Here is a 57,671-nt window from a genome sequence, read left to right on the forward strand (position 1 = left end):
GTGTGTAATTTTCTTAGCAGCAAGGCAAGCTGAATTCGTACATATATGAATTTATAATGAGGAGGATATAATGAAATACAATAATCCGGTCATCAAAGGGTTTTACCCTGACCCCAGCGTATGCAAAGTGGAAAATACCTATTATCTGGTATGCAGTTCCTTTCAATATTTCCCCGGTGTTCCGATTTTTAAGAGCCAAGACCTGATAAATTGGACCCCCATCGGACATTGCTTAACCCGGAAAAGCCAGGTTCAGCTGGATAGTGTAAGCAGCTCCGGGGGTGTCTTTGCGCCAACCCTGCGTTACCATCAAGGCCGATTCTACATGACGACCACAAATGATACTACACGTCAGAACTTTTATGTCTGGACCGATGATATTTATGGCGAATGGTCTGAACCTATCAATGTTGATCAAGGGGGAATCGATCCGGATTTATATTTTGAAGACGGAAAAACGTATTTCATGAGCAATGGTACAGATGATGATGGAGCTGCCGGTATTGTCCAGTGTGAAATTGATATTGAATCCGGCCGCAAGCTGTCTCCAAGCCGTTCAGTCTGGCAAGGTACAGGGGGACGCTATCTGGAAAGCCCTCATCTATACAAAATAAATGGACGGTATTATCTGATGGCAGCTGAAGGCGGAACCGAATACGGCCATATGGTCACTTATGCGCGGGGAGATTCACCTTCCGGCCCGTTTGAGGCCTATAAGAATAACCCTGTTTTGACCAATCGGAATTTAGGCGGTTACGAGCTTCAAGGCGTTGGCCACGGTGATCTGATCCAAGACCACGAAGGGAATTGGTGGCTGTTGCATCTGGGGTTCCGTCAGACGGGTCAGTATCTTACTTATCACCACTTGGGACGTGAAGTATTCCTGACCCCGGTTACTTTTGGCGAGGATGGATGGTTTACGGCAGGTCATAAGGGTACCACTCTATTAAGTTTCGAGACCGATCGTATCGCGGGTACCATCCATCAACAGGAGAAACAGCTCTTCACGTTCGAGAACACCGATTGGGCTCTGGACTGGTGTTATCTCCGACATCCGGTTGCAGAGCATTATATGTTGGAATCCGATAAAGCGAAGCTTAAAGGTACCGGTGTTACACTGGATGTTCCGGCATCTCCTACATTTATAGGCATTCGTCAAAAAGACTTCAACGCGGTTATTTCATGCGATATCAGCCTTACCGATGGCGAAGCCGGCATAACGGTCTATATGGACGAAAACCACCATTATGATCTGGCACTGCGCGGACATCAAGATGGATACGAGGTCATTGAACGACTGAATATCGGTGATATTAAATCCATTGAAAGAGCTATAGATATGGACCAAAATAATCAGGCTACATTGGTTATCAAGTCTACTCCTACTCATTATCACTTCTACGCTCAAGTCAATGGGACAGAAACCCAACTTGGAGCTGCGCAAACCAGATACCTTTCCTCAGAAGTAGCAGGAGGATTTACAGGTGTACTTATCGGCTTGTATGCAGTTGGAGAAAAACCTGATTCCCACGCTGTTTTCACACGATTTAGCTGTGAGTATTTTAAATGAAATAAACAAAAAGGCATCCGCCATGAGAGCGGATGCTTTGCTTACAATAGGAATTACTCGCTTCTCCAGTTCACCCTTCCACCACATCTGCTCGCAGATCCGTAGCCACTTCAATCATTTTGGGAACAATAGCTTCGTTTGAAATCGCTACATACAAATCTCCCATATACAGCCGGAAAGGAATCTCCATATCCCCAAGTTTCCACATAAAAAAATCACCATCGATGGACATGATACTATCTGCTCCTTGAATGGTAAGAACCTGCGAGTACGAAAAGTCAGGTGAGGATGCAAAATATTGTTTGCACTCTTCCAAAGAGATGCTTTGCTCCGCATTGTTATCTTGCATGGATCGGGTTATACGAAAACGCTGATTCATTAATCTGCCTCCTCTTCTACAAAGCCATATTTTCTCACTTTCTAAGCCCACTGTCAAAACCATGCTTGTCCACGCTTGTCAGAAAGTCAATCGAAGCACCTCCTTCATCTCATCAATCCAGAATGTCGCAAATCGCTTTCAGTTCAATAGTTACCGAAATGCATACGGTGCATAACGCCGAAGTCGATCAATCCAATGTTCAACATAGGCTGGCTTCCTCCTACACCATTCATTACGCACCGTTCCAGGCTGTCCCGCCCCGCAAATTTCCGGGGAGAAGGCTGGACTTGGAAAAGGTTCCTGCAGCAGCTTGGAGTAACGCTGTCATCGCGGATCGTCTGGGGATAAGCGAGGATTATAAGCTGAAATCTCGGTCTCCGATAGACAAAAAAAGCACATAGCATCAGCTATGCACTTTCTTAAATTCCACTTACGTTTAATCCCGATATAAAAATGTCCGGGTCCGCTCCAGCTGCGGGTTGCCGAAGATTTCCTCCGGTGTGCCCGATTCAGCGATTTCCCCGTTGTCCATAAAGAATACACGGTCTGCCACATCTCGGGCAAAGTTCATCTCATGTGTGACGATGATCATCGTCATGTTCTCCTCCGCAAGCTGGCGGATGACACGCAGCACCTCGCCGGTCAGTTCGGGATCAAGCGCCGACGTCGGCTCGTCAAACAGCAGAATGTCCGGGTTGAGCATAAGTGCTCTGGCGATAGCCACCCGCTGCTTCTGCCCGCCTGACAGCATGGAGGGGTATACCTCTGCTTTGTCAGCAAGACCAACCTTGGAGAGCAGTTCCCGGCTTTTAGCGGTTATATCCTGAGTGTTCTCCCGTTTCAGCGTTCTCGGCGCAAGTTCCAGGTTACCCCGTACAGTGAGGTGAGGGAAAAGATTAAAGTGCTGAAACACCATGCCCATAGCTGCGGTAATCCCCCTAATGTCCGCACCACTAGCGTATTTACCGTTCTCCACGAGCGGCTTACCTTGAATAAAGATGCTCCCGCCGGTAACCTCTTCCAGATGCACAAGACTGCGGAGCATGGTGCTTTTTCCGGAGCCGGAAGGCCCGATCACCGCCACTACTTCTCCGGGTTTAACGTCAAAGGTAATCTTTTTCAGCACATCGAGGCTGCCGAAAGATTTCTGCAATTGTTTTACTTCAATCATACTACTCATAGCCAAACAGCCCTTCTACTCATATTTGAAACGTTTCTCCAGACCCTTGAAGAACAGCGTAAGCACCAGTGTCATCAGCAAATAAATTACGCCCGCTACTACAAATGGGGTCACTGTAAAATCGCGGTTCACCGCAGTTTTTGCAAAATTCAACAGCTCCGGTACGGCTACTGCATATAGCAAGGCAGTATCCTTGATCAGGGTAATCGACTCGTTGGCTACCGCCGGCAGTGCCACCCGGAACATTTGGGCGAGAATCACCTTGCGCAGGGTCTGCCATTTGCTGAGTCCGAGCACCTTAGCCGCCTCATGTTGTCCCTTGTCAATCGACAGCATCCCGCCACGGAAAATCTCGGCAAAATACGCACCATAATTGAGGATAAACCCAAGGCTGGCTGCGACGAAACGGTCCATGACCAGATACTGCCCAATCACGGGAATCTGCGGCAGGCCGAAGCAGAAGAACAGCAGCTGCAGCAACAGTGGTGTTCCGCGCATGACGTAGATATAAGTGTGTGCGATCCAGGCCAGCGGCTTAAGGGCACTTTTGGCCATTAGAGTAACAATCATTCCGAGTGGAATGGACAGCAGGATCACAATCAGGAACAGTAAGACGGTCGTCCGCGCTCCCTCCAGCATCGGCCCGGAAATCTTAATAATATAGTCAATATTCATGTCTTTCACCCGACTCCTAAAGGAAACAATCTATTTAAGTACTTTATTTTCTCCAAACCACTTCGTTGAGATTTTAGCAGCCGTTCCGTCACTGTTCAATTCATCTAGAGCCTTCTGCAGCTCAGTCAGCAGTGCTTCATTGCCTTTCTTAATGCCGATGCCGTATTGCTCAGGAGCAAGGGATTCATCCAGCAGCTTGTAAGTGTCCGGTTCCTTGGACATATAATATCTTGCCACCACTTCATCAATGACCACGCCATCCAGGCGTCCCGACTTCAGGTCCGTCAGGGCAAGCACATTATCCGTGAACTCGGAAACACCAGAAAGCTTGGCCTTGATAGGGCTGGCCTCCAGGGCATCCGCAGCCGACGAAAGGCTCTGCAGTCCGACTTCTTTTCCGGCCAGATCATCCAGCTTCGACAGCGTTGAATTCGCCAGTACGACTACAACCTGGCTGTTCTCCAGATAAGGCTTGGTAAATAAGACCTTCTCCTTACGCTCGTCTGTTATGGTGTACCCGTTCCAAATCATATCAATGCGTCCACTGTTCAGCTCCGATTCCTTGGCTGACCAGTCTATTGGCTGGAAGGTAACCTCTTTGCCCATTTTCTCAGCTGCCGCTTTCGCATAATCAATATCAAAACCGACAATTTCATTGTTATCATCTCTGAAGCCCATCGGTGCAAACTTATCATCTATACCGATCACCAGCTTGCCATCCTTACTGCCTGAACTGGAGCAGCCCGCTATCACAGTAATAGCCATTACAACTAATAATACCAATATTCCTCTTCTCTTCATCTCACAAATCCCCCTAGTAGATAACACATTGGATCATGTGCTTTAGTTCGTTAACACGTTATCAGTTTATCATGATAACATATCATATGAGCTGAGTCGATAGAGAAGAGAAACACTTCTGTGTCAATATAAATCCGCAACCCACTGCTCCGGATATCCGGATGCTGCTAGTGATGAATATGGTTTCCCACAATTTAGGAAGGCTCATATTGACATAGAGAGAAGCAGAGAAGCCCCCCGGCTATGCCTGGAGGGCTTCTCTGCTATTCTTTAGTTATTAATGAACCTGCTGGAATTCAACACATCGACCGGAAATATTCCACAACCACCTCACGGAATTCCAGAGCAGCCTGCGAAATGTAGCGGCTTTTGTGCCATAATAAAGCGATTTCTCTTACCATTTCGTGATCCTCCACTTGAATATAGTGGATGTCTTCCCGTGAGTTCCGTGCACTGTTTGGCATGAAGGCTATACCGATTTCCGCTTCCACAAGAGCACTTAACCTTGCAGGTTCATCTCCCTCATATACATATTGGGGTACAAATCCAGCAGATTCGCAAACCGCGTCAACTCTATCGCGAGTCCCGTAGCCTCTCTTTACACCGACAAACCACTCATCCCTTAGTTCTATCAAAGATACCTTTTTTCGATTTGCTAGGTGATGCCCCTTAGGTACAGCGACAACGATCGGGTCCATGTATACAATTTGACATTCAATATCATCCCCTTGTACCGGAGGTGAAGACAAGCATACATCTACCGCTCCACTAAGAAGAAGTGCGACCATTTCCTGCGTGGCAAGCATTTGAACATGAAAGTGAACAGAAGGCCTCTTTTTCCGAAACTCCCGAAGGATATTGGGCAGCATGCTTGCGGCGGTCACCGCCAGTTCCAGGGTCCTATGTTCCAGGTTGGCCAGATCCTTAATCTCCTGCTTGCCCTGTTCCAATTCAAACAAAGCCCGTTCTGCACGGCAGAGAAATCTGCTTCCGAACTCATTCAACCGCAGTCTTCTTCCGGTCCGGTCAAATAAGGGAGCCCCCAAATCGTCCTCCAGACGGGCAATCGTTTTGCTCAGAGAGGATTGAGTAACGTGCAGACTTCGTGCAGCTTCAGTAACATGCTCCAATCGAGCTACGGTTATAAAATATTGCAATTGAAGAAGTTCCATCTCTCAGCCTCCATTCATTCCCTTGGGTCAATGAAATCATAACATGAAATGCGTTGGAGTAAATACATCATGTCAAGTAAGATAGGTTTAAAACAATACGGGGAGGAACTCACAAATGAATTCACGTAGCTGGTGGTTAATGATTTCCGTGGGATTGGGTATTCTCTTGAATCCACTTAACTCTTCGATGGTTTCGGTTGCGATTCCACGGCTGCAACAGGTGTTTCAGCTCGATTTCACACAGGTTTCTTGGGTTATTTTTTCTTTTTACATAGCGAGTGCTGTTGCACAACCTGTCATGGGAAAAGCCAGTGATTTATTCGGCCGCAGAAAAATATTCCTTACCGGGTTATGTGTTGCCTTCGCTGCCTCATTCTTAGCTCCACTGTCGCCTAGCTTTGGGTGGCTTATCGTGTTCCGTATCGTGCAATCCATTGGAACAAGTATGATGGTTGCCGTTGGAATGGCCATTGTGCGAGTTCATATCACAGAGAAGCAAGCGACGGCATTATCTGTTTTATCCATATTCCTATCTGGAGCAGCAGCTATTGGCCCCTTTATTGGCGGGGTAATCATTCATTGGTGGGATTGGCATGCTATCTTTTTCGTCAATATTCCGTTTGTGGCGGTGAGCTTTCTTATGGCCTGGAGGACAATTCCTAAGGACGATCCGCGAGCAGCCATCGCAAGCAACATATCTTTTCGGAATTGGGCACAGATGATTGATGTAACAGGTATCCTGCTTTTCACAACAGGTCTGGTTGCACTACTCGTTGGATTACTGTCGGCAAAATCATCCGGGCATATCTCATGGTTAACGGTTACTGTCGGACTGATTGGCCTCATATTCATTTGGGCTTTCGTCCGGCACGAGCTGCAAACGACCTCACCTTTTATTCCCTTACGTACATTTGCACACTATCCTGCAATGACTTGGGTCAATATTGAATTCATGCTTGTCAATGTATTGTATTATTCGGTATTTTTCGGGCTTCCTTCCTATTTGCAAATGGTACGTCATGTCAGTGAATTCCAAACAGGGATTCTGATGTTAACCTTAGGATTGTGCTCACTAGTGGTTTCTCCGCTGGCAGGACGTTGGATCGATCAATCGGGGGCAGGTCCGGCACTCTTGGTGTCCGCCATATTAATGACGTTGGGGTCCGTTTGGATCGTGTCATTGAATCAACATTCACCAGTGATCAGTGTGTGTGTGGCTTTAGCTGTTTTCGGAATAAGTAATGGGCTTAATAATGTCGGTATGCAAGCAGCCCTGTTCAAAAGCTCACCGAAAGAAATAATCGGAGTAGCGTCCGGTTTGTTCAATACATCCAGATACCTTGGAACGATTCTCTCCTCATTGTTGATAGGGATTGTAATGGGCGGAAAGTTCAGCTTCGGGGGATTCCGGGTGCTTGGGCTGATCCTCACGGGCGTTGCCTTGTCCTTGGTTGTCATGAGCCTGCGTCGCCGGAGGTCAGGGCAAATGCAAGAGTAGGATACACTTATACGATATTAAGCCCTTAACATTAATTCTCCAGTATGGAGTTTTGGAGGCTTTTGGGGAGGGTTTTAACCACTAAAAGATAAGAGTGGTCGATCATAGCAAATAGATCAGGCTCGGGCACGGAACCATCGAGGGCTATTGAATTCCAGTGTTTTTTGTTCATATGGTAACCTGGACGAACGTTTTCATACTGCTCTCTTAGATTATCCGCAATTACAGGATCACATTTCAGGTTGATAATGGTGTGCTTCTCAATATTCTCAAAAATCAGAGCGAACATTTTGTCTTTAATTTTAATCACCAAGGGTTCAGGTCCGAAGGGGTACTCCTGGGTTGCCCCTTTTTTCTGCAAACAGTATTCTATTATATTCGTTTTCATTGTGCTCTTCATCTGAACAACTCTCCTCTACCGAACTTGTGTATTCTATTATAACCGATCCAAAAAACATACCCAACTATAACAAAACGAGCCTTTCTTCAAGAAGAAAGACTCGCCATGTATTCGTTATTCCAGCCCGTGCCGGCTTCTTTGCCGGTTGTGGAAGGTTACAATGTCCCGTATCCCCGCCTGCTTCAGAAGTTCGAGCTGCTGATCCGTATAGCCGCCAAGATCTTCAGGAAAATGAGCATCGGTGGAGGTCGTGAAAAGCACGCCTTTGGCCGCCAATACCGCCAGGAAAGCCGGGCTCGGGCACATTTCCTGAATTGGATAACGGTACACCATACCTGCGTTAATCTCTGTGGCTGTATCATGTGCAATCAGCAGATCCGCAATTCGCTCATACGATGACAGCAACCGTTGCTCGTCGGGGCGATAGTTGAAGGCTTTGAGGTTATCCAGGTGGGCAACCATATCGAACAAGCGTGAAGTGATCGCATTACCGACGATTTCGAAGAACCGGGCGTACAGTGCTTCCAGATCGAATTGTTCAAAATACGTTTGTGTCGCTGGATTGTCAAAGCCCCAGCCATCTACAAAGTGCACTGAGCCGATAACATAGTCATACGGCTGTTCCGCCAATATACGGCTTAGCTCCAGTTCGCAGCCCGGAAAATAGTCCGCTTCGATACCGAGCCGCAGCTCAATACCCTCGTGCCGCCATTTCTCCTTGTGGAGCTGAATGCATCGTACAAAATCGTCCGAATCTGCCATGCATACTTGGTCCAGCCATTCCCGCTGTAAACGGCCTATCCAGGTATCATCCAGGACCATATGCTTTTCATAATAGGCTTTATATTTCGTGAACCGGTACAGATGATCAACGATGCCGACAGTATGAAGGCCTCTCTTCTTGGCTTGCTCCAGATACAGGTCCAGCCACTCTGTAGTGAAAGCTCCGCCCGCGATGCGCCGTTCCAATAGACGAAAGCTCTCCTGCATCCAAGACAGCGTATGTATCTGCTCACTGCTGCCTTTCATAGCCGCCAGACTCTCGAGCGTACGTTGCAGCCACCTTGGGGAATAGGGTCCTTCTTCCAGATGGAGATGAAAATCTACCTTCATTTCGTATACCCTCCTGTTGTCTCTATCCATGCTTAGGCTACATTACACTGCCATCCTCCAGCCTGATCCAAGTCTCGAAACGCCGCTCCCCTTCCAGGAGTTGTATGACCCGTGCGCCGCGTTGCAGTGTCCCGTAAGTGTTGTGCCCGGTCACCCGGCCATAGGCCAGCGTTATCCCGTGCAGTACGCCTATGTAATCATTGTCATGATCGTGCCCGGCGAAGGCTGCCATCACATCCCCCGCTTCCAGCATCGCTGCGAACCAGCCGCTATTCACTTTGGAGCAGCAGACCATTTCACCTTTTCTCCCGGCTACACGCCCCGACTGCCACACCTCATTGTATTCGGGAATAGGAATATGCATAAAAGCCAGAGCAGGCAGTATTCCGCCGTTTCTCTCACGAATCTTAGCAGATTCCCGGGAATACCATTCGACTTGATTGGGATGAATCCAGGCATACCCTCCGATCGCAGCAGGCGCATATTCACCCGAATCCACGAAATACAGTACCGCCGACTCCCTGTCTCCAGCATGGCTATAGAGAGGTAGCGCATAATTTCCAGTACCGTGTATCTCTTCCGGTCCCGCTTCAGCTACACATAACTCATATTCCGTCAAAATCGCCTGGAGCTCTGCCCGTGTAACCCCCTTCTCCGTATCGTGGTTGCCATAGATCACGGCAAACGGCGTCCCGGCCTGTACCGCTACCTCAATAACCCGCCGGAAGGTGGCCTTAGGGTCCACTGTATCAACGCTGTAAATCAGGTCACCACTGAACACAACCAGATCCGGCTGCTCGGTTTCCAGAATGCGCTGCATAAGCGCCAGTGTCCGGGCATCGCGCTCCGGCTCGATTCCATCCTGGAGATGGATATCGGTAAACTGCACCATTTTAAAAGTTCCATCCGTGTGAAAGGTAAGATGTCGGTTATTCATATTAAGCCTCCTGAAATCCGGGTGATCACTCCTGTGATCCCAAGTTGTTCTTTTGTGCTTTTTCGTTGTTTCGTGTGGCTTTTATTTTAAAATAGCACTATTTGACAAGCAGATGCAAGTATTATTTTTTGCATGACGGTAGTTATAGGTGTGAAAGACCTTTTGCGGCGATACTGGAAATCCTGTTTGCAAGTGCTTATCGTGATGAGTTAGCGAAATCAGCAGTGTGTGCTTGGAATCACTAAATAGTGCCTTGAAGGGTCGTATATTTATAGAGCCGGGGAAATACAGCATCTAATGATATAGGAGGTATGTAATATTGAAAAAGTATATTCCTAATCAACATGGGGCATGGGCTATGCTGATTCTCCCTTTTTTGTTAGGGATGGCAGCCTCACGGGCGCTATTCCTCCATATACCTTTGTTCATTTGCTGGCTGCTGATTTATTTATTCATCTTCCAGCTGCTGCAAGGAGTTCGAACGAGACGGTTTGACAGGATTCTCAAGCCGCTCCAAGTGTATGGCCTGTTGCTCCTCCCTTTTATCATTTATCTGGTTGTTGCCGAGCCTCGTCTTCTCTGGTTTGCACTACTGGCACTCCCTCTTTTCGCTGTAAATCTGTACTATGCCAGAACCAAAAACGAACGGGCGCTGCTCAACGATATCTCAGGTATTCTGCTGTTCTGCCTGATGCTGTTTCCTGTATTTTATATTGGCGGCGGGACAAACTGGGAAACGGCTGCCGAATTATTTATTCTAGCATTCCTATATTTCGCAGGTACTGCCTTGTATGTAAAAACAATTATTCGTGAGAAAAATAATCCGCAGTATTATTACGCATCGGTCATATATCACTGTCTATTCCTGCTTACGGGAATATTGATATTCCCTTCCTTAGTCTTCCCCCTGTTGATTCTGCTGGCACGCGCAGCGGGCCTTCCAAGAACCAAGATTACAGCCAAACGGACCGGAATGCTGGAAATTGTCTTTTCAGTCATGCTGTACATATCAGTGATTGTCTTATATTTCTAACCATAGATATCTCCAGGGAAGCAAAGAAGCGGATTCCGATTGCCGGAACCCGCTTCTTTATATTGTGATGCCGCTACTCTTCGATCATGTCGTGATTCCCGGCCCCCGGGGGAACGATGGGATATACATTAGATTCTTCGGTAATATCAAATTCCATGATTACTACACCCTTGGTGTGAAAAGCTTCTTCAATCATGTGCTCTGCTTCTTCCAAGCTCTGTGCCCGAAAGCCGTGAGCGCCAAAAGATTTGGCTAGTGCAACAAAGTCTGGTGAACTGATGTGCACTGCAGAGTACCTTCGCCCAAGAAACAGCTGCTGCCACTGTCTAACCATCCCCAGATATCCATTCTTGAGAATGGCAACCTTCAGGTTAATCTCCAGATCCACAGCGGTCATAATCTCCTGCATATTCATCTGGAAGCTTCCATCCCCTGTGATACAGATGACATCGCGACTGGGGTAAGCCACTGCGGCACCGATGGCTGCGGGTAATCCATAACCCATTGTTCCAAGTCCCCCGGAGGTTAGAAAAGAGCGCGGTTCGGTAAAGTTGTAATTTCTGGCTGTCCAGATTTGATGCTGGCCTACATCGGTTGAAATGATGGCATTGCCGTCTGTAGCTGCATCAATACATTTTATTACATCCTGCGGAGTCAGTTTCGCTTCTGGTTGTGGGGAAGATTTAGAAGAGCGCTTTATCCACTGCTGAATTTGTTTCTCCCAGGGGGAGTGGTCACTTCTATGTATTTCTTCCATCAATCCGGCAAGCATTTCTGAAATGAGTCCTGTTATGGATAGGTCCACATTGATGTTCTTATTCAGTTCAGAAGAATCAATATCAACTTGTATTTTAAAAGAGCCGGGTGAGAATGACTTGCGGTTGCCTGTAACGCGGTCACTGAAGCGGACTCCAAGACATAATACCAAATCGGCTGCCTGCAATGCTCGATTAGCCGCTACAGTTCCGTGCATGCCCACCATACCTAAATGCTGGGGATGGTCGGAAGGCAAGGCGCCCAATCCCATTAAGGTGCTCGCAACCGGAAGGCGAAACCGCTCCACAAACTGTTTCAACCATGCGGGCGTATCCCCCGGCATACAGCCACCGCCTACAAGGACTAAAGGACGTTCAGCTTGATTGAATTGCTCTGCCGCAAGTTCAAGGCTGCGGGCAGGGATTTGTAAATAGGGCTGATAGCCGCGGATATGTAAGGGTGGCGGAGACATTTCATTGTACAGCTTGTCCGCAACTATGGCTGTCATTATATTCTTCGGCAGATCGATCAATACAGGACCGGGACGGCCTGACGTGGCCAAATAGAAGGCTTCATTTACAATCCGGTGAAGATCGCCAACTTCCCTAACCATGTAATTATGTTTAGTAACCGGCATCGTCATTCCGTAAATATCGACTTCCTGGAAGCTGTCCAGACCGATTAATTCGGTAGCCACCTGACCAGTAAGGATAACCAACGGAATAGAATCCATAAACGCTGTTGCGATTCCGGTAATGGCGTTGGTTGCGCCTGGCCCGCTGGTGACGAGGGCAAGCCCTGGACGCCCCGTAGCCCTTGCGTAACCATCTGCGGCATGAACAGCCGCCTGCTCATGTCTTACCAATACATGCTGTATGGCTTTACAATCAAACAGTGCATCGTACAGAGGAAGGACGGCTCCGCCGGGATATCCAAAAATGGTTTCGACGTTCTTGTCAATCAATAGCTGAATCAGCAGTTCTGCTCCGTTCATGGGTGACCATCGACTCCTACTTTATATAGTCATACAATTATGTGTGTCCCAACCCGTCAGCCACCTATATAAGACATACTTATCTTGTTCCTGCTGGCTGCACTTTGTTCCTGACGCTCATCGGAATACCGGTCTCCGCGAAGCTCCCAAATGTCCTTAATTACGCTCATCAGCATACTGTTGTCAGCACCGTTGCGAAGTAATGTCCGCAGATCGGTACCCTTGGATGCAAACAGACAAGTATAGAATTTACCGTCAGAAGATAGCCTTGCCCGTGTACAAGAGGAGCAAAAAGATTCAGATACCGAAGTGATAAATCCGATCTCTGTCTGACAGTCCTTGTAGCGGTAACGCTGAGCAACTTCCCCCTGGCTCGCCAGCCCCAAAGCCTCAAGCTCATAAACACTTTGAAGGCTTTCGAGAATATCCTTTTTGGTTACAACTTTTGCGAGGCTCCAGCCATTGTCATTGCCCACATCCATAAATTCAATGAAGCGCAGCGTTATGTTGCGTTCCTTGAAATAGACAGCCATCGGCAGGATCTCCGATTCATTAACGCCTTTTTGAACCACCATGTTGATTTTGATCTCAAAGCCAAGGTCGCGGGCTTGATCGATATTTCTCAGGATTAAAGAAGGTTTCGTCCCTCTTCCGTTCATCTTTCCGAAAATCTCCGGATTCAGCGCATCCAGGCTTATGTTCAAACGCCGCAATCCTGCACTGTATAACCCTTTAGCCTGCTGCCCAAGGAAGACACCGTTAGTGGTCAATCCAATGTCCTCTATTCCATCTATAGACCGAATTTCGGATATAAGCTCGTGAAGATTACTCCGCAGCAACGGCTCTCCCCCGGTCAAGCGAATTTTGACAACCCCCAAGGATACAAAAAGCCTACTCAAACGAAGGATCTCCTCAAAAGACAGCAGCTCGCGGGCAGGCATGAAGGTGTAATTGTCACCGAATACTTCCTTAGGCATGCAGTAGGTACAGCGAAAATTACAACGGTCAGTTACCGAAATTCTCAAATCCCGGATAGGACGTCTTAGTTGATCGGTGATTGGTGTCGTTGTCATACGCCCTCCTTTTATCACTTGTGACCTCCCGCTTATTTCTGCGTAATATCGCTGAATGTACCGACATAACGAATATCTGCACCGGTCTCATCCTTGACAGCACTGATATTCAGCAGCTGGAGATACTCTTCACCATTCTTCCTTCTGTTCCAAATCTCACCCTGCCAAACTCCCTTTGCCCGGATTTCACCCCACATGTTACGGTAAAAATCTTGTGGTTGCCTTCCTGACTTCAGCACATTTGGCAATTTGCCGAGTACCTCTGCTTCCGTAAAACCGGTAAGCCTCGTAAATGCAGGGTTAACGCTCTTGATAACACCCGAAGCATCTGTAACAAGAATTCCCTGTGCTGTAGATTTGAACACTTCAGAAGTAAGCGCCAGGCGATCGTTGTAATACAGCCAAATGACAAGAACAAGACTCGCCAGAGCCACTTGTGAAAGCAGCATGAACCCGATCGAATATTGGCCTGTGATGGAAAAGATAACGGAGAGCATGATCGGCGGGAAGAATCCGCCCAGCCCTCCCATCATCGAGACAATCCCGTTGGCAATCCCCGCCTGCTTATTGAAATAGAGCGGGACTAATTTGAATATGACCCCATTGCCAATCCCGGCACTGAAGGCAATAGCCAGGCATCCAACCGTGTACAATCCAATAGAGGGCAGAAATGCTAACAGGATTGCTGCAACCGTATAAATACTGAAGGTGCCGATGAGCAGAAATAATGGCTGGAATTTGTCTGCCAACCAGCCGCCAACCGGCCGGAAGAACGTGGCAACGGCAATAAACCCTGCTGTGCGCATGCCTGCATCCACCTTTTCCAGTCCAAAATTGGATACCAGAAAGTTAGGCAGATAAATGGTAAATGCGACAAACGATCCGAACGTAATGAAATAGAAGAGCGAGAACAACCAGAGCTTCTCGTTGGCAGCTACCCCTTTGATCTGTTCAATAATGGGTGTTCTAACCTTAGGCTCATGGCGGTCACCGAAGAAGAAATTCAGTGCAATAAATACCAGCAGAAGGATCAGATACAGCTTCACAGCAGTAGCCCAGCCATAATGGGCAGCTACGATTGGAGCAGTGAATGTAGTAAGGGCCGTACCCAAATTCCCAACCCCGTAGATCCCGTTCACAAACCCGTGCTTTTCTTTTGGGAAATACTTGGGCAGTGAGGTGACCCCTACGGAAAAAACGGCGCCGCCGATCCCTAAAAACAATCCGCCAACAATCAAGTCTATATATGTGGTGGCATTGCTAATATAGAAGACGGGAAACAGCAGCAGGATAAAGCTGACCATAAAAATGATACGCGCCCCGAGAATATTGGCATAATAGCCGAGAGGAATACGCAGGATCGAGCCTAGGACTACGGGAATCGCCGTAACCATAGCCAGTTTTCCGGATGGAATAGATATATCCTCGGAAATAAAGGGCATTAGGGATGAAATAATTACCCATACCATAAAGCCTACGATCAAATTCAGGGTTTGTAACGGCAATTGCAATTTTTTAATCATTCCACTCACCTTTTCCGCCATTTTTATCTGCTGCGTGTATGAACTCACTTCCTGTCCTTATTGTATCTGCCGTGACTCTGCCACTGATATAGGGGAGTCCCCTGTCCCTGAGAGGGTATTCCCTGAAAATAAAAAAACAGCTCCACCATCCCAATGGGGACAGTGAAGCCGTATGCAGATTTCATGTAATGAGCGTATTCATTCTAGAGAAAAGCCGTTTATGATCCGGCTCGCTCAGCTGAGTTTCAGCCATTGGAAAAATGACCGCTTCTTCTTTGACCAAATGAACGGTTAATATTTCAAAAGCCTCTCCGGCATCCTTCACGGCGGATATCATCTTTGCCAGCGGCACCAGTTCCAAATCGCCTGCCGTATGGTGAAGGAAATGACCCAAATATCCATCGATCTCCACATGCTCTTCCTGAATACCAACCAGCGGCCCTTGTTCAAAACCTATGTAGCTTCCGAGCAGCGGGAAAAAATGTTCTTCTTCTTTTTGTGTATGCTTGGCAAGCGGAATCTGAAACTCCATAATGAGCCTCCGCAGCTCCCTGATCCTGTGCCTGGCTTCCTCCTCGCCCGGGAGGTCGTCTTGTTCAAAAGAAAGAACAATCGTATGCCATTCTTGCATCAGAAAGGACAAATAGCGGTGCTCGTTCTCTAGAATGCGCATAGCGGGAGAAGTAGCGGACAAACCGGCGGAATTTGGCATAGATATCCTCCAATCCGTGCTTAGAAATCCAGCAGCTTTTTTTTCAAGGCATATTCGACCAGCTCGGGCCGGCTCTTCAGGTGTAATTTTTCCATGATCTTTGATTTATGGGCTTCAACTGTCTTCACGGAGATAAACAGCCTTTCAGCGATCTCTTTATTTCCGTAGCCTTTGGCGATCAGCGGCAAAATCTCCAGCTCCCGCTTGGACAGCAATTCAAACGGGTCTTCTGAAGCGGCTGTTTTGTCCTTTTTAATAAATTCACGGACCAGGGAGGTAGCCAATTTGGGGTGAATATAGGTTCCTCCCTGATGGATGGTGCGAATAGCCAGTAAAAGCTCCTCATCCGGCGCACTTTTCAGCACATAACCTGACGCTCCGTTCTTCAGGACATGGAACAGATATTCTTCATCATCATGCATGGTCAGAATCAATATTTTTGTATCGGGGTAGTCCTCCTTGATTTTGCCTGTAGCAATTAGTCCGCTCTCCCCGGGAGGCATGCTAAGATCCATGATCAGGATATCCGGCCTGCATTTTGCTACCAACGCATAGGCTTCAATCCCGTCGGCAGCAGCACCAATGACTTCGATGTCATCCTGGAAATTCAGAATCATGGAAAAACCGCTGCGCACAATGGCATGGTCGTCTGCGATAACGATCTTCATCCGGTGATCATTCCTTTCCACTACCATCTCCGACAGGAACTTGAATGAAAATCGAGGTTCCCATTCCCGTCTCCGTCCTTACGCTGAAGCTGCCTCCTACTAATTCTGCCCGCTCCTGCATGCCGTATAATCCCAGTCCGGTGCCAGTCGGCTCATCCCCTGGACTAAATCCGATACCTTCATCTTCGATCGTGAGCTTCAGCATTCCGTCCTGCTCGGTAAGTTTGACTCGGACCAAGTCTACCTGTGCATACTTAAGAGCATTGAGCACAGCTTCCTGACAGACCCGGTACATCACCGTTTCTATTTCACTGTCATAGCGGTTCTCTGAGAGATCGGATTCAAACTCTATGATGAGCCCATAGATTTGCTCCAGCCGTTTAAAGTGGGAACGAAAGGCTGCTTCGAGTCCGAAATCATCGAGAGCAGCCGGGCGAAGCTCCACGGAGAGATTGCGGATATCGTTCAAGAGCCGCGTCATGGATACTTCAGTCTGCTTAACCTTCTTAAGAATGTTGTCATCTGCGGTCATATACTTAAGAACCCTCAAATCCACTACGGCGCTCATAAGTTCCTGTGCTACGCTGTCATGCAGCTCACGGGAAATCCGTTTGCGCTCATTCTCTTGGGCTTCAATCACATGCTTCATCATTTTATTCTGATAAAATTTCTCCTGGGTCTTGAATTGTCTGGTTAGATCCCGGAGCATTAACACCCGGATTCCATTCTCAGAATCTATGGTATGAAAACTTGCCGCGTAGGGGACTATCCCTTTATATTTTGTCTCAAGGTAGACCTGGTAAGAGGTGAAATCCTCAGATTCCGGCGTATGAAAAAAGCAGTTGAGACAGGTGCGGAGCTCCTGGTCACTGGTATACCCCCTGCATGCACTACAGAGGGCAAGGGAATTCCCTTGCTCCAGCTGGTTCAGAAAGCCACTGTCCACAATACTGGAGGCCGCCGGATTCATAGCCAGTGTCTTCCCTTCCCTGTCAAAAAAGAAGATAGCCTCCCTGCTATTCTCGAACAGCTTCAGCATCAGAATATTTAGTGAATCCATCCCGGTTGGCAGCATCAACTCAGCAACAATTCCTTCCCGTTCAAGTCTCCAATACCCTTACGTGCTGTATTCTCCAGGTCCCTCAGCATCATTTCATTCACCTGCTGAATTCCCCGGAAACCGCCGAGAAGGACACCCGCTACGCGGGCATCATTCCAAAGCGGCACTGCCCCGATGCTTTGCAGATCCTCAGATTTAACTATCGGATAATTAAACAGCATTTCTTGCTGTACCTGTTCCTTTACTGAAGAGAGTAAAAACGACTTTCCGGTCTTGAATACTATACCCGCCACCCCTCTTCCCGACTGAAGAACAATCCGTTTATACCGGGAATTCAGATTGCCTGAGGCGTATTTCCATCGAATGACATAGTCATAATCTGCAGGGTCGGCAAGTGCCAATGACATGAAGTCATACCCTAGTGCTTCACGGATTTGATCCAGCTCCAGCTGATAATCGACCTTGTTTTCCATCGTTTTCTCTCCTATTTGAACAGGGAAAGAAGTGCTCACTTACTTTCCTTTAATTTGATTTATGTCTTCTGTATAGAATATAACTTCTGCCTACATAATTCAACGGAACACTCCATACATGAACAAGCCGGGTAAAGGGCCAAAATGCGAAGATGGCAAAACCCGATAAGACGTGAATTTTAAAAGAAAGCGGCACAGTTGTCATTAACGAAGGATCGGGTCTGAACATGAACAAGCCGCGGAACCATACGGAAATGGTCTCCCGGTAATCAAATTGAGGCTGTACGGCATTGGTAACAAGGGTGGAGTACATGCCCATAAATACAATGAACAAGAGCAGAGAATTTACAATCAAATCAGATGCGCTGCTAAGCCGCCGGACATTCTTGAGCGTAAACCGGCGCGAGGTAAGAATCAGCATCCCGGCAAGGGTGGCTATTCCAAAAATCCCACCGATATATACAGCCCCAATGTGATACGTGTGTTCACTTACACCCACAGCCTCCATCCATGATTTTGGAACAACTAGGCCGCCGATATGCCCGAATATAACCGGAATTATTCCAAGATGAAAGAGAATACTCCCATATTTCAACTGTTTCTTCTCGATGAACTCACTGGATTTGGCCGTCCAATTGAACTGGTCTCTCCGGTAACGGTAAATATGCCCGACAATAAAAATAACTAAGCAAATGTATGGAATTATGACCCATAAGAATTGATCGAACATATTCATTGACTGAAAGCCTCCTGTTCGATGCAAGCTTTGAGTGTTTCCCGAAGGCCCTTCACCAGATGAAAATACGGGCTTTCATTTTTGTCCAGCGCCTGGAGCAAGTGGTACGTTCCATCCTCAAGAACCGCAATCAGCATCCGGAAATTCTCGGGTGCCCGGGGATCATTACGCCATTCAGCTGCATATAGAAATTCACACATGAGCGGCAAATAATCCGGCAGCTCCCCTTCCGGCATTTCAAGACCGTACATTTCATACAGCATTTTCAGTTTCGCCAGGATTTGACCGCGCTCCTTGGCATCCTCAAACTTAAAATAGGTCATATAAAGTGCACAGTCCCGCTGAAAATCAAATGTTGCAGCATACCGTTCCTGGATTTCATCCAAACTGTAGCACTGCATGAGCGACCCATACCTTTGCACATGATTGTAAGCCGGATGCCCCACTTCGAACGCTTCATCCTGAAAAGACTGTTGAAAATCCTGCTTTTCCGGATACATCAGCTGCAGGGCATAGTACCCGAAAGAAGGCTTGAATGTATACAGCTTCGTTAAGTCAATCACGCCAAATCCCTCCGTAGAAGTTCTCTTCGTAGATTTCCTTCGCAGTCTTCGACTCCGAACCGGCAGTATGTGACGGACCACAGCCATCACATCCCGACCCTGATGACCCGAAGGAACCCATATCTCCCATCCGGTTACCGTAACCTGCTGAGCCTTGGGCACGGTAAGGATTCATGGTTTGTTCCTTATGCGAAGTCGGAATCACGAAGCGGTCCTCATATTTGGCAATAGCCAAAAGACGGTACATCTGTTCCGTCTGCTGTGCGGTCAGGCCTACACTCTCAAGACGGCTCGGATCGAAGGGTAGATTGGCTGACTTGGCACGCATATAGGAGCGCATCATAGCCATCCGCTGCAGAGCTTCTTTTACAGTCTGCGTGTCACCAGCAGTCAGCATATTGGCCAAATACTGAATCGGTGTCCGCATTTCCTCGATCGCCGGAAAGATCATGTCCGGATTCTTCAGAGAATCCTTCCCTTCAAAGTAGTTCATAATCGGGCTGAGCGGAGGTACATACCATACCATCGGCAGGGTCCGGTATTCCGGGTGCAGCGGGAACGCGAGCTTGTGCTCAATGGCGAGCTTGTAGACCGGCGAATTCTGGGAGGCTTCCAGCCAATCTTCTGAGATCCCGTCTTTTCTGGCCTGGGCAATGACTTCAGGATCATGAGGATTCATAAACAAATCACATTGAGCTTTGTACAGATCTTTCTCATCCGGTGTCGAAGCAGCCTCCAGCACTTTGTCTGCGTCGTAGAGCAGTACGCCAAGATAGCGGATACGTCCGGTACAGGTCTCTGAGCATACTGTTGGCAGGCCGGCCTCCACACGCGGGAAGCAAAAGGTGCATTTTTCCGCTTTGTTGGTTTGCCAGTTGAAATATACTTTTTTATAAGGGCAGCCTGTCATGCAATATCTCCAGCCCCGGCAGGCCTCCTGATCCACCAGAACAATGCCGTCCTCCTCCCGTTTATACATCGCACCCGATGGACAAGAGGCGACACAGCTGGGGTTGAGGCAATGTTCACAGAGGCGCGGCAGATAGATCATAAACGACTGTTCAAAGTTGAATTTGATCTCCTCTTCGATCTTCTGGATGTTCGGATCAAGAGGTCCGGTCACGTGGGCGCCGGCCAGATCATCCTCCCAGTTCGGCCCCCACTCCAGGTCCATCTTCTCGCCTGTTACTGCTGAATGGGCGCGCGCCACAGGGGAATGCTTTTGTTCCCCCGCTTCCGTCAGATGCTCATAATTGTAAGTCCAGGGTTCATAATAATCCTTCATTTCCGGCATGTCCGGGTTATAAAATATCTTTCCGAGCGCAATCTTGGACAACTTGTTGCCCGATTTCAGCTCAAGCTTGCCTTTACGGAGCTGCCAGCCCCCCTTGTAGAGTTCCTGGTCTTCCCAGCGTTTCGGATATCCGATGCCCGGCTTCGTCTCCACGTTGTTAAACCACATATATTCCGCACCTTTGCGGTTTGTCCAGGTCGTTTTGCAGGTCACGCTGCAGGTATGACAGCCGATGCACTTATCCAGATTCATCACCATTGCCACTTGCGCTTTAATCTTCAAGCCAGTTAACCTCCTTCATTTTTCGCACCGCTACGTATACATCACGCTGGTTGCCGATTGGACCATAGTAGTTGAAACCATAGCTGAGCTGTGCGTAACCCCCAACCATCTGGGTGGGCTTAAGATGAATTCGGGTGGGAGCATTATGACTGCCGCCACGCGTATCTGTGATCTCGGAGCCGGGAACTTGAATATGCTTGTCTTGCGCGTGATACATGAACATGGTGCCTCTAGGCATCCGGTGGCTGACTACGGCACGGGCAGTGACTACGCCGTTCCGGTTATAGACCTCCAGCCAATCATTATCGGCTATACCGTGCTGATCGGCGTCCTCGTTATTGATCCACACCGTTGGCCCCCCGCGGAACAGGGTCAGCATATGCTGGTTGTCCTGGTAGGTCGAGTGAATATTCCACTTGCCGTGCGGCGTTAAGTACCGGAGGACAAGCGCATCCTGCCCGCCCTTCACTTCTTTATCGCGTGGTCCAAATACCATAGGAGGCAAAGTCGGTTTATAGATTGGCAGCGCTTCTCCAAACTGCTGGAAGATCTCGTGGTCAATGTAGAAATGCTGTCTGCCTGTCAATGTCCGGAACGGGACAAGACGTTCAATATTGGTGGTGAACGGCGAATATCGGCGCCCTTGCTTGTTAGAGCCGCTGAATACCGGTGTAGGAATCACTTCCCGTGGCTGTGCAGTGATGCTATGGAAAGTAATTTTTTCTGCAGCCCGGTCGGCTGAGATATCCCTTAACACTACGCCGGAATCCTTCTCCGCTTGTGCGTAGGCTTTCTGGGACACCCGGCCATTGGTTGCGGATGACAGATGAAGAATCGTGTCCGCTACCTGGCGTGCGGTTTGAATTTTGGGCAAGCCGTCTTTGATCGAATCATCATAAAAAACTCCGTTCAGACGCTTCAGCTCTTCATATTCCTCAGCCACGGAGAAGCTGATGCCATGTGCGCCTGCTTTGCCGGTGATCAGATTAGGTCCGAGTGAAATGTATTTATCATGGATCTTGGTATAATCCCGTTCCACAATACTCAGATTCGGCATTGTTTTACCAGGAATAGCTTCCACTTCACCCTTGGCCCAATCTTTGACCAAACCCATCGGCTGTGATATCTCACTGATGGAATCATGAGCAAGCGGTGTGGCAACCAGATCCTTATAGACACCCGGCAGCTCTGATTTCGCCATTTCCGAGAAAACTTCCGAGAGCTGGCGGTATATATCCCAATCCGAACGGGATTCCCACAGCGGATTGACCGCAGGATTAAACGGATGAACAAATGGATGCATATCCGTAGATGATAAATCCGTCTTCTCATACCAGGTTGCTGCCGGAAGAACGATATCTGCATACAGCGGCGTTGTCGTCATCCGGAAATCCAGCGCGACCATTAGATCCAGCTTGCCTTCTACATCCTCCCGCCAGACGATTTCTTCAGGCTTCTGCTCTTCATTCGGCCGGGCAAGCAGGCCATCCGATGCGCCGAGCAGATGCTTCATGAAGTATTCCTGTCCTTTCGCGGAGCTGGATATCAGATTCGAGCGCCAAATAAACAAGGTTCGCGGGAAGTTCTCCGGTGCGCCCGGATCTTCCACGGCAAAACGGGTCGTCCGTGATTTGATCTCCTCCAGCGTATGATTGATAATCTCAGCGTTGGATTTCTTCCCCTGCTGAGCAGCTTCTTCCGCGAACAAGAGACTATTTTTATTAAACTGCGGGAAGGATGGCAGCCAGCCCAGCCTTGCCGCAAGTACATTGTAATCAGCGGGGTGCTGGTAGGCTACCTCTCCTGCTGTCGGTGACTTGAGCGAATCGGTACCACTCTCTTCGTAACGCCATTGTTCTGTCGCAAAATAGAAGAACGACGTAGCATTCTGCTGCCGGGATATGCCCTGCCAATCCTTCGCGAAGGCGATGGTAGACCATCCCTCGATCGGGCGGCATTTTTCTTGACCGACATAATGCGCCCAGCCGCCGCCATTTACTCCTTGGGACGCCGTAAGGACCACAAGGTTCAATATGGAGCGGTAGATGGTGTCGCTATTGAACCAGTGATTAATCCCGGCACCCATGATGATCATGGAGCGTCCGCCGGTATCGATGGCGTTCTGGGCAAATTCTCGGGCAATCTGGACCACGACACTGGATTTCACACCTGTAATGTTCTCCTGCCATGCAGGGGTATAGTGCGAAGCGCTATCGTCATAATCCTTGGCGCTGTGAAGACTCTCTATCCTGCTGATCCCGTATTGACTCATCATCAGATCATACACGGTTGCGCCGTACCGTTCCGTTCCGTCAGCAAGCCGTATTTTTATTGCCGGAATCATCCGACTGAATGTACCATTCCCCGCTTGATCGAAGTAAGGGAATACAATTTCTACCCACTGCTCGGCATGACCATCGACAGATAACGCAGGGTCAATCGTCGTTCCGTCCTCCCGTTCGAGAATCAGATTCCATTTCTTATCCGTCTCCCAGCGCTGCCCCATCGTACCGTTAGGCACAATCAGCTCCCCGGAACCCGAATCATAGATTACAGGTTTCCAGTCTGCATGTGGAGAAGAATCACCGAGATCGCTGGCACGCAGGAAACGGCCGCCCTTTAAGGATTGCTCATGAGGGTCCAGGAGGATGATGAAGGGCATGTCCGTAAACTGCTTGGCATAATCCATGAACATAGGTTCTTTACGTTCATTATAGAATTCCTTCAAAATCACATGAGTCATTGCCTGTGCCAATGCAGCATCGGTACCTGGATTAGGTGCGAGCCAGTTATCAGCAAATTTGACGTTCTCCGCCAAATCCGGTGCTACGGATACCACTTTGGTTCCTTTATACCGGACCTCGGTCATGAAGTGAGCATCTGGTGTCCGGGTTAACGGTACATTCGAGCCCCACATGATCAAATAGCCGGCATTATACCAATCTGAGGATTCAGGTACATCCGTCTGCTCGCCCCAAATTTGCGGTGAAGCCGGAGGCAGATCAGCATACCAGTCGTAAAAGCTGAGCATTTGTCCGCCAATGAGCGAGATGAACCGCGCACCCGAAGCATAGCTGACCATCGACATCGCCGGAATCGGAGTAAAACCGGCAATCCGGTCAGGCCCATATTTTCGTATGGTATAGATTAGCTGTGCCGATATCAGACGAAGCGCATCGTCCCATGCAACCCGGATATGACCGCCTTTCCCCCGGGCTTTTTTATAGAGATCCGCTTTCTCCGGGTCTTCCACGATACTTGCCCAAGCATCCACGGGGTTGTCATGCTCCTGAAGTGCTGCCTTCCACAGCCGCCACAGTTTCCCTCTCATATAGGGGTATTTCACCCGAAGCGGACTATATTCATACCAGGAAAAGGTTGCGCCTCTGGGGCAGCCCCGGGGTTCGAACTCCGGCATATCAGGTCCGCAGGACGGATAGTCAATCTGTTGATTCTCCCAGGTAATAATGCCGTTCTTCACGAAAACCTTCCAGCTGCAGGAGCCCGTACAGTTCACTCCATGCGTGGTGCGGACCACTTTATCATGGGACCAGCGCTGGCGGTACATATCTTCCCAATCCCTATTCTTTTCCTCCAGAATGGACCACTTCCCGGAATAGCTTTCAACAGGCTTAAAAAAGTTCAAGCCGAATTTTTTCTTCATCGCTTACAAACACTCCTTTGCAGAATGAAGGACATGGAAGAGTCCGACTCACTATTCATTCGAATACCTCCATTATGGAGGCCCCCGGCCGGAGTTCCCATTAGGGAATGTCCTATAGTCCCGCGGGAAATCCCTTGATTCCGCAAAAAGTCAAAAGCCCTCCTTTGGAGTAGGAGAGCTTTGATAAGGTTATGGGAATGTATGCTATACCAACTGTAGTTAGGGAATTCCCTCTTTTTATAAAGGGGATGTCCTAACCGGAAATTTCACAGCGGTCTTCTATGTTATACTGAGAAAAAAATGGGGGAGGATATACAATGGTAGGACCTTCATTACGCCAATTACACGCCCATCATGCCATACATCAAGGCGGACTGTCCGGTGCAATAGCTAAAACTGAAGAAGTCGAGAACCTGCTTGAGGCACGGGAATTCGAAGTTGCGCGTCAAGCAGCCGATCACCTCGTAGAATATTGGGAAACGAGGATACTGAGTCATGCCGAAGCAGAGGAAGAGGGATTCTACCCGGAGATGGCAATGAATAATCCCGGTTTGCAGCATGCAGTAACCAAGCTGACACGTGATCATGAGCTGCTCCGGATGATCATTGCAGATATCAAATCCATGCTTGACGAAGATGGACTCACACCGGAGGTGCTTCAGCAGTTTCATGCTCTTATCGTAGTGAATGCCATTCACAGCAGGGATGAGGAAAGGCTGCTGCTGGAGGAGCCCTCTCAATAAATGCTATTCGTACCGGATTCCATGTGGGTTATGTTCAACTTCTTTATGAAAGATTGCCTGAAGATCATGCTTGTTCAGCAGCAAATCTGCAAGCGTATATTCACTAAGCACCTGTAAATAGGCAGCCAGTGCTCTGCCGAGCACACCTTTTAATCCGCACACCGGGGTAATCGGGCAGCTGTTGCCGGCAGGGTTAAAGCATTCCACAAGGTGAAAATCGTCCTCCATCCGGCGCACAACTTCACCGATGTTTATCAGTTCTGGCCGTTTGGCCAGGCGTATTCCCCCTCCTCGGCCTCTTACCGCTTCGATATATCCTGCTTGTCCGAGCTCATGGGACACCTTCATTAAGTGATTCTTGGATATATGATAAGCGTCAGAGATGTCTTGGATGGTCGAAAGCTCGCTTTGCTCTTTAGCCACGAGATACATGAGGATACGCAATGAAAAATCAGTGTACATGGTAAGCCGCATTGATTCCGCCGTCCTTTAAATGAAGTATGTGATCTTTGTTGCAAATGATACCACAAATAGTGTCCATTTTGTTAAAGTGGTATTTTAAATATATCTTTTAAAAACAAAAGAGTATATATTAAATTTGTAATAATGAGAGGAGTGAACGGTCATTTTATCCACACAAACACGTGAAATCGTCAAATCCACAGCCCCTGTCTTAGCGGAACATGGAACAGCCATAACTACGGTGTTCTACCGGAATCTCTTTGCGGCCCACCCTGAGCTTTTAAATGTATTTAATCATGCCAATCAGGCACAAGGCCGGCAACAGACTGCCCTTGCAAATGCAGTATACGCAGCTGCAGTTCACATTGACAACCTGGAGAACATTTTGCCGGCAGTCGTCCAGATCGCCCACAAGCATGTCAGTCTTGGTATTAAGCCGGAGCAGTACCCGATTGTCGGTGAATTTTTGCTGAAAGCCATCAAGGAAGTACTTGGAGACGCGGCAACCGATGAGATCCTGAAGGCTTGGGAAGAAGCTTACGGTGTGATTGCAGCTGCCTTCATTGGGGTTGAAGCGAACATGTACAAGGAAGCGCGCGAGCAAGAGAACGGGTGGAACTTCTTCAAACCGTTTACCGTCGTCCGCAAAGTACAGGAAAGCGACAGCATAACTTCTTTCTATCTGCAGCCAGCTGACGGATCAGGCATACCAGAGTTCAAACCAGGGCAGTACATCTCTGTTCGTGTTCTGATTCCGGGTGAAAAATACACCATGATCCGCCAATATAGCCTCTCTCAAGCCTCGAAGCCGGACGAGTTCCGCATCTCGGTGAAACGGGAAGCAGACAATGATCCGAATGGTGTTGTCTCTGTCTACCTCCATAAGCAGGTAAACGAAGGAGACACTGTGGAAGTAAGTGCACCTGCCGGAGAATTCCTGCTGGATACTACAAAAACCACACCGGTGGCTTTTATCTCCGGCGGTGTTGGAATCACGCCTATGATGAGCATGCTCGAAACGGTTGCAGTGTCATCGCCCGAGCGCCCTACTGTATTCCTGCATGCAGCACGCAATGAATCGCTTGCCGCTTTTGGTCATGATATCGAGAAGCATGCGCTGAACATGAGCAATATCAAATATAAAACCTTTTATTCAAGCGGCCCGGACGGCCAAATCACTCGTGAAGCATTAGCGTCGTACGTTGATCCTGCTGGTGATGCCTATGTATGCGGGCCGGTTCCTTTCATGGAAGCCATGATCCGTGAACTGCTGGCGATAGGGATGAAAGAGGATCAGATCCATTATGAGTTTTTTGGTCCGGCCATGCAATTAGAACAAGCCTAGTCACACAAAATAAAAAAAGAGTGCGCCAGAATCTAAATTCCGGAGCACTCTTTTTTCTCTTTACTGTTCAGTCAATGTATTTCTCCAAGGAGGGCCGGTTCCGGATGATCATCCGCTTATTGCCAACCAGCTCTATCAGCCCCAGATCTTCAAAGATGGCAAATTTCCGGCTAATGGTCTCTCGGGTAACACCAACGTAATTTGCCAGCTCTTCACGGGACAGCGGGAGATCGATATGGATCTTGCCGCCGCGATTTTTACCATAGACATCACTGAGCTCAAGAATCATATAGGCAATCCGGATTTCCGGGTCCTTGGTAGCAAGGCTTTGCGCCAGATTCTCGGTATGGGCCAGCCTTTTGGTTACCGTACTAAGCAGTTTGAACGCGATATCCGGATTCGCCATAATCAGCAGCTCCATATCTGTTTTGGTCAGCATGCAGATACTGGTATCCTTCAGTGCATAGGCGCTAAAGTTGCTGAGTTCATCGCTGTTGAAGATACTCAGCTCACCAAAAAAATCACCGGCTGTCAAAATGTGCAGGATTTGTTCCTTTCCCTGCGGGGTCATTTTGGACAGTTTCACTTGCCCTTGCTGAATAATGTATAAGGTATCCGTCGGCTGTTCTTCCAGAATCAAGGGCTGTCCCTTGGCGTACTTCCGGTGGATAATCATCGCACTGACCCGGGAGAGATCCGCATCAGAAAGGGAAGCGAAGATCGGTACTTTTCGGGTGCAGGGCTCTGCGGCATTTTGGCAGGAATGTTCCGGCATATCGGGTCTCTCCTTTATCTTATTCTTTATGAGATGGGTGAAAAATGACTGGTATCCTCGCCGCAGACCGGACAGACCCAATCCTCAGGCAAATCTTCAAAAGCAGTGCCCGGTGCCACATCCTCATCGGGATCACCCAACGCCGGATCATAAATATAACCGCAAGGCTCACATACATATTTTTTCATTAGGTTGATCTCCTCTTTTTTTAAGTTCAATGATTTAGCTTTGCAATCTACGCTTAACTTCCGTCATAATTTCTGAAATACTTCGGGAAAGATCAATGCCTTCCAGGCTGCAGCCTGTCTCGATAGCGGATTTATAGGCCAGTGAGGCCGCTGCACCCTCCCAGGAAACAGCTCCGGTCATTGTGTGATCTTTCGCAAATATCTGCGTATACACCCCGTTCTCCAGTGCGGACACACTCTGGTCACACCGTGCTTCGTCGGTGTCTCCAATCGAAAAAAGCGAGATTCCAAACGCATTAAAAAAGGTGACCGGAACAGCTTTGCGGTAAGCAACAGGTTCAGCAGCCGCCATATTGTTACCGGCAATACGTCCCTGCTCCATGGCTCCTCCCCACAAACCTTCCACATGCCCGTTCATTTCCGCTATATCTCCGGCCGCATAGACATGGGGTGCACTGGTCTCCATGTTGGCATTCACGACAATACCTGAACGGGTATCAATCGGTGTGTCCTTAACAAGAGCGGTATTCGGCACAATCCCAATCGAATAAACTACATGATCACAGGCAATGGCAGAACCATCGTCAAGCGTAATTCCCGCAACGGATTCCTCACCCGTAATCGAGGTCACACCGGAATGCAAAATAACGTTCACACCGGATTGTTCCAGGGTGTGTTTAAGCATCTTGGAAGATGTCACATCCAGTTGGCGGGCCATTAACCGCGGAGCCGCTTCAACAACCGTCACTTCATAACCAGCTTCATGTAAGGCCCATGCCGTTTCCAAACCCTGTACACCACCGCCGATCGTAACAATACGGTTGCCGCCTTCGAGACTCGCTTTCAGGGAATCAGCATCTTCCATATCCCGGATCGTATGGACATTCTTCAGTTCTGCACCTTGTACTGGGAGCATACGGTTTCTCGCCCCCATACAGAGCAGAAGCTTATGGTAATGAATAACTTTGCCGTCCGCTGTTACCACTTGCTTCCGGTCTGTGTGAATGTTTGTTACCCGGGTAGAGGTTTGCACAGTGATGCGGTTGTCTTTATACCACTTTTCCTTCTTGATCAGCACCTTTTCACTGTGCAAATCGGTGAACAAGCCTTTGGTCAGCTTAATCCGGTTGTAGGGCAAATGTTCTTCCTCACCCAGAATGGTGATCTCCGTATCGGGGTCCTGATCGCGGATCGCCTTGGCGGCATGAACAGCAGCCACTCCACTGCCAACAATTAGATAATGTCGATTCATGATCTGCCCCCCTTAGTAAGAACTGAGCAGAAGATCAGAGACAAATTCCGCAGCATTTTTGATTTTTTGTACCTTATCGGGCGCTTTCGGCGAGAAACGGACCCGTATCGGGAATTCGATGTGGATCATCCCTGTTGTTTTGATGACTTCGGAAGTACTCTGTACAATCATGTTCGTAGCGTTCAGATAATCCTGGATCACTTCGATCGCTTCCCCGCTCCAGCCGTAGGAGCCAAAGGCCGCTGCCAGCTTGCCCTCTAAATCCATGTTCTTCATCTCCTGCAGGATGGGCTCCAGGTTACCGATCATATCAGCGTATCTGGTGGAGCTTCCTATGAATACGGCATCGGCAGAGGCAATGCTGCTCAGAATATCCGCCGCTGTGCTCTTGTCCGCATCCCATACTTCCGTCTCAATTTGATTTGCCTTCAGGCAATCCTGCAGGATATTGGCCATTTTCTTGGTGTTATTCTTGAGCGTGGTATAGACAATTACAGCCTTTTTGCCTTCAGACGTTTCACGGCTAAGTTCATCGTAGAGATCAATATATTTACGGATATCTTCGCGGATCAGGAACCCGTGAGAAGGCGCAATCATCTCAATATCAAGGTCTTGGACGGCATCGATCAGCGTTCTGACATATCTGCGGTGCGGGTGAATAATCGCACTGTAATAGCCTTTGAAATCATCCGTGATGTCGAATCCGGCTTCATCGCTGAACAGCTTCTCCACCGCAACGTGGGTGCTGAAGATGTCGCAAGGGAAGAGGATTTTATCTTCCACACAATAAGTAATCATGGTCTCAGCCGTATGAAGGTACGGTGTCTCCTTGAACAGCAAGGTTTTGCCGCCGATATCCAGTGTATCCCCGTCATTTACAACCAGGAAATTCCGGTTGTGGAGCTTGTACATTTCCTGCAGCTCCGGCACGGCGATCGCCGTACAGACAATCGTGGCATTGAGGGCCCGTGAGGAAAGTGCAGCCAGTCCCCCGGAATGATCGGGTTCGGTATGGTTAATTACGATATATTCAATATCCATAGGGTCTATGAATTGGCTTAAACGCTCCGCATATTCACGTCCGAACTCCATATCTACGGTGTCAATCACTGTAGGTTTACCCGTTTTTAGCAGGTAGGAGTTATAGGTGGTTCCTTTCGCCAGGATCAGACGATGAAAGGGTACCTCCCGGTTGTCTATTTTACCCACCCAATAAGTATCTTTGGCAATCTTGTATTCTGTGTTCATCTGCTTAGCCTCCTGAATGATAATGTTTATCAGCAATTTCATTCTATATCGGAGACTAAACAAAAAGGAGGATTACAATCACATTTTGAAAGTTTCAAAATCCATCTATTCATACTATAAATATACACGATTGCGGCCATAGGATTATGCGTATGGTCACTTTGGGTATCAGTATCGTTTTAATATTTTATCGGCCTCTTCCCGGATCCGGCAGCGGAAAGACTCCGGTTCGAGTACTTCTACATTCCCGCCCCAGCTAAGGACATATGGCAGCAGTTCCTCCGGGTGCCGGACTCGAAAGGTGAATAATAGACCGTCCGTACTCTCCTCCGTCGATTCCATATAGAAATTACCGGTCTCCAGGATTCTATCGGCTATCTCAGGGTTCACCCGAACCAGCACCTGTAAGTTCCGGTCATCCTTTTGGCGGTAACGGCTCAGGTCAAACCCGGGCGGTACAAGAAACGGCTCTTCCAGCATAGCAAGCTCCGTCATCCGTGATAACCGGAAATGGCGGATATCCTGCCGAAGGTCGCAGCGTGCGATCAAAATCCAATTCCCCTGAATGAACATCAGCCCATAGGGAGCAACCTCACGTCTGCTCTTCCGGTTTCCGTCAGATTCAGGCAATGTTTTCTGATACGTGAAACTTAATTTGCGCCGCTCAAGAATGGCACGCCTGGCTTCTCCAAGATAGTCCCTTTCCTTAATTCCGGTTACTGGTTCACTGGTGTGAAGAAGGTGCATCGTTTCCCGCACCCGTGTGGATTCAAAACGTACCGGCTCTGGCAGGATCGCCTCAATTTTGCGACGGGACGTCTTAGCCACGCTGCCATACAAGGAATCCAGCCTCTGTTCGATGAAATCCGTCCCCATGATCAGGGCCACAGCCTCCTCAGCGGTGAAGCCGACTGGCGGCAGGAAATACCCGTCCATCAGGGAATATCCCTGTCCAGGGGCACCGACAATCGGAACTCCAGCTTCGCTCAGAGCCTGAATGTCGCGGTATATCGTCCGTACGCTCGTCTCGAATTGAGCAGCCAAATCTTCCGCTCTTAGCACCTTGCTCCGCTGCAGTTCAAGTGTAATGGCGAGCTGCCGTTCGGTTTTATTCATGTTAACCCCTCACTGCTTCCTTAATTTTAGCGGTTTCGGCTAATGATATAGTCCAATAAATGCTTCAGAAAAGTGATTTTGCGGGGAATCGCACCCAGTGCTTCCACAGCGTGGCAATAGTGATCCCACATCTCGATTCTGGCAGCTTCCGGACCAAGTATAGATACAAAGGTTGAATTATTATTCTCCACATCCATACGGGTGTTTTTGCCAAGCAACTGATGATCCCCCTCCAAATCAAGCAAATCATCTTTGATCTGAAAGGCAATGCCTGCATGATAGGCGAATGTCTTCAAGGCAGTGATTTCCGCAGGCTGCACCTCAGCAAGAATGGCTGGCATCACCAGAGAGGCTTCAAACGCCAACCCCGTTTTATAAAAACACATCATATTCAACTGCTCCAGAGTTAATGGGATACCTTTGGATTGCAAATCCATGACTTGCCCCATGCACATGTCCTCTGCCTTTTCCGCCGAATATCGCATCAGCGCCAGCACGGTTTCCGGATTGAAAGCCTTCAGCGACGCTTGTTCTTGAATGGCCTTCTGAATCAGATAGAGACCCGTTAATTCTGCTGTGGCGCTATTATGCACCTGATGCAAGGTTGGCCGTCCTCTGCGGGTTGATGCATTATCCTGGGAAGGCAGATCATCAAAGATCAAAGATGCGGTATGCATGAATTCCAATGATCGGAGCAGCGGCTCAATTGCAGCAGGCTGAAGTCCATACACTTCGACCCCGAGGACCCAGGTCAAAATAGGCCGAATCCGCTTCCCGTCTCCGGTCAGACTATAATTTGCAGCCTCAATCAGCGATTCCTTCATCGGAGGAATTCCGTCCGGCCTGGGAATCTTCAGCAATTCGTTAATTTGATCCCTCACCGTGTGAACGGTACGCTGAAAATCTTCTTTTTCCTTCCGGTTATTCTTCAAATCGGTATTGATCTGGTCCCGCAGCAGCTTGTCGAAGAAATCCACTTGATCTGCTTTCCGAACCATTTGCTGCACGAGCTGATTGAATTCCGGATTCCCGGAGGCGAAAATCTCCATGATCTCATTATACTTTTCTGTGCCGATGCGTGCTTTACAGCGTTTGAGTCCGTTAATTGCACGGTCCAGAATGACCTCAAGGGTCTTCGGGTCGGAGTGATATACATTATGGATCAGATGGCAGATGACCGTCCAGTATAATTCATAGGGGTTGATCAGATCCGAACGCTCATGCCGGTATTTCAAATAGTAGGTATATGGGGTTACCGCTCCATCCTTCATATCGTCAAACATATCCGCAAAATCGTCAGCCAGCTGATTGTAGATACCATAATAAAAGGTCCGCTCATCAAACCCTTCATCTGCTTGTGCGCCAATTACGGAACGGACAATTAACCGGGAGGATGAGGATTTTATAATGATAGGGATATAGAGCTCCTCGTTGCTGTATCCCGAATTAGAGAGCTCCTTATTGCGGTCTATATCCTGGGAATGAAAGAACACATAAGATTGCTCAAAAAAGGTTGTCTCTGTCTCTGGCTTCTGAAGACTCTTGATATATTCGAACGCATTCGTTAGCTCTGCATGGACATATTGAATGATCTCCATGTTCATTCCGGGCCACTCGTTAAGCTCCGGCACACCCCCAGTTAGAAGTGCGGTTCGTATCATGCTGGAATATTGTTCTTTCTCCGGAGCTGTTAAAACCTTAGAATCCAGAAGATCGTCAATAAAAGGATACGTCAAACCATAGGAATAGCCAATCCGAATGGCTTCATCCAGTCTTCGGGTACGTTCTGCGGACGTTGTATTCTCATCCATATCTTCTACCACATGCAGGACGACCCCGACAATGATTTTGATTAGTTTGCGTTCGGCTTGATCGGCATCCATTTCCTTCGGGATATGAGTGGCGACATTTTTAAGTTTCTCTATCAGCCAAATGGCCGTGGTTTCTATACCTTCCTTCTGGGCCCATCGGAAAAATCCGGCTACGCTGATGGATTCGGGACGGCTCCCCCTTACGGTTGCATCGGAAGGAACCAAGTGATTCTTCGTGTCGGTGACTACCCGCTGAATTCGTGCCTTTGTGCGGGGATCGTCAAGCGCTTTCCCTAAGTCTCTCATATAAATATAGGAAATGCTTCGATCCAAGTAGTCATCTAACTTACCGTTATCATTCAGCCATGCTATATATTTATCATAGTCCCGGGAATCCGCACTTTTCTTCCCCCGCGAAAAAAAAGACAGCCACGAAATTTTATGAACATGGTTCCGTTTCCACAACTGAATATCTTTGGTCAAAGCAGGGATATACGTTTTGTCCATAACCTGTATATTAAGGGATGCAAAATACTGAGCTGCCTTAAGCTCCGCCACCCTGTACACCGTCTCACCCTGATCTGTAATCTTCTCATTCATATGCATTCATTACCTCTGCTTAAATTTTTTATGAGCATCCTAATCATAACCCTAATACGGGTAGAAATCTTTTTGGTTACACAGCAAAAAAACCGCCCTATTGATAAATGGAGGGGACACCCAACCATCTCTACAAAGGAGCGATTTCTCACTGAAGTCTTTATTTATATCTCCCGAAACCTCTACATTTACCGGCCCGTGTCCTGAAACTCAACTGTCCGGTCATAACTCAACCTCTGCTGCAGGATTATGGCCAGTTCTTCAGCGGTATCATAGACGATTGGACGGATATCTTTGACTTGTACCCACAGTTTACCGGCTTCACTGCTGTGCACGGTCCAGATCACCGGGATCTTCAGCCCAAGCGCGTATCCTGCTGTAAAATACACCGCTGGAGAATGACTGGTCAAGTCCGCGATCATCAATTTGCTGTCCCGGATACGCTCAAGGGAATAGTTGTCCTGATTCTGGGCTTTTTCATCACGAAGCAAGCGCGGCATATAACCGAACTGCTCGATTTTCGGCAACAGCATTTCCAGCCACTCTATGCGCTGATCCTCATCATCTGGAATGAGGACGAAGCATGGCTTTAATTTCTTTCCCCCAGCGATTGCTGCGGCCTCGCTCCATCCCTTGTCTGTAAGCTTAAAGGTCATGCCTTCCCGGATGAGCAGCTGCTCGCCGATCAGTTTATCAAGGATATATACCAGCTCTTGCAGGTTGGGAGAATACGTCAGGTTATAGCTGCTGGAGAGTGGCTGAATGACAACCGGTTCTCCCGGGCCTTCGGAATGCCTGTACAAATATTGATTGAACCGGTTCCCTTTGTCCTCAATAGTCACAGGGATTTTCGGGGAATTTGTTATGGATTCTAAATCGTCACTGGATAGTGTAACCTGTACACCACAATCGGTCATTTCACGGATATAAGCTGATACGATATGAAGCATATCGCGTTTCTTTTGGTGCGGGAGTGAATGAATAGCTTCGTAGCTGTCCCTCAGCAAGTCATAGAACCCGCCTGGTGAACAAGAACAACCTTCATATCTGTCATATTCACCTTCAGGCTTCACCGGGACCATCTCATCACAGAATAAACAGTGTTTTCTATTCATGATCATACATCACCTCTTAGTCCATACTCTCTCCACCTTATCAATAATCTATGGAAAAGTAGACAAGAAGATATTTCCTGCACTAACCGCCGAAGCTATGGATGAGACCAGACAACGGTCATCTAACCGTCTGGTAAACGAGACCTATGGCTCCAGAATCAAATGTCTTGTTTTCGATAAGTTTAAGATCGATCTTCTCCTTTAGGCCTTGGAATAACGGTAACCCGCTGCCAATCAGGACGGGAGAAACTGTAATCTTATACTCATCTATTAAATCAAGCTGCATAAGGTAGTGTGCGAACCTAGGACTGCCGAGGATGACCATATCCTTGCCTGGCTGCTCTTTGAGGTTCTTGATCTCTTCCCCGACATTTTCTTTTACCAGTCTGGAATTGTTCCATTCGACTTTCTCCAGTGTTGTGGAAAAAACGATTTTGGCTGTCTTTTCAATCCACTCGGCATGATTCAGTTCATGCTGCGAAGCTGATGGATTCGAAGGCACAGATGGCCAGTAACTGTTCATCATCTGATAAGTCCCGCGTCCCCATATAACAGTGTCGGCAGTACTTAGAATTTCTTTCGCGTGTTTCTCCAAATCAGCATCGTAGGAAACCCAGCCAATGTCCATTTCACCCTTAGGCCCTTCTACAAAACCGTCAAGCGATGCGTGCAGGAATAGAACGAGTTTTCTCATTATCAAATTCTCCTTTGTCCATTAGGGATATTTAAAATCTAAATTACCTACATTTTAGCATAATTCAACTCGGGTTGTTTCTTACGTATTGCTAATCTGCCCGGTCATCACACCAAGTATTGATCCTGCTCAAAAAACCGGGGTATCCCGCGCTGCCAATTATGGCATATGGGAACACCCCGGTTGCTTTCTTACTGAATCAGTTGCTGAAGCTGAGAACCCTCCGCACGGTACTGCGGCTTGAAATCTGCGGATTTCATGTAATGCGTCAAGCTGGATAAGAACTGTCTGCCCTCAGGTGTGCCGCTTACTTTGTCCGCGTCAAGTGCACAGATCAGGAGATTACCTGCCCCGACGCTGCACTCCAGCAAGAAGCCTAGCTTATGATTACGCTCAAAGTTGTCGATGGTCTGCACAATAGGACTCCACGAACGGTCGAATCCATCCAGGATGATGGACTTCGAGTTCTGAATGATGTTCCACCAAGGGTAAGTGGAATATTCTTCACACGGGAAATCACGGAACACAGGATGCCTGTTGTCAATCAGCAGACCCATTGTACCCACGGGTTCAGGCTTGTTCATACTCTCGGAGATTGATCGGAACATGGGATAACACCAGAAATCCGTACAATAAAAACCTTCAACAGCATTTTGGAGCAACCCCGGCTTTGGCATGAGCAGCACATTCTGGCCTTGGTCCAGCAGGGCTAGTGCTTCCGGTGATAGCTCCTGGAAAATATGTACACCGTCCAGCACTCCGCTGCAGTTTTCCGGATATATCCACACATCATAGCTCTTGCGGATATCAGTACCCGGTATCCACAAGGAAAGAACGGCTTGGGTCATCTGCACGACCTCAGGAAGAGTGATGGATAAATCACAGATATCAATGTAATTTGAACCAGCCGGTACCCCTGCTTCTGAACTGCCTGCCGCCAGTGTTCCCTCTTCTGTATTCAACTCCCATTTCAGTACAAGGATATCCGGTGCCCCGTTCCGGTACCAGGACAGCTCAACATGAGCTTCGAAATGTTCCCCGGAGACATAGTTATACTTCGGAAATCTTGCCAACAGGACTGCATCACTGCAGAAAGTACGCCATTCCTCAGCGGAAACAAGTCCCTTGGAATCCATGAAGGCATCGAGTACCCCTACCAGCGCCGTTCCCTGGCCACTGAAATCCTGCAGATCCAGAAGCTGGAATCCCGCAAGTCTTCGGGTACGGAACGCAGCCTCAAGCTCCTCTATGTAGCAGGCCACTGCCAGCTGTCCAGAGCATTCAAAATATTTCGCCGCGAGATGGCCCAGTCCATTGTCCTCCAGCCGGCCGCGGAAGATTTCAAAATTTCCGGCTTTGAGAGAGCCTGTATATTTACTGATTTCTGCATAATTCGGATAAGTCGCATATTGACCAATCTCATGGGAGACTACCGGAATTCGCGGAATCCATTCACTGGATGCGTCTCCGATCTGCACGGTCTTGGCTTCAGTGCCGTACTGGATTTGAATGGTATCCCCCGTTGCCGCTGTTGCTTCTTCTCCGTTCCCCACAGCGGGCGGTACGAATTGCTCATCATAATCCTTCATGGTGCCAGGAACATCCGTCTGAACATGTCCCAGGGGAGCATCACACATCGCATAAGAGCCTCTGAACAGCCGGTCTTTGGAAAACCGCACACCACAGAAGAAATCTTCATGCTTCAAGACTTCCGGAACAAACTGATGGTTGTTGGAGCCCTGCGTATACAGATGTCTATCGTCGAATGCCTGATAGTCTTTCAAAAAGGAATCAATCTTGGTTCTGCTGCCCCACAGTTCGTTGCCGAGCGACATCATTACGAAGGAAGGATGGTTGCCAAATGTCCGTAGAATGGCATATCCTTCGCTGATCAGATAGTCTTGCTCGGCTTGATTATGGCCTTCATCCGTTTCTTCTGTGATCGTTCCCCAGAACGGCAGCTCCGGCTCCATGTAGATACCGAGCATGTCTGCTGCGGCAAAGGCTGCCTCCGGCGGGCAACAAGTATGAAAACGGTAATGATTAATACCGTAGGACTTCGAGATGCCAAGTATTCTGAGCCATTCCTCCAGATCAGTCGGGGCGTATCCGGTTAATGGAAAAATCAGACCGTCATGCTTGCCGCGGAGAAAGGTTTTTTGTCCGTTAATCGTAAATTTGTCGCCGCCGGTCTTGAATTCCCGGAGTCCAAAAATCAGCTCATGTTGATCAGAAGCCTCTTCTCCTGTGCCGCTCAGGTCAATGCTTATCTTATAGAGATTGGGTTCGGAGTCGCTCCAAAGTAATGCATCCGGCCCCAGGCCGTAGCTGATTGAAAACTCCCCGCGTGAGATGTTGTACTCCTGTACGGCTCTAGTTTGAGCAGTCTTACTATTGAAACTAACGGCTGATACTTTGATCACGCCCGTATCCGCGCCTTCAAGGGTGGCTGTGATTCGTACGGATCGCGCGGATACATCCGGATCAAGACGAATGCCGCTCAAATAGGATTCGCTGTAAAATTGAAGTTCAATACGTCCGGTAATCCCATTCCAGTTGGTCTGGGTATCCTTCGATGTTAAATGTCCGCCCTTTGTCGGATAATCCGTATTGTCAACCCGGATAGTGAGAGTGTGATTACCTGAGCGGAGCTGTCCGAGGCCGTACACATGAGGGGTATTCAGGCTGTCACGGTTGCCGATCTCCAGACCATCCAGCCAGACCGTGGTAAGTCTTGTCCGTTCCAGATGAAGCATACATGTTTTACCGGTAAGCGCTACCGGAATTTCGAAGTCTTTTGAATACCAGGCCTGCCCTTCAAACAGGTACTCATCTGTGAGAGCGTCTACAAGTATATCCCCGTTCTTCGGTCCCTTAAGGGCGTGTGACGTTGTGCCCGGAAGAGAGATGACATCAGCAAAAGGCATTGCCAGTCCTTGTTTTGTCTTATCCAATTGCAACTTCCATTCGCCTTCCAGGCTGATCTTCGTCTGCATCTTATCACTCCTAATATAATCTCTAGTCTCTCTTTCTCTCTTAGCGTGCCAGTTTCCTGCAAGATTACAACACTGTTATTAACAGTAGCACAAACAAAAATAACAATTCAAACAGATTAACAGCATAGAAATACTTGACTAAAGGGATCGTTAGCTTGCTATAAAACAAAAAAACCAACAGAGTCCGGATCTCTGCTGGTTATCGTTTGTTGCCAATATAACATTTGACGGGTCAGACCAAATCTAATTCCTGTGCTCCAGTGATAACGGAAACAATACTTTTTCGGAGCTGGTCCGCGTTTTGCGCCTGATATGGGTTAGCATTGTATATAATTGCATCTGCAATATACCCTTCGGCAATTCGCCCTAATTCATTGCCACTGCCCAGAATCCCGGCAGCACTCTCTGTAGCAGACTTCCATACTTCTGTCCGGCTCAGCCCGTAATCCATTAACGTATCTAGCTCTTGCAGGTTGTAACCATGCAATGCAGGGGTAGCGTAATCCGTACCGAATCCTAAACGGACTCCTGCTTTTTGGGCATAACCAATAGCTTTCGAATGGGCTTCAGCAGCACGCGCTGCCCGATCGCAAATCAGCGGGTTCAAGGCCAGTACACCCTTCGGATCAGCGGCAATGCGGTAAATTGAGGTTGTGGGCACATAAGCTACTCCAGACTCAGCGAGTCTGCCAGCCTGCTCCTCACTCAGGAACATTCCATGCTCAATAGATTCCACACCCGCTTGAATGGACCAGTCAATCGTCACTCCGCCCCACGTATGTACCAGCACCCTTTTATCATGGGCATGCGCATTGCGGACAATGAAGGCGAACTCCTCTTCCGAGAAAATAGGATCAACTACTTTCTCGGTAGGTGTGCCAAGTCCGCCTGTCGCCATGATTTTAATCCAGCCTGCTCCTGTAGCAAAGATATCAGCCATTCGAGCTTCCAAATGCTTAAGACCGCGTGCATCCGCTGACCCGATCATATCGCTGCTGGTCTGCACCCGGAGGGGCTGCTGATAATGCCGGACCAGATGACGCACCGTGCTTGGCAGAATCCCGCCTGCATCACGTGTAGTCGTGACACCCGTCCGAAGCGTAGCCGCGAAGGCTTCAGCCTGCATCGCTTCGATCTCAGGTTGATCGCGTTTCAATTGATCGGCGTGGTCAAAATCTGTCCAGGCAAGATGCGTATGAAGGTCTATCACACCAGGACTTATCCATAAATCCTGGCCCGGCTGATTTGATTCATTAGGATAGGGACCAGCCTCAACTATCGAATAGAACCGTCCCTCTTTAATCACAATATCGAATCGTTTATCTTCAATACCTGCTATATTCATATTTTCTAGTGTCAGTAGCTTAGGTTGTTTTTGGATCATACTCATTCTCCCCATACCCGCCGGACAGCCAGTAATGCCTGTTCAGGGTCCATCTTCAACAATTGGGCAAGAACCGTTATAGCTTCTTCTACGCTTTTCCGTGAAGCATTCTTTCCGAAATGGTTAATCCGCAGAAGCTGGCCGAATAGTCCACCGTCACCGGGAGCCACGATACCCACAGGCTGATGGATCAGCAATTCCTGCTTCCCCGAGATTTTGACGGTTGTAGTCAGAGTAGAATAGTGTCTGTTGTCCTTCTGCCACGGTTCAAGACCCAAGGCAGTGATTCCTGCGATTGCAGAGGATGCGGCACGTTCATGTCGCTTAATCACCTGCTCCAGACCTTCTTCTTCGATTCGTGTCAACGCCAGGATCAATGCTCTGGCTTCCAAAACAGGTATGTTGGGTGGAACCCGTAACGGAGCAGCCCCATCCGGGGATGGTTTCAAATCCAGCAACGACAGGATGGAATTGCGGGGGGCGATTGCATTCGACTCAAGAAATTCCCAGCCGCGTGGAGAAATACTGACAGCACTAACGCCATTAGGGCCAGCCAAGGCTTTTTGGGCACCGATTACCGCAAAGTCTACGCCCCATTCATCTACGGGGAGAACCTCCCCTCCGACCGCCGATACAGAATCTGATACTGTAATCAGGTTGAACTCCTGTGCAAGCTTAACAATTTCCCTGACGGGATTAGAACCGCCTGTAACCACTTCAGCGTGAACAAAGGATAGGGCATCTGGTTGGTATTGTTCAATCGCCGCTGCAACGAGGTCCGCTGTAGCGACTTCATCAAAGGGGACTATAACCTCAGCAACTGTTGCTCCTCCCCGCTCCAGCCATTGTCCAAATAATCTGCCGTAAGGGCCTGTAACCACATTTACCAAGGTACGACCCGGTGCAGCTATTCCAGCAGCGACCGCCTCAATCCCCAAGATAGCCTCACCCGGGATAATAACCGGAGGATGCTGGGTCAATAAAAGTTTGGAAAGCAATTCAGTAAGTGTATTGAACTCTGCCAGCGAAAGCGGCACAAATCCTTGATGTTCCGGGTTCATAATAACCTCCTGGTGGTACTTGTTTTTGGCATTTTTGGAACGGCTGACAAAAGCTCACGACTATATTCATGTTCCGGGCGGATGAAGAATTGGTCCTTGGGACTTGTCTCCACCAGCTTACCTTGCCGCATGACTGCAACCGTATCGCTAATGGCATGAATAACCCCCAGATCATGGGAGATGAACAGCAGCGAAAGATGAAGCTCAGCTTTGAGCGTATTGAACAGTTCGAGCACACTCCGCTGAACAGACACATCGAGTGCGCTCGTCGGCTCGTCCGCAATCAGTAGGCTTGGTTCCACACTTAACGCACGCGCGATTGCGATCCGCTGGCGCTGGCCGCCGGAGAATTCATGAGGGTATTTATCCAGTGATCTGGCTTCCAACTGAACAAGGGCCAAAAGCTCTTGGCATCGTTTCTCAACCTGTGACCGGCTCACGATGTTGTGAAACAGCAGCGCTTCGGAAAGAATCTGCCGGATAGAATGCTTGGGATTTAGCGAGGCATCCGGATTCTGGAAGATCATTTGGATCTGTTTATGCTGATATAGGCTCCTCTTCTTCCGTAATTCTTGAGATCCCAGCAATATCTTCCCTTCATCGGGTGCAATTAGTCCGGCAATCACCCTTGCCAGGGTAGATTTGCCTGAACCGGATTCTCCGACAAGCCCAAGCGTGGTATGCTGTTCCAGGTTGAGACTGAGTTTGTCCAGGGCAGTGAATCCGCCGTAACGAACGGTGAGGTTGTGTACTTGCAGGGCCATATCCATCAAGCTCCACTCCCTTCAAGCTCCGGCACTGGAAGCACTGAATCAATCAGCATTTGAGTATAGGGGTCCGTTGGGTTCTGTAAAAGATCAAGTGTATCTCCGTGCTCTACAATCCGGCCTGCTTTCATCACGTACAATTTGGAGCACAGGTTCGCTGCAATTGCCAGATTATGGGTAACAAAGACCATAGCAAACCCTAATTCATGCTGAAGGTCGGTAATGGTGTCAATAATTTGCCGTTGAACCGTAACATCCAGCGCCGTGGTCGGCTCATCACAGAGAAGAATGCCTGGTTTGCAAGCCAGGGCCATGGCAATCACCACCCGTTGGCACTGACCGCCAGACAGCTGGCTCGGATACCGGTCCGATTTCTTCAGAGAATCGGGTAGACCGAGTCTCTCGAGCAGTTCCAGTGCAATGATGCGTGAAGCTTTCCGGTTGACCTGCTGCCTGTAATATACGACTTCTGCCAGCTGATTAACTACCGGACAGAGCGGATCGAGTGCGCCTCTCGGGTCTTGGAAAACCATTGCGCTGCTAGCCCCGCTCTTAATCATACCTCCGGTCTGAGTAACACCGCGCGGCAGCAGTCCCAGAATGGCCCGCAGCGTAAGCGATTTGCCGGAACCCGACTCACCTACCAAGCCCAGACTTTCTCCTTTACCGAGTGAGAAACTGACGTTATTCACTAATGTTTCTTTGGATTTCGCCGCCAGCGACAGTCCCTCAATTTGCAAAATCGGATGTATTGACATTATTTTTTCCTCCAAATATCGGCCAATCCATCACCAACAAGCGACAAAGCAATGCCTGTATACACTACAGCAAATCCCGGAACTGCCGAGAGCCACCAAGATGTCGTAATGAAGGGTTGTCCATCAGCGATCATGGTCCCCCAGTCTGGAGTTGGCGGTGCAATGCCGATGCCCAGATAACCGAGTGTAACAATGGCTACAAGCAAACCAATCATATCCGTCATCAGGACGACAACCGCTTGGGGCAGTACATTGGGCAGCAGATGGCGCAGAATAATTCTTACCCCGGGCAACCCTAGTGTCTGTGCGGATGCTACCCATTCCTGCTCGCGGAAAGACGCGCTCAGACCTCTGACAACACGGGCAAATACGATCCATCCGACCAGCATAAAGGTGATGTAAATCCCCCGTTCTCCTGCTCCACTGGCAAAGGCCACAATAATAACAATCAGATAGAAAGGAAAGGCGATTAACGTATCCGTGAGCAGCGTAATGACGGTATCGATCCATTTTCCGTAATAACCTGCCAGCATGCCCAGAAACACACCTGTACAGAAGGGAATGATTTCTGCCAGCACCATAATTTTCAGATCGGTTCGCGCAGCGTAGATCAATCTCGTGAACAAATCACGTCCCAGCTGATCGGTTCCGAGCCAATGTGCTGCGGACGGAGGTTGTAAAAATGCACTCAGATTCTGCCCCGAAGGCTCATAAGGACTTAAGTAAGGAATAAACACGGCCAGGATAATGAGCACGGCAAACATCATGCTGCCCACAAGAAGTGAAGGCGTATTCCATATTCGTCTGAGGCTGCCAGCTGTTTTGCCGCCCTCTTGCAATGGTGGGTCTAACCGTATATCGTTCATTGTTTTCCTTTCGTTCTGGGATCTAGCCACCAGGAAATGATTTCAATCAGTAGACTGATGATCACAACAGATAGGGCACAATATAGAGCTATGCCTTGAATAACCGGAAAATCCCTTTTCGAGATTGAAGTAAACAGCAGGCTGCCCATTCCCTTGATTCCAAACACCTGTTCAACAACCAGTGTCCCGCCGATCAGATAGGAGATATTCACCCCAAGCAGCATCAGTGTAGGAAGAGCAGAGTTGCGCAGCACATGTTTGAACAGAATCACCCTGCCCGGTATTCCGGCAGCTCTCAAGGTAACTACAAAATCGGATTCCAGGACTTCAAGCATCTGCGCCCTTAACGACCGGACAAGCGTAGGAATCTGTGAAAAAGAAACAGTTATCGCCGGGAGCGCAAGGCTGTGCAGGGCTCCGGTCCACCCTTCTCCCACTCCGCCGACAGGAAACCAGCCAAGCCGGACGCTAAACAGCAGAATCAAAAGAATGCCAACCCAGAAGATTGGCATACCCAGAGTGATTGCAGGAAAAATACGGATCAGATGATCCAGCAGCTTATCCTTATGAGTGGCTGCAAGTGTAGCAAGCAGAAGTGCTATGATGATTGCCAGCACACAAGCCATCAGAATGAGCAGCAAAGTAATGGGAGCCCGCTGCGTGATCAGCTCTCTGGCAGAGGTCCCTGTAACAATTGAATTTCCTGTATCTCCTTGGGTAAACAATGTCTTCACAAAACGTAGGAACTGGTCCCATAAAGAGAGGTCAAGCCCGAGCGTATGATGCATACTCTCGAGCGCCTCAGGTGTACCGTATTCTCCCAGAATCATTTTCGCGGGGTCTCCAGGCACGATGCGGATTATGAAAAAGACTGCCGTCATTACGCATAGGATCACGGCCAGTGCTCTCACAAGTGCTATTAGTAGCCACTTGTGAGATGCATTGCCTCCTGTCCGTCCAGTAAATGAAGAATTAGATTTCATCATTTACTGATGCTAACCGTGTCGAATCTTACACTGCCGTTAGGTAAAACAACCAGTCCCTGGACGGAAGAACGGGCACCGATCAGAATATCAGGATAATACAACGGAATATAAGGTACTTCATCGGCCAGTGTCTGCAGCAGCTTGGAGTAAATGTCTGCACGGCCATCCCCATCCGCTGTTTTCTGCCCATCATATAGAAGCTTGGTGACTTCATCATTCGTGTAATGGGTCCAATACGATTTACTGAAACCTTGCGGGTCCGTCTGGAAAGCAAGAATGGAGTTCGCTTCCGGAGAGTCCGCTTGTCCGCTGTTCAGCATAGCTGAGAAATCATAAGCGAAAAACCGTTCACGGAAGGCGGCAAGTTCAATCGATTCAATCTCTATTTTGATGCCAATCGCTTGCCCTGCAGCCTGAATAATTTGCGCCTCCTGGGCTCTTGAACTGTTGCCTGAAGCAACAAGCAATTTTGTACTGAACCCGCCAGGGAAGGCAGACTTGGCAAGCTCCGCTTTGGCTTCATCCACATTGAAGTTCAGCGCTTTAATCGTATCATTTGCATTATAAGGTATCGTTGGAGGCAGCAGGGAATTTGCAGTCTGTGCATAGCCAAACGTAAGTGCCTTAGTCAAGCCGTCACGGTCCAGTGCGAGCGCCAGGGCACGTCGAACATGCACATCCTTGAAGTGTTCGTCGAGTGTATTGAAGAACAGCTGCTCGGTCACCCAGCTCCCGTTGGTAACTACTGCTGTGTCAGAGCCGTCCTTGATCTCATTGGCATTCTGCAGGGCCAAGGATTCAATTGCATCCACTTCTCCTGCCTTCAGCTGGTTAATCGCCTGGCTGTCATCTTCAATCAGCTTATATACAAGCTTATCAATATTGGGCTTGCCTTCCTGCCAATAGTTCGGATTCTTGGTGAAGGTCAAATCACCAGCAGGGTCCCAGGTCTCAACTACGAACGGTCCTGTACCGATTGGTTTCTTGAAGAACTCTTCTTCGGTAACTCCGCCGAAATGGTTCGGGATAATCCCGTTCGAGAAGTTGGACAGCTCGGAGATGAACGGTGTATATGGCTCTTTGAGCGTAATAACCAGCGTTTGTTTATCCTGTGCTTTGATCGTAGCCACCTTTGCCGAAATGGCCAGCGGGCCTTTAACCTTCAAATGCCGCTGCAGCGAAAAAACCGCATCTTCAGCAGTTACATCCGTACCGTTCGAGAACTTCAAGCCGTCACGGAGAACAAAAGTATAGGTCAAGCCGTCTTTACTGATGCTGTGTGACTTGGCAAGAAAGTCCACTATTTCACCTTTGCTGTCAAATGAAACGAGGGATTCAAACACTTTATCAATCGCAAACGCATTGTTCGATGTAATTTCATTATGCAGATCGAATGAAGTCACCGCAGCAGGCCGACCATAGACAAAAGTGCCACCCACAGCGGGTTCAGCCGCGCCTGCACTCTGAGTTGGAGCCGGACTGGCACTCTCCTGAGCCGCATTGGTTGAATCAGCTTTATTATTGGAGCCGGAGCATCCTGCTAGTAATACCAGAAACAGAACTGCCAACGTCCCTATTCCAACCGACTTTTTAAAAGATGCTTTTAACTTTGACACGAGTGACCACCCCTTCTGATAAATCTTATGTGTTTAGTATGGATTGAATTATGGATGAATCATCCTCGTCTGTCAAACAAAAAATCAGATCCCGGCTGATAATAGATCTAATATATCCATTGCAGGAAATGAATTCGTTTTTATCTATATTTCCAGCAAGGACGGCTCCCCCAGGAGCAATGAAATTTCATGCAGCACACCCTGTTCATTATTGCTCACCGTGTGATAATTGACTACAGCTTTGACTTCCGGCGAAGCGTTGTCCATAGCATAACTGTATTTGCATAACTTCAGCATTTCAATATCATTACTGCTGTCTCCAAATGCCGCACATTCCTCAGGCCGCACACCATAGCGCTCCATCAGACGTTCAAGCCCTGAGGCCTTGTGGCAACCGGGAATGATCAGGTCAATACACTGATGGCCACTGGTCACAGGATCTACCATTCCCCTCAGCTCTTCCATGAGCAGCGGCAGATATTTCGCAACACCACCGGCTGTCCAATCAGGAGTGAGTAAGGAAAATTTGAAAATCTGGTCATTTACCTGCTCAAATGAGCTTACCTTCTGCAATCTCGGATAATAGCGGCACATGAGCTCATAGAAATCATTGCTGGCATCCTCGAGCACATAAGCCCCTTCCACTCCGCACATGACTGCCGAAATTTCCTCATATTGACTCAGCTTCTTCACGATCAGCCTTACCTGATCCGGTGGAATTTTGCCCGTAAACAACACTTCTGTCCCATCGATGACATAGGCGCCATTCTCTGCAACATAAGCGAGCTCATCCTGGATATCTTCAAAAATAGATTTTAGCTTATAATACTGGTTCCCGCTGGCTACCACGAAATGAACGCCTTTAGCCTTCATTACAGCGTAGAGCTGTTTGAACCATTTTTGATTATAGTTTTTTTTATCATCTAAAAAGGTGCCGTCCATATCTACTGCAATTAACTTGATGTTCATTGTAAGTTCTCCTCATGTAAGTTTATGTTGTCTCCTTTACTGTAAATTGTGAAATGCATTTCATGTCAAGCAACCTACAGACTCGAATTCACCTTACTCAATAATCTCATCAGTGTTTCCGCCTCTTCCGCAGTAAGATTTTCCGTGATGCTTTTTTCCACTTCCGCAAAAATCTCATTGAACTCCTCGACCAGAACCGCCGCTTTCTCCAATAGATATATTTTTTTCTGCCGCTCATTTTCTTTGGGGATCACGCGTTGGATATATCCTTTTCTCTCCAGGCCTTGAAGCATGCTGGTGATGCTGGCCTCCTTACGGTTGAAATGCTCCGCCAGATCCTTTTGGATCAGACCGTTCTCCTGATTTTCCGCAATATAGCCGATCATCTGCCCCTGCTGTGCATTCATGCCCAGCTCCGCTAATCTTTCATTTGCCTGTCTTTTCTTTTTCAATCCAATTTCCCGGATCAAATCTGAAAATGGCGTGTTCGAAGGTTGTTCAGTCATGGGAAAACTCCTTTAGCTATGGATGTATAGTTAGATATCTAATTATATGAATAGCATATGCTTCATCCTTCTAACAGTCAAACAAAACAGGCCAATGATCATTTCTGATCACTGACCTGCAATGCCAGGTGACTTGCCCAACCCGCGTATCATTCGTTCTATGACGCACTGGTCAGCTTTCGCACAACCTCTTGGACGTACTTGCGTTTGGTAATGATGTAGAAGCTGAGCTGAAATAGGAAATAGATAGCGATCACAATCGTAGTGTTCTTCATGAATTCACCGAGGATATCGGAGCCGCTCATGACATGTGTGACTAGATAGATGAAGGAGTAACCGAAGAGGCTGCCCAGAAGCAGGGGTACAAAAAAGGTTATGAGCAGCTCTGCGGATACCACCGTCCGTATCTCCCTGTCACTGATCCCTATTTTGTACAGCTTGCGGAAAAAGACAATGGCATTCCCTATTTCGGTGTATTGCTTGAAATACAGCACCATTCCACCTGCCACAAAAAACAAAACGCCGACAAGCGAGGTTATGAACACAAACAGCGAATAGTTCTTTTTCAGCTCTTTATAGGCATCTATTTTGGAGGAGACCGCAAACCATTGGCCGCTTCCATCCTTGTCTGTTGCCTGCAAAGTATCCTTCAGCCTCTGGACGATCCCTTCTGTACCCTTCCAGTCTGTAAAGTTGATCCCATAATGGGTACCTATTGCACCGCCGTCTACCTTAGCCGCCATGTCCTTGTAATCCTCATTACTGATTACGATGCCTGAGCTTGTGGGATAAGAGCTTGCTGTTGCAAACCAATCGCCATGGTAGGAAGACTTCACCTTAAAATCGAAGGTTTGGGTACCATCGGTGAATTCAATCGCTGCTCCCGGGTCAATTCCATGAGAACCCGGCTCCCATGCCGTGATGATATTCAAGGCTTCTCCTACCCCCACGGTTACCTTCTCGCCTGTTAGTGAGTTATACTTATCCTGTGAAATAATTGGCTTTGACTTCAGAACATCGTATTTGTCGCCTTCCAGATTCATTTTCAGATTCAGAAAGCTGGTTTCAGTGATCGACTTGAATGGCTCGCCGGACTGCTCCAGCATCTGTTCCAGCTGTCCGCTCCCCAGTGTGTGTACACCTGTTACCGAAATATACTCGATATCATATTTATTCCGCTCCGCAATACTTTCCGACAGCTGCAGCAATGAGAAAGGTGAAGCTACGAGAAAAATGGTCACCCCGCTGAGAATACTCAGGATAAACATCACACGCTTGTTCTGATTGAATTTGTGATTAATTTCGGTGATGGAGAGAAGGTGACGGTAATAGAATTTCTTATTCTTCAGGAAGCGGATCAGCGTGTTCCCCAGATGGGCAATGATCATGTAGATACCGGTGAAGCTCATCAAAATATATGAAATGATCATGAACGGATTCGTATTCAGGCTCTCATGATTGGAGATCAGCACCAGGAAGAGGATCGAGGCCACAACCAGCCCCACGCCTGCCAGCCCCAGTATAGTGTCATTCTTCTTTGCATGATTATCCTGCGTACGGGAATCCTTCATCCGATCCGCGATATCCAGCTTGCCGACTTTTACGCTTGATATCAGCTGTGAGGCGGCAAAAATCACTGTAAAAACAACCGCAGTCACTACAAAACTCGCCGCACTAAGCGAATACGAAACCTCCTTCAGATCCAGCAAATCAATCGCTATATTCTGAAACAGCCGGGAAAAGACCGCTCCTGTGATGATCCCGGCGACGAGTGAGGAAGCACTGATGATCAGATTCTCCAGCAGAATAAGTTTCTGCAAATCATTTTTGTGCATGCCCAGTGACATAAAGATGGCGAATTCTTTGCTTCTCGATTTGATAAATGAGGAATGTGCATAATTGATGAAAAACACGGAAAACAGCGTCAGAGCTACTAGACTCAAGATCAGTACAATCCGGATCACATCCTCCGCCGTGCCCTCTCGAACACTATTATTGAACAGCAAGGATGCATAGAGGAAAAAAATTGTGATTGCAAAGGCACTGCACATGAAATAGGAGGAAAAATTCCGTACATTACGTTTGAAGTTCTTAATCGTGACGTCTCTAAAGGTCATTGCGCTCTCCTCCGATGATCGCCAGACAATCCAGGATCTGATCGAAGAACGCCTTGCGGACCCCGCTGCTGACAATCTCCATGCAGATCGCCCCGTCCTTGATGAATATGATTTTTTTGCAAAAGCTAGCAGCGAAGGCGTCATGGGTTACCATCAGAATGGTGCTCTCACGCTCCTGATTCATCCTCGCGATGCATTTCATCACGGCACTCGAAGATTTGGAATCCAGGTTGCCAGTAGGCTCATCTGCAAAAATAATATCCGGATCATTGACCAGCGCCCGGCTGACCGCGACTCTCTGCTGCTGCCCCCCGGAAACGTTATAAGGATATTTGCCGGCTATTTCGTTGATACCGAACAGCTTCATAATCTCCTCGCTTTTAGCTTCCATCTGCTCTTTGTCTTTCTTGTCAAGAATCATGGGCAGCATGACATTTTCCTTCAGCGTCAGACTGTCCATCAGATTAAATTCCTGGAATACAAAGCCGAGATGCTGCCTGCGGAAGAGCGACATTTCATTTTTGTCCAGAGAGGTGATATTCTTGCCGCCTATAAAAACCTCACCGTAGCTCGGCTTGCCAATACCGCTTAGGATATTCAGCAAGGTGGTTTTGCCGCTGCCTGAGGGTCCCATAATGCCGATGAAATCTCCCTTTTCCACAATAAAGCTGATGGAATCGAGTGCTACTGTCGAGTTACCACCATTCTGAACACCATAGATCTTCTTGACCTCTTTGACTTCCAGTACTATGCTCACCAGTTCATCTCCCTTTTTGTTTTCTGGGTGTATTGAACGATATATCTTCATTGTAGAAGTCCCCGGGAGCAGTATCCATCCATTTAAGTTACGCTGTCTTTCAATTTTGAAAGGTAAGCAATCTGTACCTCTGTGCCCTGATTTACTTCTGAGGAAATGGTGAGGTGATGACCCAGCTTCCGGGCAATTTCCGAGCAGACATAGAGGCCAATACCTGTCGCCTGATGGTGGGTACGGCCGTTTTTCCCGGTAAAAAAGGGCTGGAACACCCGCTGTAAATCCACTTTTTCGATGCCAATGCCTTCATCCCGGATGGACAGCACCACCTGATCGCCACTCTGCTTAATATGGAAGTGGATGGATTTCGCCTCTTCTCCCGCATCCGAATATTTGATCGCATTGGTGACGATTTGCTCCAGCATCGCGTGATTCCATTTGCTGTCCGTCATGACGATTACGTTCTCCTCTTCGCATTCGATCACCGGATAGACATTGTTATAGATGTATTGGTTCCGCTTGCTGTTGATCAGGGCTCTGAGCGATTCCAGCAGATGGATGGGTTCCGGGTTATAATCACGGGTGAAATGCTCCAGCCGGAAGAATTTCAGCATCTGGTTCAGCATGCTCAGGATTTTGTCCTTCTCTTCTCCGATATGCTGCAAGGCAAGGGCGTGGCCGGTAGTGTTCATATTGTAATTCTGCAAGATGAGGTCGATGACCGACAGCGGGGTTTTTAGATTATGTATCCACTGCGATATGAATTTGTGAGTACTGTCAGCCTGGGCTTTGATCTCATAAATCTGGTCCTGGTAGGTGTGGTGAATGCGGTGAATCATCGAAATGATGGACTGCTGTTCACAGGAAAAGCCTTTTTCTTCAATCTCAACATTCTCTGATAGCCTCTGGATCTCCCGACGGGTGGAGACATATTTGATGAAGCGGAAGCACATGAATAAGATATAGACATACACACTGATGCTGAGCAGGTACAGAAGCTGGATATTGCCGCTAATATAATGATTGCAGTATACACTCACCAGAAGATGGCTGATAAAATAGACAAGCGTGAACGAAAAATGATCTCGCAAAAAATCCCGAAACAGCTTGATACTCACTGGCGTGCCCCTCCTGCCATAGCCGAATCAAAGATATAGCCCACGCCTCTTTTTACCTTGATAACATCCTGAAAGCCCAGATTGGCCAGTTTGCTCTTCACCCGGGTGACATTCACAGTGAGCGTATTATCCACAACGAAATGCACATCGTCCCACAGCTCCTCCAGCAGCTCTTCCCTGCTGACGATCGTATCCTGCTTATCCATCAGCTTCTTCAGCAGCTTGTACTCATTCTTGCTTAACTCTTCAACCATACCATTGCAGGAAATGCTGAAATTGCGGTCATCCAAATGTATCGGCAGCGGTTCTTTCTCCGGTTCCGGCTTGGCTGCATATTCCCCGTAATTCCGGCGCAAAATCGCCATAATCTTGGCCAGCAGCACCTGAATGTTCAGCGGCTTGACGATAAAATCATCCGCACCCAGCTCCATGCTCAGCACCTGGCTAGACTCTTCATCTCTGGCGGAGATCACAATGATCGGCACCGTGGTCTTTCTTCTGAATACCCGGCAATAGTAGAATCCGTCATAGTACGGTAAATTCAGGTCAAGCAGCACCAGATGCGGCAGTTCCTGCTCAAAGATCTGCTCGACTTGCAAAAAATCCGCAACCTCCACTACTTCATAGCTGTACTTGCGCAGAATATCGGTGATCAAGGTTCTGATTTTGCTGTCATCCTCGACGATCATAATCTTGAACAATTCCGTCACCTCCGGGCATTAGCGCCTCCAACTGCTGCATCAGCCGGGTCTCTCCCATCTCAGTCATCGCTTTGGAAGGAAGCACGATGGTAAAGACATATGTACTTCGAAGCACAGTTATGGCCTTATATGAAGGGAAGTTTTTAAATTGGGTGATGACATTTTGTTCTTTCCATACGCATCCCTTAACTTCAAACAGCTCGGTAGGGACTGTAAAACCGGTCTGAATCACTTTGGACATCGCTTCCTTTACTGTCCAGAGCAAAGTCAGGAAAACGGGAGCCTGTATTCCAAGTCCATGCAGCAGGAATTGCTCCTCCTTGGATGTAATTCTCGCTATGGCATCCATGGCCTTCTCATCTATGAGCTCCATATCAACACCCAATAAAAGCCGGGGGTCATAATCAATTGCCGCGCCCATGGTATCGCAATGGGTAATGGTGATCTTCCGGTCACTTCCACGTATAAATGGCTGACCCATGACTCCATGATCAATGACTATATCATTTAGATCATCATCGGCACGAGCCACTGCCATTTTACAAGCCAGCTTACTGAGGAGATAGCTATTACGTCTTCGCTGGTATTGGAAGCTGTTGTATTGATCCTTTTCCACCTTGCTCAGATAATCCAGTGGTCCATCCTCTGGAGGCACGGAAACCACACTAATATTCAACCCATATATGCCTTCCGGACCTTCTAGTTTAAGCTCCGCTTTCCTTACAATCCTGGTGAGAAAAAGCTTGTATTGCTTTTCAAAAGTTGCATACAGCATATCTGTGCCCCTATTCTTGTTCTCAAGTACTTTTCGATTTTTTTACCAGAATATCCCGTTTGAATCTACTAAATTATCATCTACCCTCTTCTGAAATGTCAATGAATGTTTATGCTGTATAATGTTGAATTCCGGCACAAAAAAGCCTGCAATTATTTAATTGCAGACTGAATATCGTTATACATGTCGGGTATTGTGTAATATAGAATATACCAATGATCACAGGAGGTTATATCCTTGCCAACTACAGATTGGATCCCGGTCGCCGCACTTACTCTCTCGATATTATTGATGTTCAGAGTAATGACCCTTAGTAGGAGGGTTAAAGATTTGCAATCACAGCTGGATCGGATCGATAACCGCTCAGGAATGGGAGGAAGTATGTTCAAACCAAATATGGAAACACCCACACCGCTGTATGTACAGAACATGGAATTTGCTCCGGACCTGGAGAGAAGGCTGCATCTGCTGCTGGCTGAAGGTAAGAAAATCCAGGCGATCAAGGTGCTTCGTGAAGCGAGGAATTTATCGCTGAAGGATGCCAAGGATTACGTTGACCATATGGACCAGGGCAGGTAATCCTTTGTAAATAGTACTTTCCGGCCATAGCCTTGCTTAACCAATGAAGACAAGAACCGGCTGCGCGAATCCCTAAAGGGACTGTGCAGCCGGTTCTACGTTAACGTATATAGTTATCGGGGCCTTATCCAGCGCGCCGGGGGCATATTAGCGCGTTAGATGTCTTTCATAACGAAAATCCGCAGCGAAATCAGATAAGAACAATACAGCAGAAATATGTAAGCCACACCGCCTATAGCCCACAATAAGATATGGCTTGAGGTTTGCGGGTGGATCCAATCGAGCAGAGCCGGAAACCGCTTTGCCAAATGAGAAGTAGCAGTGATATTCAACATGATCAGCATGATAAAGGCAAAATTTACGATCTGCATCCCTTTTTGTCCCAGCCAGAAGTACAGCGGTAAATAAAAGGCTGCAAGTACCGGGAAGGTTGCAATGGTCAATAGTAACTCTCTCCAGGCAACCGGTTCACTAATCTGCCCGGATAAAACCCCGGCGAGGTAGAGCAGCAGCGTGCAGATCAGACTGATGATAGCATACGGGAGCAGACTTAAATATTTGGCCAGTACCAGCTGATGGCGGGGCACCGGAAGACTGATCTGAAACCGCTGGTTGTTATCCAGCACGTCCATAGCGCAGGCATTCAACAATATCAGCATTGCCGGAAGCAGGGCAAATACCGCGTAGGCATCAATATTCGTAAAACCCATAATGATATAGTATGGAATCAGCAGCAACAAAAACTTGCGGACCAGGAAGAAATCCTTACGGATCAAATAAATGGAGTTACGCATGTGCTTCACTTCCTTTTACGGTAAAATACATGATTTCCTCCAGCGTAGGGATCTCACAGATGGCGGTATCCTTGAAGTAGCGTTCGCCTTCCGCACGGTTGCCGATCAGTCCTTCGAAGCCTACAGCAGTCTCACGAATACCAATGAACCAGCGCCGGACGTCCCGATCAAGCAGTTCCCTCCCGCCTTTGACCAGCAGATATTTCTCTGTAAGAGATTCCTTCATCTCGTTGAAAACCAGCCGTCCGTCATTGATGAACACAATATAATCGGCAATGCGGTCCAGATCCATTGTGTTATGTGTGGAGAAGAGAATGGACTTCTTCTCATCCTGGATGTGTTCACTAAGCAGCTCCAGCAGTTCTCTGCGGAATATCGGGTCGAGCCCCGAAGTAGGCTCATCCATAATCAGCAGATCCGCATCGTGGGACAGGGCAATGGCAAGTGAGAACTTGATTTTCATCCCTTTGGACAGATCCTTGATCTTCTTATCCTGCGGGAGCTTGAATCTCTCCTGGTACTTCTGGTATATATCCTCATTCCAGCGGCTGTAGAACGGAGCAATGATCCTCTTCATTTGATTAACAGTAAGACGTTCGTAATAAATATTTTCATCGGATACATAGCCGATCCGGTCCTTGATAGCCGCCTGATGAAGCAGATGGTTCTGCCCGAATAGCTGAATTTCACCCTGATCCGGATAGACCATCCCCATGATCATTTGGATCAGGCTTGTTTTACCCGCCCCATTCGGGCCGATCAGCCCTGTGATATACCCTTCCTTAATGCCGACCGTAATATCACGCAGTTCAAACCGGTCATAGCTTTTGCTTAAGCCTTCCAGCTGAATGACCTCACTCATTCTTTCTCCTCCTCATAGAGCAGTTTCAGCATCTCCGCAAGTTCCTTATATTCCATTCCCAAAAGCCTGCTCTCGTCAATAAGCTCTTTCAGCTTGCCTTCCATAATCCGCAGCCGCTGCTCCCGGATGAACTCCTGATCTGCCCCGGATACAAATGAACCCTTCCCGACGATAGAATTAATCAGACCCTCCCGCTCCAGCTCCTCATAAGCCCGTTTCGTGGTGATCACGCTGATCTGCAGCTCTTTGGCTAGCTGGCGGATGGATGGCAGCGGCATCCCGGTAACCAGTTCACCCTGAAGAATCAGCTGGCGGACCTGACCCGCTATCTGGGCATAAATCGGCTCGCCGGATGTACTCGATATCAATATGTTCATGTTGCAGCATCAGCACCCTCTGTAATTACTGTAATTATTGTATATGTGTAATATATACACTATTTGTTTGCTTGTCAAGATTCTCTCTATGCATTAAAGCATGAGGTATCCTGATACCTCTTTATGGGAAAAGGTATGAATATGAGTTTTTATCAAGCTTTTAACTGTTCACTAACGATTGGAAATTATAGTAGATCTAAAAGGGGTTAATCCTTCCAATGCGCACAAAATGGTTCAAGCTAGGCTACGGGACTCTGATTGTTGTCTTCATTCTGCTGTTGATGCCCAAATATTCTTACAATGACCCTGACACGTTCTGGCATATTGAACTCGGCCGTTACATGATTGCCCACCACACCGTGCTGCATCATGCCATCCATACCTTTTACAATGACAAGCTGCCCTATATTCCCCATGAGTTCGGATTTCAGCTTCTTATTGCTCCCTTGTACCAGGCATTCGGGTGGCCGGGAATCTACCTGTTGACTGCCATTTGCCTCTTCTGGCTTATTATGGGACTGCTCCGTTTAGGGAAGGTTTCGCGCAAAGAACTGGGCCTGCCTGAGGAGCATCCGCTCCTCCTGCCTTTTGTGCTGCTGATCACCAGCTGGATCTATTACAACTATTTCAAAGGGCGGCCGCAGATGATCTCTTCCGGGATGATTGTGTGGTTCTTCGTGTATCTGCGGGAATTCCAGCTGAAGACAAGTCTTAAATATGCCACTGCGATGTTGCTCCTCTCCTGCGCAATAGCTAATATTCACACCGGAGTATGGCTGGTGATTGCAGTGTTTACGGGCATGGCTGTGCTGGAATCATTGCTGGAGAAAAAACTAAATTTACGCCGTGCCGCAGTATTCATACTGGTCTGGCTCTCCGGACTTTTGAATCCGGCTGGTGCAAAGAGCTTGCTATATATCTTCACCGTAACCCATAATCACTTCAACATGCTCATCAACGAGTGGCAGCCGATCCAGTTCAACCGAATTGAGAATCTGCCTATTTTGCTGCTGCTGTTGTTTTTTGCGGTAACCCTTCCTTTTTCACTCTACAAAAAGCCCTTCCGCTTCTTCCTGATGGCTGGCATTCTCTATTTGGGGGTAACCAATTTCAAGCAAAACCTGTTTATGTGGTTGTTTATTCCTTATTTCGCAGGCGTTTTCTTCGAAGTGGTACCGTATTTCCGTAGCCTGTCCCTGCGTCTTGGCCGGGGGACTCTGATGTTTGCACTTACAGTAGGCCTGTCCCTTAATATCGTCTGTATTTTCACCGTACCGCCGGCTATCGATGCCAGAGCTTATCCCGTGAAAGAAATGGACTATGTCCTGGAACATGCGGCACAGGGCGTCCGGCCTAGGGTGCTCTCCAGCTATGGATCATCCGGTTATGTCATGTACCGCGGTGGTGACGTGCTCTGTGACGGAAGGCAGGACCCTTTTATCACCAAAGCCTCTGCCGGGCCGATGGGCTGGACCGCTTTTGAGCGTTCCATGTACGGTTTCTCGGAATACCTTCCCGATATTGTGAAGTTCGACCATCCCGACTTTTTAATCGTCAAAAACAACAGCTCCACGCGGCTTTATCAGGACTGGGTTAAAACCTTTGGAACACCGGTCTTCAAAGGAGACTATGGCAGCGTATTTTCGTTATGAGAGGTTGCAGAAAGCACCTCCTCCGGTTCCATGCTAAACAGGCATAATCCGCTTCAAATAGAGGGAATATACCTGTTACTTTATTATCCATTGGCAGCTCACGTAGGAACACCAATTGTTATATGGAC

54 protein-coding genes are annotated in these 57,671 nt (G+C 48.1%); 8 read left to right on the top strand and 46 right to left on the bottom strand.

Going from position 1 to position 57,671, the window contains the following annotated elements:
- Positions 1-70 precede the first annotated feature (70 nt).
- On the top strand, positions 71-1,570 hold the full coding sequence (locus A3842_RS14430) for a glycoside hydrolase family 43 protein (protein WP_074101856.1): 1,500 nt from the start codon (positions 71-73) through the stop codon (positions 1,568-1,570).
- 70 nt (positions 1,571-1,640) lie between these two features.
- Here A3842_RS14430 and A3842_RS14435 read toward each other — a convergent pair whose 3' ends face one another.
- Positions 1,641-1,949, bottom strand: coding sequence for a hypothetical protein (locus A3842_RS14435; RefSeq protein ID WP_074101857.1), 309 nt, complete (start codon positions 1,947-1,949; stop codon positions 1,641-1,643).
- 122 nt (positions 1,950-2,071) lie between these two features.
- Between A3842_RS14435 and A3842_RS32035 the strand changes: the two genes are divergently transcribed.
- Complete coding sequence (locus tag A3842_RS32035) at positions 2,072-2,350, top strand: hypothetical protein (RefSeq protein ID WP_143186283.1); 279 nt, start codon at positions 2,072-2,074, stop codon at positions 2,348-2,350.
- Between the two features lie 35 nt (positions 2,351-2,385).
- On the opposite strand, the gene A3842_RS14440 is transcribed toward A3842_RS32035, so the two are convergent.
- From A3842_RS14440 to A3842_RS14455, 4 genes are all read right to left on the bottom strand, one after another.
- A complete protein-coding gene (locus tag A3842_RS14440; protein WP_074084405.1) occupies positions 2,386-3,129 on the bottom strand; it encodes an amino acid ABC transporter ATP-binding protein in 744 nt (247 codons plus the stop codon).
- A 15-nt stretch (positions 3,130-3,144) separates the two neighbouring features.
- Positions 3,145-3,804, bottom strand: a complete 660-nt coding sequence (locus A3842_RS14445; RefSeq protein WP_074084406.1) for an amino acid ABC transporter permease — start codon at positions 3,802-3,804, stop codon at positions 3,145-3,147.
- Between the two features lie 30 nt (positions 3,805-3,834).
- Positions 3,835-4,605 carry an amino acid ABC transporter substrate-binding protein gene (locus A3842_RS14450; protein ID WP_074101858.1) on the bottom strand — a complete coding sequence of 257 codons (771 nt, stop codon included), beginning with the start codon at positions 4,603-4,605 and terminating at the stop codon, positions 3,835-3,837.
- Between the two features lie 296 nt (positions 4,606-4,901).
- Positions 4,902-5,777, bottom strand: a complete 876-nt coding sequence (locus A3842_RS14455; protein ID WP_074101859.1) for a LysR family transcriptional regulator — start codon at positions 5,775-5,777, stop codon at positions 4,902-4,904.
- 115 nt (positions 5,778-5,892) lie between these two features.
- On the opposite strand from A3842_RS14455, the gene A3842_RS14460 reads away from it, so the two are divergent.
- Positions 5,893-7,275 (top strand): MFS transporter, encoded by a 1,383-nt coding sequence (locus A3842_RS14460; protein WP_074101860.1) that lies wholly within the window; start codon positions 5,893-5,895, stop codon positions 7,273-7,275.
- A gap of 31 nt (positions 7,276-7,306) precedes the next feature.
- Here A3842_RS14460 and A3842_RS14465 read toward each other — a convergent pair whose 3' ends face one another.
- The 3 genes from A3842_RS14465 to A3842_RS14475 form a co-directional block, all read right to left on the bottom strand.
- Positions 7,307-7,663 carry an MmcQ/YjbR family DNA-binding protein gene (locus A3842_RS14465; RefSeq protein WP_074101906.1) on the bottom strand — a complete coding sequence of 119 codons (357 nt, stop codon included), beginning with the start codon at positions 7,661-7,663 and terminating at the stop codon, positions 7,307-7,309.
- Between the two features lie 126 nt (positions 7,664-7,789).
- On the bottom strand, positions 7,790-8,788 hold the full coding sequence (locus A3842_RS14470) for a histidinol phosphate phosphatase domain-containing protein (RefSeq protein WP_074101861.1): 999 nt from the start codon (positions 8,786-8,788) through the stop codon (positions 7,790-7,792).
- A 37-nt stretch (positions 8,789-8,825) separates the two neighbouring features.
- Positions 8,826-9,725, bottom strand: coding sequence for a metallophosphoesterase family protein (locus tag A3842_RS14475; RefSeq protein ID WP_074101862.1), 900 nt, complete (start codon positions 9,723-9,725; stop codon positions 8,826-8,828).
- Between the two features lie 319 nt (positions 9,726-10,044).
- On the opposite strand from A3842_RS14475, the gene A3842_RS14480 reads away from it, so the two are divergent.
- A complete protein-coding gene (locus A3842_RS14480) occupies positions 10,045-10,758 on the top strand; it encodes a YwiC-like family protein (RefSeq protein ID WP_074101863.1) in 714 nt (237 codons plus the stop codon).
- Between the two features lie 73 nt (positions 10,759-10,831).
- Here A3842_RS14480 and ilvB read toward each other — a convergent pair whose 3' ends face one another.
- From ilvB to A3842_RS14535, 11 genes are all read right to left on the bottom strand, one after another.
- Positions 10,832-12,508: a biosynthetic-type acetolactate synthase large subunit gene (gene ilvB, locus A3842_RS14485; protein ID WP_074101864.1), complete on the bottom strand. Its 1,677-nt coding sequence runs from the start codon at positions 12,506-12,508 to the stop codon at positions 10,832-10,834.
- Between the two features lie 56 nt (positions 12,509-12,564).
- Positions 12,565-13,581 (bottom strand): GTP 3',8-cyclase MoaA, encoded by a 1,017-nt coding sequence (gene moaA / locus A3842_RS14490; RefSeq protein ID WP_074101865.1) that lies wholly within the window; start codon positions 13,579-13,581, stop codon positions 12,565-12,567.
- 32 nt (positions 13,582-13,613) lie between these two features.
- The gene (locus tag A3842_RS14495) at positions 13,614-15,104 is read right to left on the bottom strand and encodes a nitrate/nitrite transporter (protein ID WP_074101907.1); all 1,491 of its coding nucleotides are present in this window, start codon (positions 15,102-15,104) and stop codon (positions 13,614-13,616) included.
- A gap of 181 nt (positions 15,105-15,285) precedes the next feature.
- On the bottom strand, positions 15,286-15,816 hold the full coding sequence (locus A3842_RS14500; protein WP_074101866.1) for a hemerythrin domain-containing protein: 531 nt from the start codon (positions 15,814-15,816) through the stop codon (positions 15,286-15,288).
- Positions 15,817-15,836: 20 nt separating this feature from the next.
- Positions 15,837-16,484: a response regulator gene (locus A3842_RS14505; protein WP_074101867.1), complete on the bottom strand. Its 648-nt coding sequence runs from the start codon at positions 16,482-16,484 to the stop codon at positions 15,837-15,839.
- Between the two features lie 7 nt (positions 16,485-16,491).
- Positions 16,492-17,544 carry a sensor histidine kinase gene (locus A3842_RS14510; RefSeq protein ID WP_371916003.1) on the bottom strand — a complete coding sequence of 351 codons (1,053 nt, stop codon included), beginning with the start codon at positions 17,542-17,544 and terminating at the stop codon, positions 16,492-16,494.
- Positions 17,545-17,558: 14 nt separating this feature from the next.
- Entirely contained in the window at positions 17,559-18,017 is a 459-nt protein-coding gene (locus A3842_RS14515) for a GAF domain-containing protein (protein ID WP_074101869.1), read from the bottom strand.
- A gap of 49 nt (positions 18,018-18,066) precedes the next feature.
- Positions 18,067-18,753, bottom strand: coding sequence for a respiratory nitrate reductase subunit gamma (narI, locus tag A3842_RS14520; RefSeq protein WP_074101870.1), 687 nt, complete (start codon positions 18,751-18,753; stop codon positions 18,067-18,069).
- Positions 18,750-19,316, bottom strand: coding sequence for a nitrate reductase molybdenum cofactor assembly chaperone (narJ, locus tag A3842_RS14525; RefSeq protein ID WP_074101871.1), 567 nt, complete (start codon positions 19,314-19,316; stop codon positions 18,750-18,752). Before narJ ends, narI begins: the two co-directional genes overlap by 4 nt.
- On the bottom strand, positions 19,309-20,892 hold the full coding sequence (gene narH, locus A3842_RS14530; RefSeq protein ID WP_074101872.1) for a nitrate reductase subunit beta: 1,584 nt from the start codon (positions 20,890-20,892) through the stop codon (positions 19,309-19,311). Before narH ends, narJ begins: the two co-directional genes overlap by 8 nt.
- The gene (locus A3842_RS14535) at positions 20,882-24,556 is read right to left on the bottom strand and encodes a nitrate reductase subunit alpha (protein ID WP_074101873.1); all 3,675 of its coding nucleotides are present in this window, start codon (positions 24,554-24,556) and stop codon (positions 20,882-20,884) included. Before A3842_RS14535 ends, narH begins: the two co-directional genes overlap by 11 nt.
- Positions 24,557-24,873: 317 nt before the next feature.
- Between A3842_RS14535 and A3842_RS14540 the strand changes: the two genes are divergently transcribed.
- Complete coding sequence (locus A3842_RS14540; protein WP_074101874.1) at positions 24,874-25,299, top strand: hemerythrin domain-containing protein; 426 nt, start codon at positions 24,874-24,876, stop codon at positions 25,297-25,299.
- 3 nt (positions 25,300-25,302) lie between these two features.
- Here the strand turns inward: A3842_RS14540 and A3842_RS14545 are convergent, their stop codons facing one another.
- On the bottom strand, positions 25,303-25,773 hold the full coding sequence (locus A3842_RS14545; protein WP_074101875.1) for an RrF2 family transcriptional regulator: 471 nt from the start codon (positions 25,771-25,773) through the stop codon (positions 25,303-25,305).
- 151 nt (positions 25,774-25,924) lie between these two features.
- Between A3842_RS14545 and hmpA the strand changes: the two genes are divergently transcribed.
- Positions 25,925-27,106, top strand: coding sequence for an NO-inducible flavohemoprotein (hmpA, locus tag A3842_RS14550; RefSeq protein WP_074101876.1), 1,182 nt, complete (start codon positions 25,925-25,927; stop codon positions 27,104-27,106).
- A 67-nt stretch (positions 27,107-27,173) separates the two neighbouring features.
- Here the strand turns inward: hmpA and A3842_RS14555 are convergent, their stop codons facing one another.
- From A3842_RS14555 to A3842_RS14665, 23 genes are all read right to left on the bottom strand, one after another.
- Positions 27,174-27,881, bottom strand: coding sequence for a Crp/Fnr family transcriptional regulator (locus A3842_RS14555; protein WP_074101877.1), 708 nt, complete (start codon positions 27,879-27,881; stop codon positions 27,174-27,176).
- A gap of 26 nt (positions 27,882-27,907) precedes the next feature.
- On the bottom strand, positions 27,908-28,069 hold the full coding sequence (gene rd / locus A3842_RS14560) for a rubredoxin (protein WP_046503928.1): 162 nt from the start codon (positions 28,067-28,069) through the stop codon (positions 27,908-27,910).
- A gap of 34 nt (positions 28,070-28,103) precedes the next feature.
- On the bottom strand, positions 28,104-29,321 hold the full coding sequence (locus A3842_RS14565; protein WP_074101878.1) for an NAD(P)/FAD-dependent oxidoreductase: 1,218 nt from the start codon (positions 29,319-29,321) through the stop codon (positions 28,104-28,106).
- A 12-nt stretch (positions 29,322-29,333) separates the two neighbouring features.
- Positions 29,334-30,569, bottom strand: coding sequence for an FprA family A-type flavoprotein (locus tag A3842_RS14570; protein WP_074101879.1), 1,236 nt, complete (start codon positions 30,567-30,569; stop codon positions 29,334-29,336).
- A 168-nt stretch (positions 30,570-30,737) separates the two neighbouring features.
- Positions 30,738-31,685: a helix-turn-helix transcriptional regulator gene (locus tag A3842_RS14575; RefSeq protein ID WP_074101880.1), complete on the bottom strand. Its 948-nt coding sequence runs from the start codon at positions 31,683-31,685 to the stop codon at positions 30,738-30,740.
- A 26-nt stretch (positions 31,686-31,711) separates the two neighbouring features.
- Complete coding sequence (locus A3842_RS14580; RefSeq protein WP_083609592.1) at positions 31,712-34,096, bottom strand: polyprenyl synthetase family protein; 2,385 nt, start codon at positions 34,094-34,096, stop codon at positions 31,712-31,714.
- 188 nt (positions 34,097-34,284) lie between these two features.
- On the bottom strand, positions 34,285-35,211 hold the full coding sequence (locus tag A3842_RS14585) for a hypothetical protein (RefSeq protein WP_074101908.1): 927 nt from the start codon (positions 35,209-35,211) through the stop codon (positions 34,285-34,287).
- Between the two features lie 118 nt (positions 35,212-35,329).
- Positions 35,330-35,905, bottom strand: coding sequence for a dihydrofolate reductase family protein (locus A3842_RS14590; protein WP_074101882.1), 576 nt, complete (start codon positions 35,903-35,905; stop codon positions 35,330-35,332).
- A gap of 191 nt (positions 35,906-36,096) precedes the next feature.
- On the bottom strand, positions 36,097-38,901 hold the full coding sequence (locus tag A3842_RS14595; protein ID WP_074101883.1) for a glycoside hydrolase family 2 protein: 2,805 nt from the start codon (positions 38,899-38,901) through the stop codon (positions 36,097-36,099).
- Between the two features lie 232 nt (positions 38,902-39,133).
- On the bottom strand, positions 39,134-40,285 hold the full coding sequence (locus tag A3842_RS14600; RefSeq protein WP_074101884.1) for an amidohydrolase family protein: 1,152 nt from the start codon (positions 40,283-40,285) through the stop codon (positions 39,134-39,136).
- 2 nt (positions 40,286-40,287) lie between these two features.
- Entirely contained in the window at positions 40,288-41,346 is a 1,059-nt protein-coding gene (locus A3842_RS14605) for an aminotransferase class V-fold PLP-dependent enzyme (protein WP_074101885.1), read from the bottom strand.
- A complete protein-coding gene (locus A3842_RS14610; protein WP_074101886.1) occupies positions 41,343-42,116 on the bottom strand; it encodes an ABC transporter ATP-binding protein in 774 nt (257 codons plus the stop codon). The genes A3842_RS14605 and A3842_RS14610 overlap by 4 nt, the downstream gene beginning before the upstream one ends.
- Positions 42,116-42,871 carry an ABC transporter ATP-binding protein gene (locus A3842_RS14615; RefSeq protein ID WP_074101887.1) on the bottom strand — a complete coding sequence of 252 codons (756 nt, stop codon included), beginning with the start codon at positions 42,869-42,871 and terminating at the stop codon, positions 42,116-42,118. Before A3842_RS14615 ends, A3842_RS14610 begins: the two co-directional genes overlap by 1 nt.
- Complete coding sequence (locus tag A3842_RS14620) at positions 42,871-43,737, bottom strand: ABC transporter permease (RefSeq protein WP_074101888.1); 867 nt, start codon at positions 43,735-43,737, stop codon at positions 42,871-42,873. Before A3842_RS14620 ends, A3842_RS14615 begins: the two co-directional genes overlap by 1 nt.
- Positions 43,734-44,723, bottom strand: a complete 990-nt coding sequence (locus A3842_RS14625; protein ID WP_371916004.1) for an ABC transporter permease — start codon at positions 44,721-44,723, stop codon at positions 43,734-43,736. Before A3842_RS14625 ends, A3842_RS14620 begins: the two co-directional genes overlap by 4 nt.
- Positions 44,720-46,339, bottom strand: coding sequence for an ABC transporter substrate-binding protein (locus A3842_RS14630; protein ID WP_074084423.1), 1,620 nt, complete (start codon positions 46,337-46,339; stop codon positions 44,720-44,722). Before A3842_RS14630 ends, A3842_RS14625 begins: the two co-directional genes overlap by 4 nt.
- Before the next feature lie 144 nt (positions 46,340-46,483).
- Positions 46,484-47,308, bottom strand: coding sequence for a Cof-type HAD-IIB family hydrolase (locus A3842_RS14635; protein WP_074084424.1), 825 nt, complete (start codon positions 47,306-47,308; stop codon positions 46,484-46,486).
- A gap of 74 nt (positions 47,309-47,382) precedes the next feature.
- Positions 47,383-47,814: a MarR family winged helix-turn-helix transcriptional regulator gene (locus tag A3842_RS14640; protein WP_074084425.1), complete on the bottom strand. Its 432-nt coding sequence runs from the start codon at positions 47,812-47,814 to the stop codon at positions 47,383-47,385.
- Between the two features lie 158 nt (positions 47,815-47,972).
- Positions 47,973-49,931, bottom strand: a complete 1,959-nt coding sequence (locus A3842_RS14645; RefSeq protein WP_074101890.1) for an FtsX-like permease family protein — start codon at positions 49,929-49,931, stop codon at positions 47,973-47,975.
- Positions 49,921-50,688, bottom strand: coding sequence for an ABC transporter ATP-binding protein (locus A3842_RS14650; RefSeq protein WP_178382356.1), 768 nt, complete (start codon positions 50,686-50,688; stop codon positions 49,921-49,923). Before A3842_RS14650 ends, A3842_RS14645 begins: the two co-directional genes overlap by 11 nt.
- A gap of 83 nt (positions 50,689-50,771) precedes the next feature.
- On the bottom strand, positions 50,772-51,803 hold the full coding sequence (locus A3842_RS14655) for a sensor histidine kinase (protein WP_074101892.1): 1,032 nt from the start codon (positions 51,801-51,803) through the stop codon (positions 50,772-50,774).
- Complete coding sequence (locus A3842_RS14660; RefSeq protein WP_074101893.1) at positions 51,800-52,504, bottom strand: response regulator transcription factor; 705 nt, start codon at positions 52,502-52,504, stop codon at positions 51,800-51,802. The genes A3842_RS14655 and A3842_RS14660 overlap by 4 nt, the downstream gene beginning before the upstream one ends.
- Positions 52,476-53,180: a 4'-phosphopantetheinyl transferase family protein gene (locus tag A3842_RS14665; protein ID WP_178382357.1), complete on the bottom strand. Its 705-nt coding sequence runs from the start codon at positions 53,178-53,180 to the stop codon at positions 52,476-52,478. Before A3842_RS14665 ends, A3842_RS14660 begins: the two co-directional genes overlap by 29 nt.
- A 336-nt stretch (positions 53,181-53,516) precedes the next feature.
- On the opposite strand from A3842_RS14665, the gene A3842_RS14670 reads away from it, so the two are divergent.
- Positions 53,517-53,858 carry a ribosomal protein L7/L12 gene (locus tag A3842_RS14670; protein WP_074084430.1) on the top strand — a complete coding sequence of 114 codons (342 nt, stop codon included), beginning with the start codon at positions 53,517-53,519 and terminating at the stop codon, positions 53,856-53,858.
- A 155-nt stretch (positions 53,859-54,013) separates the two neighbouring features.
- Here A3842_RS14670 and A3842_RS14675 read toward each other — a convergent pair whose 3' ends face one another.
- The 3 genes from A3842_RS14675 to A3842_RS14685 are packed head-to-tail and all read right to left on the bottom strand — an operon-like array spanning position 54,014 to position 55,891.
- Positions 54,014-54,652 carry an ABC-2 transporter permease gene (locus tag A3842_RS14675; protein WP_074101895.1) on the bottom strand — a complete coding sequence of 213 codons (639 nt, stop codon included), beginning with the start codon at positions 54,650-54,652 and terminating at the stop codon, positions 54,014-54,016.
- The gene (locus A3842_RS14680; protein ID WP_074101896.1) at positions 54,645-55,514 is read right to left on the bottom strand and encodes an ABC transporter ATP-binding protein; all 870 of its coding nucleotides are present in this window, start codon (positions 55,512-55,514) and stop codon (positions 54,645-54,647) included. Before A3842_RS14680 ends, A3842_RS14675 begins: the two co-directional genes overlap by 8 nt.
- A complete protein-coding gene (locus A3842_RS14685; protein WP_074084433.1) occupies positions 55,511-55,891 on the bottom strand; it encodes a GntR family transcriptional regulator in 381 nt (126 codons plus the stop codon). Before A3842_RS14685 ends, A3842_RS14680 begins: the two co-directional genes overlap by 4 nt.
- Positions 55,892-56,109: 218 nt before the next feature.
- On the opposite strand from A3842_RS14685, the gene A3842_RS14690 reads away from it, so the two are divergent.
- The gene (locus A3842_RS14690; RefSeq protein ID WP_074101897.1) at positions 56,110-57,543 is read left to right on the top strand and encodes a hypothetical protein; all 1,434 of its coding nucleotides are present in this window, start codon (positions 56,110-56,112) and stop codon (positions 57,541-57,543) included.
- The last annotated feature ends 128 nt before the right edge of the window (positions 57,544-57,671 follow it).

Source organism: Paenibacillus sp. P3E (assembly GCF_001909045.1).
In the GTDB taxonomy this organism is placed as follows: domain Bacteria; phylum Bacillota; class Bacilli; order Paenibacillales; family Paenibacillaceae; genus Paenibacillus_AQ; species Paenibacillus_AQ helianthi.

Bases quoted from the DNA above. Each gene is read 5' to 3' on its own strand.
- A3842_RS14430 (WP_074101856.1), top strand. From the start codon at position 71: ATGAAATACAATAATCCGGTCATCAAAGGGTTTTACCCTGACCCCAGC.
- A3842_RS14435 (WP_074101857.1), bottom strand. From the start codon at position 1,949: ATGAATCAGCGTTTTCGTATAACCCGATCCATGCAAGATAACAATGCG.
- A3842_RS32035 (WP_143186283.1), top strand. From the start codon at position 2,072: ATGTCGCAAATCGCTTTCAGTTCAATAGTTACCGAAATGCATACGGTG.
- A3842_RS14440 (WP_074084405.1), bottom strand. From the start codon at position 3,129: ATGAGTAGTATGATTGAAGTAAAACAATTGCAGAAATCTTTCGGCAGC.
- A3842_RS14445 (WP_074084406.1), bottom strand. From the start codon at position 3,804: ATGAATATTGACTATATTATTAAGATTTCCGGGCCGATGCTGGAGGGA.
- A3842_RS14450 (WP_074101858.1), bottom strand. From the start codon at position 4,605: ATGAAGAGAAGAGGAATATTGGTATTATTAGTTGTAATGGCTATTACT.
- A3842_RS14455 (WP_074101859.1), bottom strand. From the start codon at position 5,777: ATGGAACTTCTTCAATTGCAATATTTTATAACCGTAGCTCGATTGGAG.
- A3842_RS14460 (WP_074101860.1), top strand. From the start codon at position 5,893: ATGAATTCACGTAGCTGGTGGTTAATGATTTCCGTGGGATTGGGTATT.
- A3842_RS14465 (WP_074101906.1), bottom strand. From the start codon at position 7,663: ATGAAAACGAATATAATAGAATACTGTTTGCAGAAAAAAGGGGCAACC.
- A3842_RS14470 (WP_074101861.1), bottom strand. From the start codon at position 8,788: ATGAAGGTAGATTTTCATCTCCATCTGGAAGAAGGACCCTATTCCCCA.
- A3842_RS14475 (WP_074101862.1), bottom strand. From the start codon at position 9,725: ATGAATAACCGACATCTTACCTTTCACACGGATGGAACTTTTAAAATG.
- ilvB (WP_074101864.1), bottom strand. From the start codon at position 12,508: ATGAACGGAGCAGAACTGCTGATTCAGCTATTGATTGACAAGAACGTC.
- moaA (WP_074101865.1), bottom strand. From the start codon at position 13,581: ATGACAACGACACCAATCACCGATCAACTAAGACGTCCTATCCGGGAT.
- A3842_RS14495 (WP_074101907.1), bottom strand. From the start codon at position 15,104: ATGATTAAAAAATTGCAATTGCCGTTACAAACCCTGAATTTGATCGTA.
- A3842_RS14500 (WP_074101866.1), bottom strand. From the start codon at position 15,816: ATGCCAAATTCCGCCGGTTTGTCCGCTACTTCTCCCGCTATGCGCATT.
- A3842_RS14505 (WP_074101867.1), bottom strand. From the start codon at position 16,484: ATGAAGATCGTTATCGCAGACGACCATGCCATTGTGCGCAGCGGTTTT.
- A3842_RS14510 (WP_371916003.1), bottom strand. From the start codon at position 17,544: ATGGATTCACTAAATATTCTGATGCTGAAGCTGTTCGAGAATAGCAGG.
- A3842_RS14515 (WP_074101869.1), bottom strand. From the start codon at position 18,017: ATGGAAAACAAGGTCGATTATCAGCTGGAGCTGGATCAAATCCGTGAA.
- narI (WP_074101870.1), bottom strand. From the start codon at position 18,753: ATGAATATGTTCGATCAATTCTTATGGGTCATAATTCCATACATTTGC.
- A3842_RS14535 (WP_074101873.1), bottom strand. From the start codon at position 24,556: ATGAAGAAAAAATTCGGCTTGAACTTTTTTAAGCCTGTTGAAAGCTAT.
- A3842_RS14540 (WP_074101874.1), top strand. From the start codon at position 24,874: ATGGTAGGACCTTCATTACGCCAATTACACGCCCATCATGCCATACAT.
- A3842_RS14545 (WP_074101875.1), bottom strand. From the start codon at position 25,773: ATGCGGCTTACCATGTACACTGATTTTTCATTGCGTATCCTCATGTAT.
- A3842_RS14555 (WP_074101877.1), bottom strand. From the start codon at position 27,881: ATGCCGGAACATTCCTGCCAAAATGCCGCAGAGCCCTGCACCCGAAAA.
- rd (WP_046503928.1), bottom strand. From the start codon at position 28,069: ATGAAAAAATATGTATGTGAGCCTTGCGGTTATATTTATGATCCGGCG.
- A3842_RS14565 (WP_074101878.1), bottom strand. From the start codon at position 29,321: ATGAATCGACATTATCTAATTGTTGGCAGTGGAGTGGCTGCTGTTCAT.
- A3842_RS14570 (WP_074101879.1), bottom strand. From the start codon at position 30,569: ATGAACACAGAATACAAGATTGCCAAAGATACTTATTGGGTGGGTAAA.
- A3842_RS14575 (WP_074101880.1), bottom strand. From the start codon at position 31,685: ATGAATAAAACCGAACGGCAGCTCGCCATTACACTTGAACTGCAGCGG.
- A3842_RS14580 (WP_083609592.1), bottom strand. From the start codon at position 34,096: ATGAATGAGAAGATTACAGATCAGGGTGAGACGGTGTACAGGGTGGCG.
- A3842_RS14585 (WP_074101908.1), bottom strand. From the start codon at position 35,211: ATGAATAGAAAACACTGTTTATTCTGTGATGAGATGGTCCCGGTGAAG.
- A3842_RS14590 (WP_074101882.1), bottom strand. From the start codon at position 35,905: ATGAGAAAACTCGTTCTATTCCTGCACGCATCGCTTGACGGTTTTGTA.
- A3842_RS14595 (WP_074101883.1), bottom strand. From the start codon at position 38,901: ATGCAGACGAAGATCAGCCTGGAAGGCGAATGGAAGTTGCAATTGGAT.
- A3842_RS14600 (WP_074101884.1), bottom strand. From the start codon at position 40,285: ATGATCCAAAAACAACCTAAGCTACTGACACTAGAAAATATGAATATA.
- A3842_RS14605 (WP_074101885.1), bottom strand. From the start codon at position 41,346: ATGAACCCGGAACATCAAGGATTTGTGCCGCTTTCGCTGGCAGAGTTC.
- A3842_RS14610 (WP_074101886.1), bottom strand. From the start codon at position 42,116: ATGGATATGGCCCTGCAAGTACACAACCTCACCGTTCGTTACGGCGGA.
- A3842_RS14615 (WP_074101887.1), bottom strand. From the start codon at position 42,871: ATGTCAATACATCCGATTTTGCAAATTGAGGGACTGTCGCTGGCGGCG.
- A3842_RS14620 (WP_074101888.1), bottom strand. From the start codon at position 43,737: ATGAACGATATACGGTTAGACCCACCATTGCAAGAGGGCGGCAAAACA.
- A3842_RS14625 (WP_371916004.1), bottom strand. From the start codon at position 44,723: ATGATGAAATCTAATTCTTCATTTACTGGACGGACAGGAGGCAATGCA.
- A3842_RS14635 (WP_074084424.1), bottom strand. From the start codon at position 47,308: ATGAACATCAAGTTAATTGCAGTAGATATGGACGGCACCTTTTTAGAT.
- A3842_RS14640 (WP_074084425.1), bottom strand. From the start codon at position 47,814: ATGACTGAACAACCTTCGAACACGCCATTTTCAGATTTGATCCGGGAA.
- A3842_RS14645 (WP_074101890.1), bottom strand. From the start codon at position 49,931: ATGACCTTTAGAGACGTCACGATTAAGAACTTCAAACGTAATGTACGG.
- A3842_RS14675 (WP_074101895.1), bottom strand. From the start codon at position 54,652: ATGCGTAACTCCATTTATTTGATCCGTAAGGATTTCTTCCTGGTCCGC.
- A3842_RS14680 (WP_074101896.1), bottom strand. From the start codon at position 55,514: ATGAGTGAGGTCATTCAGCTGGAAGGCTTAAGCAAAAGCTATGACCGG.
- A3842_RS14685 (WP_074084433.1), bottom strand. From the start codon at position 55,891: ATGAACATATTGATATCGAGTACATCCGGCGAGCCGATTTATGCCCAG.
- A3842_RS14690 (WP_074101897.1), top strand. From the start codon at position 56,110: ATGCGCACAAAATGGTTCAAGCTAGGCTACGGGACTCTGATTGTTGTC.